The following is a 56,518-nucleotide window of genomic DNA, read 5'->3' as shown; positions in this document are numbered from 1 at the left end:
AGCGGCCGAGCAAGTCCTCCGCCGCGTAGCCGACCAGGTCGGACAGCTTGGGATTGACGTAGACCAGGGTGTCGCCCTGCACGATGTAGATGCCGATCAGCGACTGCTCCACCACCGCGCGGTACTTCTCCATCGCCTCGTGGCGCTGGCGTTCCTCTTCCTCGCGCTGGCTGATGTCGACCGAGATGCTGCCGACGCCGGCCGGCAGGCCGTCGCTGTCGAACAGCGGGAACACGCTGGACAGCATCAGGTAGTGCTTGCCGCCGCTGCTGATGCGCTGCTCGAACTGGCGCGACTCCAGGCTGTGCATCACCTGCTGATCATGACTGTTGATGCGGGCCGCCTCGTCGGCGTCGAACACGTCGCGCGAGGTCTTGCCCTTGAAGTGCTCGGCCGGCAGGCCGAACAGGCGGGCAAAGTTGAGGTTCACCAGCAGGTAGCGGCCGTTGGTGTCCTTCAGCGTCATCAGGCTGGTGCTCTGGTTGAGCAGGGATTCGAACTGCGCGCGCACGTCGCGCAGCAGGCGTTCGCGGCGACGGTAGAGATCGCCCATCACCGCCACGCCGCACAGCAGGCCGGCGCACAGCGCCATGGTCAGCGCCGCCTGGGTGTCGTGCAGCGCGGCCCAGCCCGGCACGCCCAGGCGCAAGGGCAGCGACAGCAGCAGCAATCCCAGCGCCAGCAGCCCGCTCTGGCCGACGCTGCCGTAGCGCGGCGCGGCGAACACCAGCAGCGGCAGCAACAGGATCAGACTGTACAGCAGCTGCGGCTGGCCAAACGGCAACCACAGCAGCGCAAAGCCGCCGGTCATCAGCGCGCCCAGCCACAGCGTGCGCAACTGCATCGCGCTGCTCGGCGCCGGCGTGAACAGCAAACCGCAGAACAGCAGCAGCGACAGCCACGCCAGCGCAAACCAGCCCAGCCACTGCAGCGGCGGCGCCATTGACGCCAATACCAGCGGCAGCACGATCAACAGCGCCGGCAGACACAGGCGCAGCATCAGGCGCTCGATGCCGAAGGCGCTATACAGGCGGAAATGGCGCGGCGGCAGCACCTGGCGCAACACCAGCAGCGGCAGGCACAGCGTGGCGCTCCACAGCAGCGCCGGCAACGGCGGCAACAGCCAAAACGCGGCGGCGGCGCCCAGCGCACACCAGACCAGCCCGGCGCGCAGGCCGGCACTGCCGGCACGCCACGCCAGCGCCCCGTGCGACAGGAACATCGCCGGCAACAAGGGCGCGGCCAACTGCGCGGGCCACGCATAAATGCCGGCCACGAAAACGGCGAACGCCAGCAAGGCGTTCCGAGTCTGTCTCTCCACTGCTCCCCTACCCTTATCAGCTGATGGCGTATAGCCTGCCCGCCCGGCAAAGGGCCGGGAAAACAGTGTTTCCTGAGTGAAAACGTACGCGGGTAATGCCCCGGACTTTATTGATATTGATTGACCGTCTTGCGCGGCCCTCATCCGGTGGCGTTGCTATAATACCCGCCTCTTTGCGAATGTATAGCGATATGACCTCCTCTTTGCGATCGTGGCCCGCCAGCGGGCAAAGAACCCGGCTGGCACGGCCGGCGGGCAGTGCCGACAGCGCGCTCATTGCTGCGCTGCCGCATCCGGGACAACCGGTTTTGATCCTCACCGCCAGCGCACAGGACGCGCAGCGGCTGCAGGCCGAGCTGCCGTTCTTCCGCCCCGAGCTGCGCATCGCCCTGCTGCCGGACTGGGAAACGCTGCCCTATGACCACTTCTCGCCGCACAGCGACCTGGTATCGGAACGGCTGGCCACGCTGTGGCAAATCCGCAATGGCGAGTGCGACGTGGTGATCGCGCCGGTGTCCACCGTCATCACCCGCCTGTCGCCGGTCAGCTTCCTGCTGTCGCGCACCTTCTGGCTGAAGCAGAAGCAGCGGCTGGACGTGGACAAGCTGCGCGCCGACCTGGTCACCGGCGGCTACCAGCACGTATCGCAAGTGGTCGCCCCCGGCGAGTTTTCGCTGCGCGGCGGCCTGATCGACCTGTTCCCGATGGGCAGCACGCTGCCGTACCGCATCGACCTGTTCGATGACGAGATCGACACCCTGAAGACCTTCGACCCGGACACCCAGCGCACGCTGTACCCGGTGCCGGAGATCCGCCTGCTGCCGGCGCGCGAGTACCCCACCGACGAGGCCGGCGTCACCGCCTTCCGCCAGCACTACCGCGAGAAGATGGAGGGCGACCCGAGCAAGAGCCGCATCTACAAGGATGTCTCCGCCAACCTGTGGCCGGCCGGCATCGAGTACTACCTGCCGCTGTTCTTCGAGCACAGCGCCACGCTGTTCGACTACCTAGGCACTGCGGCCAACGTGATCGTGCACGGCGACGTGCTGGCCGAGGCGGAAGGCTTCTGGCGCGACGCGCAGAGCCGCTACAACATGGCCGGCGGCAATCCGGAACGGCCGGTACTGCCGCCGGGCGAGCTGTTCCTGCGCCCGGACGAGCTGATGGGGGCGCTGAAGCCGTACCCGCGCATCGAGCTGGCCAACGACGGCGAGCCGCCGGGCGACTACCTGCCGCTGCCCGATCTCGGTGTCGAGCGCCGCGCCGACAACCCGCTGGCCAAGCTCGACCTGTTCCTGCGCCGCTACGGCGGCCGGGTACTGATCGCCGCCGAGAGCCTCGGCCGCCGCGAGACGCTGTTCCAGTTCCTGCGCGACAACGGCATCCAGCCGCAGCCGGTGGACAACTGGCAGCAATTTGCCGACGGCCGGCAGCCGCTGGCGCTGGCCGCCACGCCGCTGTTCAACGGCTTCGAGCTGCACCACGCCGCCATCGCCATCGTCACCGAGGCCGAGCTGTACCAGCACATCGCGCGCAGCCACGGCAAGCGCCGCAAGAGCGCGGCCAGCTCCGACGCCATGCTGCGTGACCTGGCCGAGGTCAAGGTTGGCGATCCGGTGGTGCACGAGGCGCACGGCATCGGCCGCTACATGGGGCTGGTGTCGATCGACCTCGGCGACGGCCAGACCGAGATGATGCAGCTGGAGTACGCCGAAGGCGCCACGCTGTACGTGCCGGTGGCGCAGCTGCAGCTGATCAGCCGCTACGCCGGCCGCGCCAGCGACGACGTGCAGCTGCACCGGCTGGGCAACCCGGCGTGGGAGAAGGCCAAGAAAAAGGCCGCCGAGAAGGCGCGCGACACCGCCGCCGAGCTGCTCAACCTGTACGCGCAGCGCGCCGCGCGCGAGGGCCACGCCTTCGCCCTCAGCCACCACGACTACGACGCCTTCGCCGCCGGCTTCGGCTTCGAGGAAACCGTCGACCAGGCGGCGGCGATCGAGGCGGTGATCGGCGACATGACCAGCGGCCGGCCGATGGACCGGCTGGTGTGCGGCGACGTCGGCTTCGGCAAGACCGAAGTCGCGCTGCGCGCCGCCTTCGTCGCGGTGATGGGCGGCAAGCAGGTGGCGGTGCTGGTGCCGACCACGCTCTTGGCCGAACAGCACTTCCAGAACTTCTCCGACCGCTTTGCCGACTGGCCAGTGCGCATCGCCGAGCTGTCGCGCTTCAAGAGTGCGAAAGAGGTGAAGCAGGCGATGGAAGGCCTGGCCGCCGGCAGCATCGACATCGTGATCGGCACCCACAAGCTGGTGCAGCCGGATGTCAGCTTCCACAACCTCGGACTGGTGATCATCGACGAGGAGCACCGCTTCGGCGTGCGGCAGAAGGAGCAGCTGAAACGGCTGCGCGCCAACGTCGACGTGCTGACGCTGACCGCGACGCCGATCCCGCGCACGCTGTCGATGGCGCTGGAAGGGCTGCGCGAGTTCTCCGCCATCACCACCGCGCCGTCGCGCCGGCTGGCGGTGAAAACCTTCGTCAGCCCGATCAGCAACGGCATCATCCGCGAGGCGATGCTGCGCGAATTCAAGCGCGGCGGGCAGGTGTTCTTCCTGCACAACGAGGTCGACACCATCGAAAACATGCGCGAGAAGCTGGCCGAGCTGGTGCCGGAGGCGCGCATCGCCGTCGCCCACGGCCAGCTGCGCGAGCGCGAGCTGGAGCAGGTGATGCGCGATTTCCTGCAGCAGCGCTTCAACGTGCTGCTGTGCTCCACCATCATCGAGACCGGCATCGACATCCCCAACGCCAACACCATTCTCATCAACCGCGCCGACAAGTTCGGCCTGGCCCAGCTGCACCAGCTGCGCGGCCGGGTTGGCCGCAGCCACCACCAGGCCTACGCCTACCTGCTGTCCGGCGACGGCATGACCCGCGACGCGCAGAAACGGCTGGAAGCGATCCAGGCCTCGGAAGAACTGGGCGCCGGCTTCTATCTGGCGATGCACGATCTGGAAATCCGCGGTGCCGGCGAGGTGCTGGGCGAGGGTCAGTCCGGCGAGATGCAGGAGGTCGGTTTCAGCCTGTTCACCGAGATGCTGAAACAGGCGGTGCGCGACCTGAAAAAGGGGCGCGAGCCGGATCTGGACGCGCCGCTGGGCGTCACCACCGAAATCAACCTGCACAGCCCGGCGCTGCTGCCGGACGAGTACTGCCCCGGCGTGCACGAGCGGCTGATCATCTACAAGCGCCTCGCCACCTGCGACGCCGACGACGAGATCGACACCATCCACGAAGAGCTGATCGACCGCTTCGGCCTGCCGCCGCAAAGCGTGAAGACGCTGATCGAAAGCCACCGCCTGCGGCTGGCGGCGAAGGTGATCGGCATCCAGAAGCTGGACGCCAGCGAGGTGGCGCTACAGCTCACCTTCATCAAGAACCCGCCCATCGACCCGATGAAGATCATCCAGCTGATCCAGACCAAGCGTAACTACCGGCTGGCCGGCCAGGACAAGCTGCGGGTGGAAAGCAGCATCCCGGACGTGGCGATGCGCATCGTGCGGGTGAAGGAGCTGCTGAAAGAGCTGGGCTGAGCCGGCACCGGCGTGTAGCAGCCCCTTGCGGCCAACCTTGTCACCGGGGTTGGCCGCAAGGCTTTTGGGCGTCACCACCCGCCAGCCAAGACCCGAACAGGCGCTTTTTTAGCGATAAGGCATGAAATGCAAAACAACGCACTCGCAATGAATTGTTTGCCTAATCAAAAGGCTAGCAGCTGCCAGCATCGCCTATAACGACGGAAGGAATGCACCCGTCCGACAGCACCCAGCCGCCAGCCGTGAGCCACTTCTCCCTTATGCCGCGTCATGCCGCTCGTGCTCGGGTGGCCGGGCGGGTGTCATTCCACACCCATCATGGAGAGCCGTTTACCTTTCATCCCCACGCCATCATCACCCTGTTGCCCGGCCTGATCCGCCAGCGGCACCGACCTTGCCCCCGTTCCCGCAGCGCCGGCCGCCCCACGGCAACAATGCGCACCACATTGCGTGCAGCCGTGAGCCGAATGGCAAGTCAACAGGAGAACATCATGCAAGTTCGCAAACTGGGCGTCGCACTCGGCGTCGCCGTGTCGCTACTGGCCGGCTGCACCACCACCGGCGGCGGCCATCTCACCACCACGCAGGCCAACCGCGACGCCACCAGCATCGCCAACGAAAAACGCGAGATCGACAGCGCCTACGACAGCACCCTGACACGGCTGTACGGCAACGCGCGCGGCTCGCAGGAGCTGGTGGCCAAGGCCAAGGGCGTGCTGGTGTTCCCGTCGGTGATCGCCGCCGGGCTGGTGGTGGGCGCCGAATACGGCAAGGGCGCACTGCGCATGGAAGGCAAACCCGCCGGCTACTACCAGACCGTCAGCGGCTCCTTCGGCTGGCAGATCGGCGCGCAATCCAAGGCGGTGATCTTCCTGTTCATGACCCAGGATGCGCTCAACAAATTCCGCACCGGCAGCGGCTGGACCGTGGGGGCCGATGCCTCCGTCGCGCTGCTCAATGTCGGCGCCAACGGCGAGATCGACCTCAATACCGCGATGCAGCCGGTGGTCGGCTTCGTGATGACCAACAGCGGGCTGATGGCCAACCTGACGCTGGAAGGCACCCGCATCACCAAGCTGGACATGTAGCCGCGCCCCATTCGACGCGGCAGCCATGCTTGCGGCCAACCTTGTTGCCAAGGTTGGCCGCAATTGTTTGTCCCATTGCCTGCCCCGCCCCGCCGCACGCCTGCGTGTTGCGCGACAGGCATTGCTGCGGAGCTGCGGCTAGCCGCGTGCCGACGGCAAGGAACAGGCGCAATCACGGTGACGATGCGGCCCGGCTGCGGCAATCCGGAACCGGCGTTTGAAACGGTGCCATAATGTGACGCCTGCGCCGCCACCGCGCGGCCGTTTCCCCGCCAGCCGGCCCCGCCGGGCCAGCCCTTCTCCAGGAGTCCCCTACATGCAGACCGCCCCGCCCGACATCAAGCCCTGCCACGCCTGCCACGACGCACCGCCGCTGGGCTTTGACTTCACCATGGCGTTCCAGCCGATTGTCGATATGCGCGATCGCAGCGTGTTTGCCTATGAGGCACTGGTGCGCGGGCGTGACGGTAGCGGCGCGGCCAGCATCCTGCAGCAGGTCAACGAGCACAACCGCTACGTGTTCGACCAGTCCTGCCGCGTGAAAGCGGTGGAGCTGGCGGCCAAGCTGGCGATTCCCTGTTTTGTCAGCATCAACTTCCTGCCCAATGCGGTGTATCAGGCCGCGACCTGCATCCGCACCACGCTCGCGGCGGCGCAGCGTTTCAATTTTCCCACCAACCGCCTGCTGTTCGAGATCACCGAGAGCGAGCAGCTGGTGGACAAGGCGCACCTGAAAAGCATCATGGCCGAGTACAAGCGCCAGGGTTTCCAGACCGCGATCGACGATTTTGGCGCCGGCTATTCCGGGCTCAATCTGCTGGCGGAATTCCAGCCGGACATCATCAAGCTGGACATGGCGCTGGTGCGCAACATTCACCTTGATCTGGTGCGACAGGCGATCGTGAAGGGGATCATCGGTGTGTGCCAAGCGCTGCACATCGAGATCATCGCCGAGGGCGTGGAAAGCGAGGACGAGCTAGCCTGGCTGCAGACACAGGCGGTGCACCTGTATCAGGGCTACCTGTTCGCCAAGCCGGGCTTTGAACAGTTGCCGGCCATCAACTGGCCGGCCAGCGGCACACCCGCGGCCTGAGCCTCACGAGCCATCACCACCACCTGCGGCCAACCTTTGATACAAGGTTGGCCGCAGGCATTCAGCGCAGTACCGGCCGGATCTCGCTGGCGATGGCGGCATCCAGCCGCCGCATCAGTGCGTCGCCGACGCGGCGGCTGCACAGGATGTGGCGCGTGTCGCCGGCGCCGACGTCGGGAAACGCCAGCAGCTGCAACGCGCCGTGGCCGGATTCACCACTGGTGAGCAGCATTTCCGCCTCTTCGCGGGTGGCGAACATGGCATCGGCACGGCCGGCCGCCACCATGCGCAGCAGCTGCGGCTGTTCCATGGTGCTGTAGTTGATGTCGGCCTTGGCCATGCCCAGCTTGCTCTGCACGTAGCTGCCGTAGGTCAGCCCGTCCTTGTACAGCAGGTGCAGGCGGTCATTGGCCAGCAGCTGTTCCAGCGTGCTGCCGGCCGGCGGCAGCCACTGGCTGCGCGCGATCAGCACCACGCCACGATCCTGGTAGATGGCGCGACTGAACAGCGCGTAAGCCTGCCGCTGCGGGGTGCGGAACCAGCCGACGGCGCAGTCGTGGCCGCCATTGGCGCGCAACAGGGCAAGCTGGCGCTTGGCCGGCGTCAGCGCCCAGTGGATCGGGATGCCGGCGCGGGCAAAAGCCCGCCGCGCGCGATCGGCGGTCAGACCACTGGTCCCTCCGCTATCCTGCCGCACCATGAATGGCGGCCGCTCGTAGTAGTGCAGCGTGATCGGCGGTTGTGCCGCCACCGGCCACGACGCCATGGCCAGCAGCAGCGACCAGCCGTGCCGCAATGTCTGTTTCATCCCGTCCCTCATCCGCCATCCGGTCAAGCATGGTCGCATAAAATGCGGCCGACATGGTTCAGCTTACTACCTGCCGCCAGATTCGCCAGTCATTGCCGCTGCGCAGCAGGGTTGGCCGCAGCGCGTGCTCAGCCGCAGTGTAAGCCGCAGCATCACGCCGCCGTGTGTCCGTGTTGTAAGCGGCGTTGCCGCCAGCAGCCCGCAGCTCGCCGACAAAAGCGCGTGCCGCCGGCTACTATCCAGATAAAGCCGTCCCTGCTGCCGCACCCCAAGGAGCCGCGATGCACCAGCCACACATCATCCCAAGCGCCGCGCTGGAAGAAGATGAAGACGACGACAGCAAGAAGGTGCCGCTGTTCCGCCGCTACGAAACCCAGGGCGTGATCCGCCAGATCTCGTTCTACCTGTCCGGCGAGATCGGCGCGCCGATCCACTACACCGACCTGCTGTACACGATGCGCAGCACCAGCGAATCCGACATCATTTTCCTGCACCTCAACACCCAGGGCGGCAATTTCGATACCGGGCTGCAGATCATCAACAACATCGCCGCCAGCCCGGCGCACGTGATCACCATCCTGGAGGCGCGCGCCTACTCGATGGGCGCGCTGATCTTTCTTGCCGGCGACGAGCTGATCGTGCACGACACCTGCCAGCTGATGTTCCACAACTACTCGTCGGCGCTGATCGGCAAGGGCAACGAGCAGCAGGCACAGGTGATGGCCAGCGGCAAGTGGTTCGAGAAGGTGATGCGCCACGTGTGCATGCCCTTCCTCAGCGCGGAGGAGCTGGAGCGCATCTTCCGCGGCGAGGACATCTGGCTCGATACCGACGACATCCGCCGCCGTCTGCACCGCATCCAGCAAGGACTGCCGACCACCGCGCCACGCAAGCCGCGCACCAGGAAAAGCGAGTGACTGCAGGATAGCGGCGCGCCGGCGGCATGGTGCACGCCGGCTGGGATTGAGCCGGCTGGGATTGAGCCGGGTTGGATTGGGCGTAATTGGGTTGGCCAGCGTTGGGATGAGATGGCGGCAGCCCGCGATGTGTGCAGCCGCGCCAGGCGATACGTCGCCAGTTCGCCATCTGCCGCGGCCGCCGCTGTTGGCGACGCGTGCGCAGCAAGCTTGGCCGCAGACAAATCACCGCCGCAACCGGCAAGGCCGCGCGCTCAGAACGCGCTGGCCGCCTGCAGCAGGCGGCCAAGGTTGGCGCTGGCGCCCTGCTCCAGCCAGCGCCGCGCCGCCACCGGCAGCGGAATGCGATCGCGCGCGATGCTTTGCAGCAGCAACTGCCGGTCGCGTTCGTCACCCAGCTGCTGCTGCCAGTCGCGGGCACGCTGCGCCCGCCGCCGCCAGCGCTGGCCCAGCAGCTTGCCGCCGGCCTCGATCTGGTAACGCAGCCGCTTGGCCAGCAGCCGTAGCCGGTGCGCCAGCAAGGCATCGCCCGGCTGCCGCTGCCAGTCACGCCGGGCGCGGCGGTAGCGGCGGCGCGTCTGCAACAGCGCCCGCCGCAGTGTGCGCCGCAGCCGCCGGTTGCGGTGCGCCAGCAGCGGCGCACAGGCGCGCCGCAAGGCCGGCAGCAGCTGGTCCAGCACCATCGCCTGCTGCTGCAAATCCAGCCGCCCGGCCTGCAGCGCCATCACCTCGCGCCGACGCCAGGCGGCAAAGGCCTGGCTGTCGGCCTCGCCGGCCGCCTGTTGCAGCAGCGCCAGTCTTACTTCACGATCGCGCCAGTCATTGCCGGCAGCGGCCAGCTGACGCAACTGTGCCGACAGCCGCAGCAGCGGCGCCGCACCAGGCAAGGCACCGAGGCCGCGCAGCAGGCTGCGCAACTGGCGCAGGCCGATGCGCAACTGGTGCAGCGCCTCGCCATTGTCGGCTGCGCTCAGCTGCTGCCGTGCCAGCAGGATGTCGCGGCGATAGCGGGCAAGGCGGCGTTTCAGGATGCGGCGGGCAGAGGCGGACATGGCGCGACTTTCGACAGGCTGTTGCTGTGTAGCGTAGTACAGCCGCGCCGTCACGGCAGGCGCGATGCGCGGCGGCGCAACTGGCCGCGCACGCCACAAGGCATTGCGGCCAACCTTGTCCTGCAAGGTTGGCCGCAATCGTAATAGCGCAGAAGAATCAGTGACTGCTGCTGGCCAGTGGCGTGCCGATGCCGGTGGCGGCATTGAACACCGCCCGCTGCCGCAGCAGGCGTGCAATAGTGGCCTTGTCGCGTTCGCCGTTGATGCTGGTCACCACCAGCTGCCCGCGTTTGCCCAGCTGGCCGGCGGCATCGTAATAGGCACCAATCACCGACAGCCGGCCGGCCTCGACCTCGCCGCCGTAGTGCAGCACCGCCGCCTCGACCTGGTTGTCGAGGTTGTCCAGCTGCGCTGAGAGCGGCGTGCCGCCCTTGTCGACATTGATGCTCAGCAGCGTGCGCTGCTCGGCCAGCGGCAGCGCCGAAAAATCGCTGCGCGCGGTGTTGACCGCCTTGCAGTCGGCACTGGCCAGCACCAGCAGCAGCGGCGTGCGCAGCTGGCGCACCGCGTGGCTGACGCCCGCCTCGCCCAGCAGCAGCTGGTTGCCGGGGTTCTGCACCAGGTACAGCGCACCCTGCGCGCCGTGGCGCGGCGCACCGTCGGCGCAGGCCAGCACCGTCAGCCGCGGCGACTTGTCGCCATGTTGGCCGCGCGGCAACAGCCGGCTAGCCAGGGCGGCGGCGGCACGCAAGGGCGCCGCCATCGCCGGCTGCCGGTGCGCTGGCGCGTGCGGCTGGGGATGCCTGACTGCCGGCCTGGCGTAGGGCGCCGCCTGTTGCGGCAGGCGTCGCGGCGGATGATTGACCCGCACCGGCGGCGACAGCGGTCGCATCGACGGGGACAGTTTCTCGTGTGGCGCCTCGTGGGCAGTGGCGGCCGGTGTGGCCGCTTCGGCCGCGCCATGCGCGATGGCCGGCGTCTGGGTCTGAGCCAGGGACAGCGCCGGTAGCAGCAGGCAACAAGCGGCGGCGAGTGCCGCGAGAGAAGACGTCATAAAAAGCCACCGGTGAATAATGCCAAAGCGCAAGGGTAATACACTATCGCCCGGCGGCAAACTCAAGCCGCCGTCGCAGGGCGCTTGCTCTGGCTCAGCATCACCCCGCCCAATACCAGCAGGCAGGCCAGCCATTGCCAGCCGTTGAGGCGCTCGTCCAGCAACAGGCCGGCCAGCAGCAGGGTGAACACCGGGATCAGGTTGATGAACGCCGCCGCCATCGCCACCGGCACCTTGGACACCGACCAGGTGTACAGGCCGTAGGCGCCAAGGGTGATGAAGGCGCCGAGGTACACCACCCAGAACACCGCGTCGGCCGGGAACGCCTGCGGCCAGCTGGCCCACGGCGTCAGCAGGCTGACGCCGAACCAGACACAGCCCATCACCGTCTGGATCGCGGTAATCGCCAGCGCCGAATAGCGGCTGGACAGCTTCTTCGCCATCAACACGTAACCGGTGGCGCAGACCATGGCCAGGAATTCCAGCGTATTGCCCAGCAGCGGATTCGGTGCCGCGGCCGAGGATTCGCTGGTCAGCGTCAGCCACGCCACGCCCAGCAGCGAGATGGCAATGCCGTACCAGGCGCGCCGGCCAAGGCGCTCGCGCAGGAACAGCAGCGCGCCGAGCGCGGCCAGCACCGGCAACGTGGCGGTGATCAACCCGGCCTGCGAGGCGCTGGTGTACAGCAGCGCCTGCGCCTCGAACAGGAAATACAGGCACGGCTCGCACAGGCCGAGCAGCAGGATCCACTTCCAGTCACCGGCGCGGTAGTGCCAGCGTGAGCCCTGCCACGCCATCAGCGGCAGCAGTAGCGCGGTGGCGATCACCATGCGGCAGAACAGCACGAACAGCGGGTCAAACACCTGGAACACGATTTTCAGGGCGATGAAGGAACTGGCCCACAGCAGCATGGCCGTGGTCAAGGCGATATAAGGCAACATGATTTTCCGTCTGGCAGCCGGCGTGGCTGCAAAAAAAATGGCCGACATGGGCGGTCGGCCATAGGTCACACTGGAGTGCATCAACCGTCGCGCAGGTTGCGAAACCATGACAGCGAGGTGAACGACAGCTTAATCCCGCGTTACACTACTGAACACCACATAATGCTAAACAGATTGTTCTGCAATGAAAACAACGCCAACCCTTTCGCCTGACGCGCTACTTGCTTTCGACGCCCTCGCCCGCCACGGCAGCTTTACCGCCGCCGCCGAGGCGCTGCACTGCGCCAAGAGCCGCATCAGCCAGCTGATCAAGGAACTGGAACAGGAGCTGGGCACCGTGCTGGTGCTGCGCAATACCCGCCGCGTGGCGCTCACCGAAAGCGGGCAGCGCCTGGCCGCGCACGCCACCCGCCTGCGCGAACTGCTGGACAGCGTGCGTCACGACATCGAACAGGCGCGCGACAGCGTGGAAGGCGTGCTGCGCATCGGCTGCTCCGCCGGCCTCGCGCAACAGCTGCTGGGGCCGCTGCTGGCGGAAATGGCGATGCTGTACCCGGCGCTGTGCATCGAGCTGAAAGTGGAGAACCGCATCCAGGACCCGGTCGGCGAGGGGCTGGATTTTACCCTGCGCACGCGCAATGTCCACGACGACCGGCTGGTGGCGCGCCCGGTGGGGCTGGTGTGGGAGGCGCTGTACGCCAGCCCGGCCTATCTGGCGCAGCATCCGGCACCGGCCAGTACCGAGCAGCTGCACCAGCACCGCCTGATCAGCAACGCCTACTACAGCAAGCAGGGCAGCGAATGGCGGCTGGCCTGCGACGACACCAGCGCCACCCTCAATATCTGCCCGTCGCTGGTGGTGGATCAGTACGCGGTGGTGTCCAGCATCATCCAGGCGGGACACGGCATCGGCCTGTTGCCCAGCTACATGGCCAAGCCGCTGCTGGAAAAAGGCGACATCGTCGCGGTACTGCCGCAGTGGCGTGCCGCCGGCTGGCCGGTGTTCCTGGTATTTGCCTACCACCAGCCGATGCCGCGCAAGCACCAGGCTTTCATCTCCTTCATCATCCCGCGGCTGCAGGCGGCGCTGGACGGGATTTGACCCAGACCAAGGTTGGCCGCAAGGCGTACTGCTACAGTCGGCCCCGACTTTATTCGGTACAAGAGGCTAAACATGGTCGAACAAGCTGATCTGTTCATCGTCGGGGGCGGCATGGTCGGGGCGGCACTGGCCGCGGCACTGGCCGACAGCGGCCGCCGTATCGTGGTGCTGGAACAACAGGCGCCCGCCGCCTTCGATCCGGCCAGCGCGCCGGATTTGCGCGTGTCCGCCATCAGCCCGGCATCGCGGCAACTGCTGCAGCGCATCGGCGCCTGGCCGTATATCGAGGCGATGCGCAGCGCGCCGTACCAGCGCATGCTGGTGTGGGAAAACGACGAGCAGGAAGGCACGCTGTTCGACGCCGCCGAGCTGGGCGAGACCGAACTGGGCCACATTATCGAGAACCGCATCGTGCAGCTGGCCTGCCAGCAAGCGCTGGCGCAGCATGACAATATCGAGCTGATCTGCCCCGACCTGCTGCAATCGCTGAGCGAACAGGGTGATCACTGCCTGGTGACGCTGGGCAGCGGTCGCCAGTTTGCCGCCAGGCTGGTGGTCGCCGCCGACGGCGCCCAGTCCGCCGCGCGCCGGCTGGCCGGCATCGGCATCAACAGCCACGACTACCCGATGCACGCCTTTGTCGCCACCTTCGCCATCGAGGGCGGCGAGCGCGACATCACCTGGCAGCAATTCACCGCCACCGGCCCGCAATCGCTGCTGCCGCTGCCCGGCGACTACGCCTCGCTGGTGTGGTATCACCAGCCGGCACGGGTACGCGAGCTGGAAACCCTCAGCGAAGCGGCACTGATTGCCGCCTTCCAGCGTGAATTCCCCGCCCGGCTGCCGGTGCTGCGCCAGCTGGTCAGCCGCGGCAGCTTCGCCCTCACCCGCCGCCACGCGCAACGCTACCATCGCGGCCGCGTGGTGCTGGCCGGCGATGCCGCGCACACCATCCATCCGCTGGCTGGCCAGGGCGTCAACCTTGGCTTCCAGGATGTGCAGGCGCTGTCCGCGCTGCTGCACGAGGCCTTCCGCCTGGGGCAGGACCCGGCGGCACCGGCGCTGCTGCAACGCTACCAGCGCCAGCGTATGCTGCCCAACCACGCCATGCAGCGGCTGATGGATGCCTTCTGCTACGGCTTTGGCAACAGCGCCCCGCCGCTGCGCCTGCTGCGCAATCTGGCGCTGAAGCTGGCCAACCGCCCCGGCAGGCTGAAACAGGAGGTGGTGCGCTACGCACTGGGCCTGTCCCCGCTGGCGCGCGGCCTGCGCATCGCCCTGCCCGGCAAATGAACAACCCGCTGCGGCCAACCCTGGTCGCAGCACATCAACACCACCGCACAACGGCAGCAGCCAAACAAAAAGCCCTTTGACGAATCAAAGGGCTTTTTTCAACAAGGCAACCAGACTGAATTACTTCAGTTTGATTTCCTTGTACAGAACATGCTTGCGAGCAACGGGATCAAACTTTTTGATCTCCATTTTCTCAGGCATCGTACGCTTGTTCTTGGTGGTAGTGTAGAAGTGACCGGTACCTGCGGTCGATTCCAGCTTGATCTTGTCGCGCATGGCTATTCCTTATTGTCGATTTCGTCGGTCGAAAAATTACAGCTCGCCGCGAGCACGCAGGTCGGCCAGAACGGCGTCGATGCCTACCTTATCGATGGTACGCAGTGCTGCGTTAGAAATACGCAGACGCACCCAACGATTTTCGCTCTCTACCCAGAACTTGCGATATTGCAGGTTAGGCAGAAAACGACGCTTAGTCTTGTTATTGGCGTGGGACACATTGTTCCCGGTCATCGGACGCTTGCCGGTGACTTTGCAAACACGCGCCATGGTTCATCACTCCCAAAAGCCGGTAAAAGGTAAACTTATACCATATTAAGAAGCCATTCGACAAGACGGTGCCCTGTCGGTTATGGAACCCGACAGTATCACCCGCCATGCTTGAGCGGCCAAAAGAATCCGCAATAATACAACAAGGCTACGGCGCACGCACGCTTTAATTGTCATGAAGCGCGGCAACGGCGGGCAACTGTGGCTTGCACCACGAAAACCCGCGCCGCCCGCCCGGCGCGCCGCCGGCAAGTAATTGCGGGCAAACGGCAAACAGTCGCGCATTGCCCATTCAAAAAAGTGCGACTTTCGGTTAAAATCACAGATTCCAACAGAGTTGCATTCCCATGACCAAGTACATCTTCGTAACCGGCGGTGTGGTGTCCTCCCTCGGCAAGGGCATCGCCGCTGCGTCCATCGCCGCTATCCTTGAGTCTCGCGGGCTTAAAGTCACCATGCTGAAGCTCGACCCTTACATCAACGTCGATCCGGGCACCATGAGCCCGTTCCAGCACGGCGAAGTCTTCGTAACCGAAGACGGTGCGGAAACCGACCTGGATCTGGGTCACTACGAGCGCTTCATCAAAGCCAAGATGAAGAAAAGCAACAACTTCACCACCGGCCAGATCTACGAATCGGTGATCACCAAGGAACGCCGTGGTGACTATCTCGGTGGCACCGTGCAGGTGATTCCGCACATTACCGACGAGATCAAGCTGAAAGTACGCGAAGGCGCCGGTGACGTGGACGTGGCCATCGTGGAAATCGGCGGCACGGTCGGCGACATCGAATCGCTGCCGTTCCTGGAAGCAATCCGCCAGATGCGCTCCAACCACGGCCGCAAGAACACCCTGTTCGTGCACCTCTCCTACGTGCCTTATATCGCCACCGCCGGCGAGATCAAGACCAAGCCGACGCAGCACTCGGTGAAGGAGATGCGCGAAATCGGCATCCAGCCGGACATACTGCTGTGCCGCATGGACCGCGAACTGCCGGAAGACGAAAAGCGCAAGATCGCGCTGTTCTGCAACGTGGAAGAGAACGCGGTAATCGGCTGCTACGACGCCGACTCGATCTACAAGGTACCGGGCATGCTGCACGCGCAGGGTATCGACGACATCATCTGCGAACAGCTGCAGCTGGAGCTGCCGAAAGCGGACCTGTCGGTGTGGAACGGCATCATCGACGCCATCGAGCACCCGCAGCACGCGGTCAACATCGCCATGGTCGGCAAGTATGTCGACCTGACCGAATCGTACAAGTCGCTGACCGAGGCGCTGAAACACGCCGGCGTGCACACCCGCACCAACGTCAACATCATCTACGTCGACTCGGAAGAGATCGAGCGTGACGGCGCCGAATCCCTGAAGGACATGGACGCGATCCTGGTCCCGGGCGGCTTCGGCAAGCGCGGCGTGGAAGGCAAGATCAAGGCGGTGAAATTCGCCCGCGAAAACAACATCCCTTACCTCGGCATCTGCCTGGGGATGCAGATCGCGCTGATCGAGTATGCCCGTGACGTGGCCGGCATGGCCGGTGCCAACTCCACCGAGTTCGACCTCGAAACCGACTACCCGGTGGTGGCACTGATCGACGAGTGGGTCAACCACGACGGCAAGATCGAAACCCGCGACGAGAACTCCAACCTCGGCGGCACCATGCGCCTGGGCAGCCAGCAGTGCGAGCTGGCCGCCGGTTCGCTGGCGGCACGCGTGTACGGCAACACCGAGATCACCGAGCGTCACCGTCACCGCTACGAAGTCAACAACCACTACGTTGGTCGTCTGCAGGAAGCCGGTCTGACCATCAGCGGCCTGTCCGCCGGCCACGAAAAGCTGGTGGAAACCATCGAGCTGGGCAACCACCGCTGGTTCTTCGCCTGCCAGTTCCATCCGGAATTCACTTCCACCCCACGTGACGGCCACCCGCTGTTCATTGCCTACGTCAAAGCGGCGCTCGCCTACCAGGCTGATACAGCCAAGGCTTGATGCCATCCAGGGTTGGCCGCAGCACTGCGGCCAACCCTGTTTCCAGCTGAAGGACACACACCATGAAACTCGCCGGATTCGAAGTCGGTCTTGACCACCCGCTGTTCCTGATCGCCGGTCCCTGCGTGATCGAGAGCGAACAGATGGCGCTGGATACCGCCGGTCAGCTGAAGGAAATCACCAGCGAACTGGGCATCAACTTCATCTACAAGTCCAGTTTCGACAAGGCCAACCGCTCCTCCGGCAAGTCGTTCCGCGGCTTCGGCATGGAACAAGGCCTGCGCATCCTGGCCGAAGTACGCCGCCAGATCGGCGTGCCGGTGCTGACCGACGTGCACACCGAAGAACAGGTACCGCACGTCGCCGCCGTCGTCGACGTGCTGCAGACCCCGGCCTTCCTTGCGCGCCAGACCGACTTCATCCGCGCCGTCGCCGTGTGCGGCAAGCCGGTGAACATCAAGAAGGGCCAGTTCATGGCGCCGGGCGACATGAAACACGTGATCGACAAGGCGCGCGAAGCCGCGCTGGAAGCCGGCCTCGACCCGGACAGCTTCATGGCCTGCGAACGCGGCGCCTCCTTCGGCTACAACAATCTGGTCTCCGACATGCGCTCGCTGGCGATCATGCGCGAAACCGGCTGCCCGGTGGTGTACGACGCCACCCACTCGGTACAACTACCCGGCGGCCAGGGCACCAGCTCCGGCGGCCAGCGCGAATTCGTACCGGTACTGGCGCGTGCCGCAGTGGCCACCGGCATCGCCGGCCTGTTCATGGAGACCCATCCGGACCCGGCCAAAGCCATGTCCGACGGCCCCAACGCCTGGCCACTGCCGCGCATGAAAGAGCTGCTGCACACGCTCAAGCAGATCGATGCGCTGGTCAAGGGCCAGCCGTTTGCCGAACAAACGCTGTAACAGGTTGATTTCACGGCCAACCTGTTGCAAGGTTGGCCGCACCGTATTCCGGTTTGACTAACCTAGACCCCTTGAAGGAAACATTCATGAGTTCGATCATCGACGTGATTGCCCGCGAAATCCTCGATTCCCGTGGCAACCCGACAGTTGAAGCCGACGTCTTGCTGGACTCCGGCGTGATGGGCCGCGCTGCTGTACCGTCCGGCGCCTCCACCGGCGAGAAGGAAGCACTGGAACTGCGCGATGGCGACAAAGGCCGCTACCTCGGCAAGGGCGTACTGAAAGCCGTTGAAAACATCAACACCGAAATCTGCGAAGCCATCATCGGCCTCGACGCTTCCGACCAGGCCTTCATCGACAAGACCCTGATCGAGCTGGACGGCACCGAAACCAAATCCCGCCTTGGCGCCAACGCCATGCTGGCGGTATCGATGGCCGTGGCTCGCGCCGCCGCCGAAGATGCCGGCCTGCCGCTGTACCGCTACCTCGGCGGTGCCGGCCCGATGGCGCTGCCAGTACCGATGATGAACGTGATCAACGGTGGCGCCCACGCCAACAACACCCTCGACATCCAGGAATTCATGATCCTGCCGGTCGGCGCAGCCACCTTCCGTGAAGCACTGCGCTGCGGCGCCGAGATCTTCCACGCGCTGAAGAAACTGTGCGACAACAAGGGCTACGCCACCACCGTCGGCGACGAAGGCGGCTTCGCGCCTAACCTGACCAGCCACGAAGAAGCGATCACGCTGATTCTGGAAGCCATCGATGCCGCCGGTTATGTTGCCGGCCAGGACGTGATGCTGGCACTGGACTGCGCCTCCTCCGAGTTCTACAAGGACGGCAAGTACCACCTGACCGCCGAAGGCCTGTCGCTGTCCTCCGAGCAGTTCACCGACTACCTGGAAACGCTGGCCAACAAGTACCCGATCATCTCGATCGAGGACGGCATGAGCGAGCACGACTGGGACGGCTGGAAGATCCTGACCGAGCGTCTGGGCGACCGCGTGCAGCTGGTCGGCGACGACCTGTTCGTCACCAACCCGGCCATCCTGGCCAAAGGCATCGAAGGCGGCCTCGCCAACTCGCTGCTGGTGAAGGTGAACCAGATCGGCACCCTGTCGGAAACGCTGAAAGCCGTTGACCTCGCCAAGCGCTCGCGCTACACCAGCGTGATGAGTCACCGCTCCGGCGAAACCGAAGACAGCACCATCGCCGACCTGGCCGTGGCTACCAACTGCATGCAGATCAAGACCGGCTCGCTGTCGCGCTCCGACCGCATGGCCAAGTACAACCAGCTGCTGCGTATCGAAGAAGAGCTGGGTGATGCCGCCTGGTACCCGGGCCGTGCTGCCTTCTACCACCTGAAATAAGCAATGCGCTGGCTGACCCTGACGCTGATTGTCCTGATCGCTGCCCTGCAATGGCCACTCTGGCTAGGCAAGGGCAGCTGGCTCAGGGTCTGGCAACTCGACTCCCAGGTCGAGGAACAACGTGCGGCCAACGCAGTCCTGGTTGGCCGCAACGCCGCACTCGACGCCGAAGTGCGTGACCTGAAGCAAGGTTCTGCCGCAATCGAAGAGCGTGCGCGTAATGAACTTGGTATGATCCGGAACAACGAGGTGTTTTTCCAGCTGCTGGACAATAGCACCGCCTCGGAGACTCCATAACCGCACCGGTTCTGACCTTCACTGCAGGCTCAAAAAAACATAATGGCTGCTCATAAAAGCTCCAGGGTCTGGTCCATGACGACGCACAATCCAATCGACACCGCGCGCGAGACGCTGAAACAGCTGACGCTGCGCAAACTCCTCCCGACACCGGACAATTTCGAACGCGTTTACAGCGAAATCATGGGTGTGCCCGCCGAGGCCCGCAGCAACAAGCTGGCCGACCTGCTGCTGCGCGCCTACGAGAGCCTGCCGGCGGAAGAAGCCAGCAGCAAGATTGCCATCGCCAAGCTGCGCCGTGCCATCGACGATGAAAAATGGGAGCTGGTGCCACAGCTGACGCTGGAACTGGCCGAACTCAACGGCCGCAACCGCCAGCTGGCGCAAAACTGGGGCAGCCTGATCCAGGACCTGATGAAGGCCTGGGAAATCCGCAATCCGGCCCTGAGCCAGAACTACAAGCAGTCGGCACTGGAACGGGTGCTGCTGTCCTTCGGCAACACCCCGGACGAACTCAACGAAAAGCTGCACAACCTGGTGAAAAGCTGGCTGCAGCCGGCAGCCGGCCAGCCCGCACAAGCGGACGCCGACACCACGCTCGCCAGCAGCGCGCCGGTGCCAAGCCCGACAGCCGCTGCCGACGAGGCGGACGACGGCGACCGCTGCCAGGTGTGGAAGGATGTCTTCGACTACACCCTCAAGTTCGGCATCGAGCCGCGACTGGTGCACTATCCAGAACTGTCACAACACTTCAGTGACACCCGCAACGCGCTGGGCAGCATCCACAACAGCCACGATGTCGACAATTTCTTCCCGCAGCTGCGCAGCTTCCTGATCCGCCTCGAGCTGCAGTCGCAGGACGACGAACGACTGGTCACCGGCCTGTCCAACCTGATGCAGCTGATGCTGCAGAATGTCGCCGAGCTGAACCAGTCCGACAGCTATCTGGTCGGCCAGATCAGCGGCCTGCAGCAGATCCTGGCGCAGCCGAACATCTCGATCCAGCACATCTACCAGCTGGAAGCCAGCCTCAAGGAAGTGATCCACAAGCAGGGCACGCTGAAACACTCGCTGGACGAGGCCACCAGCTCCCTGCGCGCGCTGCTGGACACCTTCCTCGACAAGCTGTCATTGATGAGCAGCAGCACCGGCGACTTCCAGCAACGCCTGCACAGCCACAGCGAGAGCATCCGCGGCACCCAGGACGTCAACCAGCTGAACGACATCCTGCAACTGCTGCTGAGCGATACCGCCAACATGCAGACCAACCTCAGCGAATCGCACGGCGAACTGCTGGCGGCCCGCAACGAGGTGCACAGCGCGCAGCAGCGCATCAGCGAGCTGGAACACGCGCTGGAAGCGGCCAGCGCCAAGATCAAGGAAGACCAGCTCACCGGCGCCTACAACCGCCGCGGCCTGGAAGAACACTTCGAGCGCGAGATCAGCCGCGCCAAGCGCAGCGGCCAACCGCTGTCGGTGGCGCTGATCGACGTCGACAACTTCAAGCAGCTGAACGACCGTTACGGCCACCTGACCGGTGACGACGTGCTGAAGTATCTGGTGGAGCTGATGCACCGCTCGATGCGCAGCTCCGACATCGTCGCCCGCTTCGGCGGCGAGGAGTTCGTGGTACTGCTGCCGGACACCGGCATCAACGAGGCGGTCGAGCTGGTTCAGCGCCTGCAGCGCGAGCTGACCAAGAACTTCTACCTCGCCAACCAGGACCGGCTGGTGGTGACCTTCAGCGCCGGTGTCGCGCTGTGGCACCTCGGCGAGTGCGATACCGACGTGATCGAACGTGCCGACAGCGCCATGTACCGCGCCAAGCTGGCCGGCAAGAACCGCACCCTGTCGGCGGAAACCCCCTAGCCTGCCCGGCGGGCGGCCACGTCAGTACGTGCCGCCCGCCTGCCCACTCCCCGTCGCACACTCTGGCGCCGCCACTAGATAGTCTCCCAATCGCGGACCAGCTACCCCAAGGTTGGCCGCAAGCCGGCGCCGCTAGTCCCAATAGCCGGGGCTGCTGTAGCAAGCCTTCAGGTGGTCGATGAACAGCCGTACCCGCCCGGGCAGGAAGCGCCGCTGCGGCACCACCGCGTACACCGGATAATCCGGCGACGAAAAACGCTCCAGCACCGTCACCAGCCGGCCATCGGACAGGTCGTCCTTCACCTCCCACAGCGAACGCCACGCCAGCCCCAACCCGGCCAGCGCCCAGTCGTGCAGCACCGCGCCGTCATTGCACTCCAGCACGCCGCGCACGCGCAGGTTGAGCAGCTCGCCGTCGACCTTGAAAGTCCAGCCGCGGCTCTGGCTCTCGCCCAGCGACAGGCAGTTGTGGCCGGTCAGGTCCTCCAGCGTGCGCGGGATGCCGTGCCGCGCCAGATAGGCCGGCGCCGCCACCACCACGCGGCGGTTTTCCGCCAGCCGCACCGCCACCAGCGAGGAATCGGCGAGATCGGAAATGCGGATGGCGCAGTCGATGCGGTCGCGCGCCAGATCCACCAGCCGGTCGGACAGGTCCAGCGTGACGCGCAGATCGGGATGCGCCTGCTGGAAGGAGGCGATGTGCGGCGCGACGTGGCGGCGGCCAAAACCGGCCGGCGCCGACAGCCGCAGGTGGCCACGGGCCCGGCCACTGCCGGAGGCCACCGCCGCCTCGGCCTCGGCCAGTTCGGCCAGGATGCGCTGGCAATCCTCGAAAAAGGCAGTGCCCTCCTGCGTCAGCGTCACACTGCGCGTGGTTCGCACCAGCAGCTTGACCCCCAGCCGCTCTTCCAGCGCATCCAGCCGCCGCCCGATCATCGCCGCCACCACCCCCTCCTGTCGCGCCGCCGCCGACAGGCTGCCCAGATTGACCACCGCGACAAAGGTTTCCATCTGCTTCAGCACCGGGCATTACCTCACAAAAAGTAAAATATGTTTCGCGATATTACCGGATTTTCCCACACTGCCACATGCTAAACTGCACCGCAAAGCAAGCAGTTGCTAAGCAAGATCGCAAATAAAAACAGAAACTTGCCGCCACCACCCGACAAGCACAGGAGAGAACAGCCATGACGCAGGCACTACCGCAAGGCGTGGACATCAACGCCCCGGTCACCAGCGCGTTTGCCAGCATCCTCACCCCCGAGGCGCTGGCCTTTGTCGCCGCATTGCACCGCCGCTTCGAGCCGCAACGCCGCGAGCTGATGCAGCGCCGCCAGCAGCGCCAAGCCAGCCTCGATGCCGGCGCGCTACCCGACTTCCTACCGGAAACCGCCGCCATCCGCCAGGGCGCGTGGCAGATCGCGCCACTGCCCACCGACCTGCACGACCGCCGTGTCGAAATTACCGGCCCCGCCGAGCGCAAGGTGATGATCAATGCGCTGAACTCCGGCGCCAGCGTGTTCATGGTCGATTTCGAGGATGCGCAATGCCCGAGCTGGGACAACCAGCTGCAGGGGCAGATCAACCTGCGCGACGCCTGGCGCAAGACGCTGGCTTACCACGGCCACGACGGCCGCCACTACCGCCTCAATGACGACATCGCCACGCTGATGGTGCGCCCGCGCGGCTGGCACCTGCCGGAAAAACACCTGCTGGTCGACGGCCAGATGGTCAACGGCGGCCTGTTCGATTTTGCGCTGTCGTATTTTCATAATGCCGTCGACCTGCACAAGGTTGGCCGCGCGCCGTACTACTACCTGCCGAAGCTGGAATCGCACCTCGAGGCACGGCTGTGGAACGACATCTTTGTCGCGGCACAGCAGCAGCTGCAGCTGCCGCGCGGCAGCATCAAGGCCACCGCGATGATCGAGAATATCCTCGCCGCCTTCGAGATGGACGAAATCCTGTACGAGCTGCGCGAGCACAGCGCCGGCCTCAATGCCGGGCGCTGGGACTACATCTTCAGCTGCATCAAGCACTTCCGTCACAATCGCGAGTTCTGTCTCGCCGACCGCGAGCGCATCACCATGCGCGTGCCGTTCATGCGTTCCTACACCCTGCAGCTGATCAAGACCTGCCACCAGCGCGGCGCACCGGCCATTGGCGGCATGTCGGCGCTGATCCCGATCAAGCACGACCCCAGCAGCAACGAGCTGGCGCTGGCCGAAATCCGCGCCGAAAAGGAACGCGACGCGCGCGATGGCTACGATGGCGGCTGGGTCGCCCACCCCGCGCTGGTGCCGCTGGCGCACGAGGCCTTCCGCAGCGTGCTGGGCAGTGCCGTCCACCAGTGGCAGCGCCAGCGCGACGACGTGCTGATCACCGCCGCCGACCTGCTCAACTTCCAGCCGGAAACGCCGATCACCGAGCACGGCCTGCGCAACAACATCAACGTCGGCATCCAGTATCTCGGCGCCTGGTTCAGCGGCAACGGCTGCGTGCCGATCCACAACCTGCTGGAAGAGGCCGCCACCGCCGAGATCGCCCGCTCGCAGATCTGGCAGTGGATACGCAGTCCGAAAGGGGTGCTGGACGATGGCCGCAAGGTGACGCAGGGCCTGTTCCGCGACCTGGCCGCCGACGAGATCAACAAGCTGCGCGCCGAGTACGGCAGCCGCTGGCGCCGCCAGTTCGAGGACGCGGCACAGCTGTTCGACCTACTGATCAGCAGCGACGAGTTCATCGACTTCCTGACCCTGCCCGGAAACGAATATCTGGACTGAGCCGCCGCCCTGCCCATTTTGATAGCAAACAGCGCCTAGGCCCCGTTATGGGGCCTTTTCATTTCGCAATGCACCAAGCGGTGGCAGATTGCTTCCCATGGATACAATATTTGAAATATTATTGCTTCGCACAAACTGAAATAAGCGTGGCTTTGCAATATCATTGCGCGAAAGCTGCATTACCAAGTCAACAATACCATCCGGAACAAAGGTATCGCCATGATGAACTTCCCTCGCCGCACCGTCCTGGCCGCGCTGCTGGCCGCCAGCCTCAGCCCGTTCGCCACTGCCGCCGACATGAAATCGGTCGCCGTCACCGCCATTGTGGATCACCCGGCGCTGGATGCCGCGCGCAAGGGCGTGGAAGACGAACTGAAGGCGGCCGGCTTCGAGGCCGGCAAGCAGATCAAGTACCAGTACCAGAGCGCGCAGGGCAACCCGGCCACCGCCGCGCAGATCGCCCGCAAGTTCATCGGTGACGCGCCGGACGTGATCGTGGCCATCGCCACGCCGAGCGCGCAGGCCGCCGTCGCCGGCACCCGCAGCATTCCGGTGGTGTTCACCGCGGTCACCGATCCGGTCGCCGCCAAGCTGGTGAAAAGCTGGAAAGCCGGCAACGGCAACGTCACCGGCGTTTCCGACATGCTGAAGCTGTCGTCGCAGGTTGACCTGATCAGCAAGGTGAAGCCGGGCGCCAAGCGCGTCGGCATGGTGTACAGCCCGGGTGAAGTCAACTCGGTGATCGTGGCCAAGGAGCTGAAGGCCGAGCTGGCCAAGCGCGGCATGACGCTGGTGGAAGCACCGGCGGCACGCACCGTGGACGTGGCCCCGGCCGCCAAGAGCCTGATCGGCAAGGTCGACGTGATCTACACCAGCACCGACAACAACGTGGTGTCGACCTACGAGTCGCTGGTCGGCATGGCGCAGCAGGCCAAGATCCCGCTGGTGGCCGCCGATACCGATTCGGTGAAGCGTGGCGCCACCGCAGCACTGGGCCAGAACTACTACGACATCGGCCGCCAGACCGGCAAGCTGGTGGTGCGCATCCTGAAAGGCGAGAAAGCCGCCGCCATCGCGCCGCAAGTCGGCGAGAAGCTGTCGCTGACGCTGAACCAGGGCGCGGCGCAGAAACAGGGCGTCACCCTGTCGCCGGCGCTGCTGAAGGAAGCCAAGGAAATCATCAAGTAATGCCAACGTTGGCCGCAGCCACCGTTGCGGCCAACCTTGTTCACCCCGCGCTCCGCGATGCCCGATTACCGATTGGCGCACAGGAGCGCTTGTTATTGCAGGTAAGCTATGACCCCTATCGCATTGATGGGTGCCCTGGAAATCGGTCTGATCTTTGCGCTGGTGGCGCTGGGCGTGCTGATTTCCTTCCGCATCCTTGACTTCCCCGACCTCACCGCCGACGGCAGCTTCCCGCTGGGCGGCGCCGTCGCCGCCACCCTGATCGCCGGCGGCCACGACCCGTGGCTGGCCTGCGCCTTCGGCGCGCTGGCCGGCGCCGCATCCGGCCTGGTCACCGCCTGGCTGCACGTGCGTCTCAACATCCTGCAGTTGCTGGCCAGCATCCTGGTGATGATCGCGCTGTACTCGATCAACCTGCGCATCATGGGCGCGCCCAATATGCCGCTGATCGGCTCGCCGACGGTGTTCGCCCCGTTCATCGGCGAGGCGCTGGAAAACAGCTGGCTGGTGCAGCCGGCGGTGCTGGCGGTGATCATCGTCGTCACCAAGATCGCGCTGGACCTGTTCTTTGCCTCGCAGACCGGACTCGCGATGCGCGCCACCGGCGCCAACCCGCGCATGGCCCGCGCCCAGGGCGTGGCCACCGAGCGCATGGTGCTGTCCGGCATGGCGCTGTCCAATGCGCTGATCGCGCTGGCCGGCGCGCTGTACGTGCAGACCCAGGGCGGCGCCGACGTGTCGATGGGCGTCGGCACCATCGTGGTCGGCCTCGCCGCGGTGATCATCGGCGAAACCCTGCTGCCGTCGCGCAAGCTGTGGGTGATCACGCTGGCCACCATCATCGGCGCGCTGCTGTACCGCCTGCTGATCGCGGTGGCGCTGAACGCCGACTTCATCGGCCTGCAGGCACAGGACCTGAACCTGATCACCGCGCTGCTGGTGGGCTTTGCCCTGGTATTGCCGAAACTGAAAGCGAAATTTTCCCGCAAGGCCGGAGGAAAGCACTGATGCTGCGCGCCGACAATCTGTTCAAGACCTTCAACCCCGGCACCCCGATCGAGAATCCGGTGCTGCGCGGCCTGTCGCTGACCATCGAATCCGGCCAGTTCGTGACCGTGATCGGCAGCAACGGCGCCGGCAAATCCACGCTGCTGAATGCCATCTCCGGCGACCTGTTCGTCGACCGCGGCAGCCTGCACATCGACGAGCAGGACGTCACCCGCGTGCCGGCCTGGCAACGCGCCGGCATGGTGGCGCGCGTGTTCCAGGACCCGATGGCTGGCACCTGCGAAGGCCTCAGCATCGAGGAAAACATGGCGCTGGCGTGGCACCGTGGCCGCAGCCGCGGCTTTGGCCGCGCCATCCGCGTCGAGCAGCGCGAGCTGTTCCGTGACAAGCTGGCGATGCTGAAGCTGGGGCTGGAAAACCGCCTCGCCGACCGCATCGACCTGCTCTCCGGCGGCCAGCGCCAGGCGGTCAGCCTGCTGATGGCCTCGCTGCAGCCGTCGCGCATTCTGCTGCTGGACGAGCACACCGCCGCGCTGGACCCGAAAACCGCCGCCTTCGTGCTGGAGCTGACCGACCGCATCGTGCAGGAGAACAAGCTCACCGCGATGATGGTCACCCACTCCATGCGCCAGGCGCTGGATCACGGCCACCGCACCGTGATGCTGCATCAGGGCCGCGTGGTGCTGGATGTCAGCGGCGACGAGCGCAAGCAGATGCAGGTCAGCGACCTGCTGGCGATGTTCGAGAAGACCCGCGGCGAACAGATCGACGACGACGCGCTGCTGCTGGGCTGAAGCCGGCAAGCGCCCCACACACAGCACGGCCCGCGGGTCGTGCTTTTTCATGCCCGCTCGCCCGCCGCGCGACAGCGTTACATTCAACGGCCATAATTAGCCGGTACGATTGCAACCATCACGCATCGCCACAGTCACAGCGCTGTTTTCACCGCGAAAGGTCCCATCATGTCCCTGTTCCTGCGTTCTTCCCGTCCCTTGCTGCTCGGCGTCACCCTGCTGCTGAGCCAGCTGGCACCGGCCCAGGCGGCCGAGCCCGCCACCGTCCTCAACCTCAGCGCCAGCGCCCAACGCGAGTTGCCGAATGACCAGCTGAACGCGACGCTGTACATCCAGGAACGGCAGCCACAGGCGGCGCAGCTGGCCGACAAGCTGAACCGCGCCCTCAACCGCGCCAAGGCCGATGCCGCCGGCTACCCGAAAGTGACCATCAGCAGCGGCAACTACAATAGCTGGCCCAGCTACGACAAGAACGGCAAGATCAATGGCTGGCAGGGCCGCGCCGACATCCGCCTGCACAGCCGCGACTTTACCGCCGCCGCCGAGCTGATCGCCCAGCTGCAGAAATACATGCTGCTGGAAGGGGTGCAGTTCAGCGTCGCCGACAGCACGCGCAAGGCCACCGAGCAGACACTGATCCCGGAAGCGATTGCCCTGCTGCAGCACCAGGCCACCGCCGCCGGCAAGGCGCTGGGCAAGCCGCAACAGCAGGTGCGCGAGCTGACCATCGGCGAAAGCCAGCCGAACATGCCGCCGCTGATGATGCGCGCCAAGGCGATGACGGCCGACGCGGTGGCCGAGGTGACCACGCCGGAATGGCAACCGGGTAAAAGCACCATCCAGCTCAATGTCAGCGGCCGTATCGAGCTGCAATAAGGCCCGGCCCGGCAACGGCGCGATTGACGCTCATCCCGCCGTTGCTGATACTGCGCTTACAATATCGCACTCCCGCGAAACAAGCCGCCAAGCACACACACCATCATGAAACTGATTGCCTCACTGACCAGCCCGTTTGCCCGCAAGGTGCGCGTGGTGCTGGCCGAGAAAAAGATCGACTGCCCGCTGGAACTGGACCTGCCCTGGGAGGCCGGCAGCCGGGTCGCCGAGTTCAACCCGCTGGGCAAGGTGCCGGTATTGCTGCTGGACGACGGCAGCGCGCTGTTTGATTCCCGCGTCATCGTCGAATATCTGGACAGCATTTCCCCGGTGGCACGGCTGTTCCCGCAGGAACGCCGCCAGCTGATCGAAGCCCGCCGCTGGGAGGCGCTGGCCGATGGCATCTGCGATGCCGCCGCCAATATCGTGATCGAACAGCGCCGCCCGCCGGCACTGCAAAGCGCCGACTGGATCAACCGCCAGCACGACAAGGTCATCCGCGGCCTGGCCGCCCTGGCGCACGACCTCGGCGAGCGCAACTGGTGCTGCGCCGACAGCTACGGCATTGCCGACATCAGCGTCGGTTGCTGCCTGGGTTACCTCGACTTCCGCTTTGCCGATCTCGACTGGCGCACGCTGCATCCGAATCTGGCCAGTCTGGCACAACGGCTACAGCAGCGCGCCAGCTTCAGTGACACGCTGCCGCCAGCGTAGAGCCTGTTCACGATTTCGCGAGCTAGAGCGAGACAAGGCGAAAACGGCTGAGGAAGCGGAGTTTATAAGTGGTAAATGAGCATTCCGAAGCCGTTTTCAACGCGGTATCGCCGAAGCGCAGCAGATCGTGAATAGGCTCTAAGCGGCTTGTGCCATGCAGCATGGCAATTCGGGCAATACGGTCTAAGCTTATATCAGGCATGCGCTGTCGCCTGTTATCCAGCAAGGAGAATCATCATGCGGTTGGAACAAATGAAACGCATCGCGGACATGATCGGCCTGAAGAAAAAGTCCCGTGAAGCAGTCTGCCTGATGGAGATCGACGGCATGACCGGTTATGCTGCCTCGCGCCAACTCGATATCAGTCTCTCTACCGTTTCACGCGCGCATGCGCGCTTTCGCAGTGCAATGAAGCAGCTATCCAGCTAAAGCCAGTCCGTCAAAAGCGGCCGGATGCCAGCACGGCATCCGCCTGCTTTTTAGCTGGCCTGCGATCGCTGACTGGGGCTTGTCGTCCTGTGGCACGAAAAAACTGACAAATCATGGATTTAGCGGTATAGTACTGTCTGTTTCCGTCTTGCTGGCACAGTTTTCGTACTGCTGCCGTCTGTTTTTGCCTGCCCTGCCCTACCTCGCAGGCGACACTCCCCAACACGGTTTCACATTTCTTTCCCGTTCATGCTGCTTATGAACGGGCCTTGGTGCATGGTCTGATGACCGGGCACGGAACCAGCTACCCGAAAGAATACAATGTCTAAAGAAGATATGATCGAACTGCAAGGTGTCGTTACCGAAATGCTGCCTGAATCGCGCTTTCGTGTACTGCTGGACAACGGCGTGGAAATCCTCGCCTACGGCTCCGGCAAAATGCGCATGCACCGCATCCGCGTGCTGATGGGCGACCGCGTCACCGTAGAAATGTCACCGTATGATTTGAGCAAGGGACGGATCAACTTCCGCCACCCGACAGCGCGTCCGGAAGGTGCTCCGCAGCACTACCGCCGCTGATATTGAGAATTGAACAAGGAATTTAATGAAAATCCAGGAATTGCAACCAGGTGATCGCATCACCGAACAACGTCTTGACCACACTGTTGCCTACGAAGTCATTGCCATCCGCCAGGTTGGCCGCCGCTTCATGGTGACTTTCAACTCGGCACTGGGATTGTCCAGTGCACACTATCAGGGCGATGCCTACATCGCCGCGGCTCGCTAAGCGCGCCGACTGCCACACGCTGCCAACGCAGCACCCACTACCGGATGGCCCCCCAATAAAAAACCGCCCTGCCACTGGGCAGGACGGTTTGTAACGGGCAAGCCACTGCGGCCAACGTTGGCCGCAATGCTCCGGGTCAGACAGACAACTCCAGCATCAGCTTGTTGATCCGCTTCACGAAGGTGGCCGGGTCTTCCAGTTTGCCACCTTCCGCCAGCAATGCCTGATCGTACAACACGTGTGCCAGGTCTTCGCGGCGGCTGTCGTCACTTTCCGCCGCCAGACGCTTGACCAGCACGTGTTCCGGATTGATCTCCAGTGTCGGCTTGCTGCCTTCCGGCACCGGCTGGCCGGCGGCTTTCAGCATGCGCTCCAGATGCGCGCTCATTTCGTGCTCGCCTACCACCAGGCAGGCCGGGCTGTCGGTCAGCCGCGCGGTGGCACGCACGTCTTTCACGCGCTCGCCCAGCGCCTTCTGCACCAGCTCTACTACCGGCTTGGCGGCTTCTTCCACCTGCTTCTGCGCTTCCTTGTCGGCGTCGTCTTCCAGCGCGCCCAGATCCAGTGCCCCCTTGGCCACCGACTGCAGCTGCTTGCCGTCGAACTCGGTCAGCGAACCGGTCACCCACTCGTCGACACGGTCGGTGAGCAGCAGCACTTCCACGCCCTTCTTCTTGAACACTTCCAGGTGCGGGCTGTTGCGCGCCGCGGACAGGCTGTCGGCGGTGATGAAGTAGATCTTGTCCTGGCCTTCCTTCATGCGGCCAACGTAGTCGGCCAGCGACACGTCAGGCACGTCGCCTTCCGATGCGGTGGACACGAAGCGCAGCAGCTTGGCGATGCGCTCCTTGTTGGCGAAGTCTTCGCCGACGCCTTCCTTCAGCACCTGGCCGAATTCCTTCCAGAACGCGGCGTACTTGTCCTGCTCGTTGGCGGCGAGGTCGTCCAGCAGGCCCAGTACCTTCTTCACGCAGCCGGCGCGAATGGCGTCGATGTCTTTCGATTCCTGCAGGATCTCGCGCGACACGTTCAGCGGCAGGTCGTTGCTGTCGATCACGCCGCGCACGAAGCGCAGGTACTGCGGCATCAGCTTGTTGCTGTCTTCCATGATGAACACGCGGCGCACGTACAGCTTCACACCCTGCTTGCGCTCGCGATCCCACATGTCGAACGGGGCGCGCGACGGGATGTACAGCAGTTCGGTGTACTCCTGGCGGCCTTCGACGCGGGCGTGGCTCCATGCCAGCGGCTCGGTAAAGTCATGCGCCACGTGCTTGTAGAATTCCTGGTACTGCTCTTCGGTGATGTCGTTCTTGCTGCGCGTCCACAGCGCGGAGGCTTCGTTGACCACTTCGAAATCATCGCTGACGATCACTTCGCCGTTCTCGCCGTAGCTGTTGCCCTTCTTCATCTCGATCGGGATCGAAATGTGGTCGGAATAGGTGCGCACGATGCGCTTCAGCGACCAGTCGTTGAGAAAGTCGTCGTTGCCGTCTTTCAGGTGCAGCACGATCTCGGTGCCGCGGCCAACCTTGTCCACTGGCTCCAGGGTGAAGTCGCCCTCGCCGGCCGACTCCCAGCGCACGCCTTCGCTGGCAGCGGCGCCGGCGCGGCGGGTGGTCAGCGTCACCTTGTCGGCGACGATGAAGGCGGAGTAGAAGCCGACACCGAACTGGCCGATCAGGTTGGCGTCCTTCTTGGCATCGCCCGACAGCTGCTCGAAGAAGGCCTTGGTGCCGGACTTGGCGATGGTACCGATGTTGGCGATCACCTCGTCGCGGCTCATGCCGATGCCGTTGTCGGTGATGGTGATGGTCTTGGCATCCTTGTCGACGCTGATGCGGATTTTCAGCTCGGGATCATTCTCGAACAGGGCGGCATTGTTCAGCCCCTCGAAACGCAGCTTGTCGGCCGCATCGCTGGCGTTGGACACCAGCTCACGCAGGAAGATTTCCTTGTTGGAGTACAAGGAATGGATCATCAGTTTCAGCAGCTGTTTGACTTCGGTCTGAAAACCCAGGGTTTCTTTCTGTGCGCTCATGGCTATGTCTGAATGAAGAGTTGATAACAGAGGACAAGATGGCGGCAGGTGCAGATTCTTCAAGAGCCGGCCGGCGCGGGCGGCCGCGGCCATGAAAAAACCCGGCTCCTGTCGGTGGCCGGGTTGCGGGTGGGCGGATGCACGCGTCAGGCGCTGGCGCCGCCCTTTTTCTCGCGCAGGCCGGGCGGCAGCGCGAACACGATGCTCTCCTCCACGCCGTTCAGCTCGCTGACGCTGGTGGCGCCAAACAGGCGGATCTGCTCGATCACCGCCTGCACCAACACCTCCGGCGCGCTGGCGCCGGCGGTGACGCCGACACGCTGCTTGCCGTCGAACCATGCCTGCTGCAGCAGGGTGGCGTTGTCGACCATGTAGGCGGTCACGCCGCGCAAGGCCGCCACTTCGCGCAGGCGGTTGGAGTTGGAGCTGTTCGGCGAGCCGACCACGATCACGATATCGCACTCGTCGGACAACAGCTTCACCGCATCCTGGCGATTCTGCGTGGCGTAGCAGATGTCGTCCTTCTTCGGGCTGGTGATCTGCGGGAAGCGCGCCTTCAGCGCATTGATGATGTCGCGGGTCTCGTCCACCGACAGCGTGGTCTGGCTGACATAGGACAGCCGCGATTCATCCGGCAGCTGCAGCGTGGCGACATCGTCGACCGTTTCCACCAGGTACATGCCGTGCTCGACCTGGCCCATGGTGCCTTCCACCTCGGGGTGGCCCTTGTGACCGATCATGATGATGCTCATGCCGGCCTGGTGCATGCGCTTGACCTCGACGTGCACCTTGGTCACCAGCGGACAGGTGGCGTCATACACCGTCAGGCCGCGGGCTTCCGCCTCCAGGCGCACCGATTGCGGCACGCCGTGCGCCGAGTAGATCAGGGTGGCGCCGGGCGGCACGTCCTGCAGCTCCTCGATGAAGATGGCGCCCTTGTCGCGCAGGTTGTCGACCACGAAGCGGTTGTGCACCACCTCGTGGCGGACATAGATCGGGGCGCCGTAGATTTCCAGCGCGCGCTCGACGATGGCGATGGCACGGTCGACGCCGGCGCAGAAACCGCGCGGGTTGGCCAGCATGATGGTCTTCGTCATCGGGATATCCTTCAGTAGCTAAAAGGTTGGCCGCAAGGCTGCGGCCAACGTTGTCGTCATGGTTGCGGGTGGCGGAAGCTGTCGATCACCATCAGCACGGCACCGACGCAGATGAAGCTGTCGGCGAGGTTGAACGCCGGGTAGTACCAGCTGTTGTAGTAGTGCACCTGGATGAAGTCGATGACGTGGCCGTGCAGCAGCCGGTCGATCACATTGCCCAGCGCCCCACCGATGATGAACGACGCCGCCAGGCTCATCACCGTGCTGAAGCGTCCTTTCACCATCTGCCAGCCCAGCCAGCCGGAGACGGCGAAGGCCAGCGCGGTGAAGAAGAACTTCTGCCAGCCGCCGGCATCGGCGAGGAAGCTGAACGCCGCCCCCGGGTTGTACAGCAGGGTGAAGCCGAAATAACCCGGGATCACCGCGCGGTACTCGCCGAACTGGTAGGTGGTATTGAAATGGATCTTGCTGAGCTGGTCGATCACGATGATCAGCAGCGCCAGCAGGAACCACTTCAGGCTGTCACGCAGGGCCGTGGCCGGCCCTGCCGTTTGCAGTTCGACCTCAGGCGTGGACACGGGCCTCACCTTTACCATCGATGTTGTCGACGCAGCGGCCGCAGACATTGCCGTGGCCGGCATGGCTGCCGACGTCGCTGCGATAGTGCCAGCAACGGTCACACTTGGCATGCGCCGACGGCGTGACGGTGATGCTCAGCGCGGAGCCTTCGCTGACGCTGATGCGCGATACCATCAGCACGAACTTGAGATCGTCGCCCAGGCTGGCCAAGAGCGGGAACAGCACTTCGTCGGCCACGACATCGACCTCGGCCTGCAGTGCGGAACCGAGCTGCTCGGCACTGCGCAGTGCCTCGATATCCTTGTTCAGCTGTGCGCGGAAGGCGCGAATGGCCTGCCACTTGCCGACCAGGTCCGCTTCCTGCTGTTCGCCGGTGAGCGGGAACTCGTGCCACACGTGGAACAGCGGCGATTCCTCGTCGCTGCCGACCAGCACTTCCCACGCCTCGTCGGCGGTGAAGCACAGGATCGGCGACACCAGCAGCAGCAGGCTGCGGGTGATGTGGTACAGCGCGGTCTGCGCACTGCGGCGCGCGTGGCTGCCCGCCTGGGTGGTGTACAGGCGGTCCTTGAGGATGTCGAGGTAGAAGGCGCCAAGATCCTCGGAGCAGTAGTTGACGATTTCCTGCACCGCGTGGTGGAAGGCGTAGCGCGGATACAGCTCGCCGGTCACCTTTTCCTGCATTTCCTTGGCCATCAGCAGCGCGTAGCGGTCGATCTCCAGCAGGTTGCCGAACGGCACCGCGTGCTCCATCGGATCGAAGTCCGACAGGTTGGCCAGCAGGAAGCGGAAGGTATTACGCAGGCGGCGGTAGCTCTCGGTGACGCGCTTGAGGATCTCGTCGGAGATCGCCAGCTCGCCGGAGTAGTCGGTGGAGGCTACCCACAGGCGCAGGATGTCGGCGCCGAGGCTGTCGTTGACCTTCTGCGGCGCCACCACGTTGCCCTTGGACTTGGACATCTTCAGGCCCTTGCCGTCGACCACGAAGCCGTGGGTCAGCAGTTGCTGGTACGGCGCGCGACCGATGGTGGCGCAGCCGGTGAGCAAGGACGACTGGAACCAGCCGCGATGCTGGTCGGAGCCTTCCAGGTAGAGGTCGGCCGGCCACGCCAGCTCCGGACGCTGTTTCAGCACCGCGAAGTGGGTGGAACCGGAGTCGAACCACACGTCGAGGGTGTCGCTCAGCTTGCGGTAGTTGGCCGCATCGTCACCCAGCAGTTCGGCAGCGTCGAGGCTGAACCAGCCTTCGATACCCTGCTGCTCGATGCGCAATGCCACCTGTTCCAGCAGCGCGGCGGAATCCGGATGCAGCTCGCCGCTTTCCTTGTGCACGAAGAAGGTCATCGGCACGCCCCAGTTACGCTGGCGCGATACGCACCAGTCCGGGCGGTTGCTGATCATCGCTTCCAGACGGGCACGGCCCCAGGCCGGAAAGAACTCGGTGCTGTCCACCGCGTGCTTGGCGCGCTCGCGCAGCACTTCGCTGTCCTTGCCGGACTTGTCCATGCCAATGAACCACTGCGCGGTGGCGCGGAAGATGATCGGCGTCTTGTGACGCCAGCAGTGCGGGTAGCTGTGCAGCAGCTTTTCCTGATGGATCAGCGCGCCCTGCTCGACCAGTGTCTCGATCACTTTCGGATTGGCTTCCCACACCGACAGGCCGGCGTACAGCTCGGTGGTGGACTTGTAGCGGCCGTTGTCGGCCACCGGGTTGTCCACCGGGATGCCGTACTGCTGGCCGACCTGGAAGTCTTCCAGACCGTGCGCCGGCGCGGTGTGCACCAGGCCGGTACCGGCGTCGGTGGTCACGTGCTCGCCGCAGATGATCGGCACCTGACGGTCGTAGAACGGGTGCTGCAAACGGATCAGCTCCAGCTTGTCGCCGCTGGTTTCCGCCAGCACGGTGCCGTCCACGCCGTAGCGCTTGAGGGTCACTTCGGCCAGGTCCTTGGCCAGGATCAGCTTGCCCTTGGCGGTGTCCAGCAGCTGGTACACCAGCTTGGCATTGACCGATACCGCCTGGTTGGCCGGCAGCGTCCACGGCGTGGTGGTCCAGATCACGGCACGGGCATCGTCAACGTTGGCCGCAAGACCAAACGCTGCGGCCAGCTTGTCGCCTTCCAGCACCTTGAAGCCGACGTCGATCGCCGGCGAGGTCTTGTCTTCGTACTCAACTTCCGCCTCGGCCAGCGCCGAGCCGCACTCGATGCACCAGTGCACCGGCTTCTCGCCCTTGAACAGGTAGCCGTTCTCGTAAATCTTGCCGAGGGTGCGCACGATGTCGGCCTCGGTCTTGAAATCCATGGTCAGGTACGGGTTGTCCCAGTCACCCAGCACGCCCAGACGGATGAAGTCCTTCTTCTGGCGCGCGATCTGCTCGTGCGCGTATTCGCGGCACAGTTCGCGGAACTTGGCGGCCGGAATGTCCTTGCCGTGCAGTTTTTCCACCATCAGCTCGATCGGCAGGCCGTGGCAGTCCCAGCCCGGTACGTACGGCGCGTCGAAGCCGGACAGCGTCTTGGAGCGGACAATGATGTCCTTCAGCACCTTGTTGACGGCATGACCGATATGGATATCGCCGTTGGCGTACGGTGGGCCGTCGTGCAGGATGAACTTGGGACGGCCGGCAGCGACTTTACGCAGTTTCTGGTAGCGCTGCTGTTCGGTCCAGCGCTTGAGCCAAGCGGGTTCACGTTTGGCCAGATCACCCCGCATCGGGAACGGGGTATCCAGCAGGTTTACGGTCTTGCGATAGTCGATGCTCATGCCTGATCTCGTTGCAAACTGGTCAAATAGGTCTTGGCGCTGGCGGCGTCGCGTTCAATCTGCGCCACCAGCTCGTTCAAATCATCATAACGCGCTTCATCGCGCAATTTTTTCAGAAAGTGCACCGAAACACGCTGGCCATACAGATCACCGTGAAAATCGAACAAATGCACTTCCAGCTTGTAATGCTGGCTATCGGTGACCGTCGGGTTCTTGCCGAGGCTGGCCACGCCGCCGAGACGCCCCTGCGGCGTATCGACTTCCACCACGAACACCCCCTGCAGCGCCGGGCGCAGATGCGGCAGATGCACGTTGGCGGTCGGGAAACCGATGGTGCGCCCCAGTTTCTGGCCGTGCATCACCTTGCCACTGATCTGGTACGGCCGCCCCAGCAAGGTAGCCGCGCGTTGCAGGTCGCCGGCGGCCAAGGTATCGCGCACCAGGGTGCTGGAGGCGCGCTCACCGGCCACCAGCACCGACGGCATCGCTTCGGTGACAAAATCGGGACAGGCACTGAGCAACTCGAAATTGCCCTTGCGGTCGGCACCAAACTGGAAATCATCGCCGATCAGCAGATAACGGGTCTGCAATTGCTGCAGCAACACCTCGCGCATGAACAACTCGGCCGGCATGCGCGAAAAGGCGTGGTTGAAACGGTAGACAAACACATAGTCGACCCGTTCTTCTTCCGCCAGGAATTGCAGCTTGTCGCGCAGCACCGACAGCCGCGCCGGCGGCTGGCTGCGGGCAAAGAACTCGCGCGGGTGCGGCTCGAAAGTCAGCAGCGCGGTAGGCAGGCCACGGGCGGCAGCCTCGTGCCGCAAGCGGGCCAGCATCTTCTGATGGCCGAGGTGGACACCGTCGAAATTACCGATGGTCAGCGCACAGGGCAACAAATCATGGCGACGCGGGTCGCCCAGAAACGCTCGCATGGGCAGTCGTGCTCGAAAAGAAACAAACGGTGATTTTAACCAGCCACCCTGAGCCGCGCCAGCCCAAAGCCAAAAAACAAAAGCCCCGGCAGGAGCCGGGGCTTTCTGGCAAGAAGCGAGACTTACATCTTCACTTCTTTGGCAGTTTCTACAGTCACTTCGAAGCGACGATCCGGCTCCAGGCAGGCGATACGCTGAGTGCGAGCCTTGATCTTCGAGCACTGCTCGGTCAGCTTGGCTTGCGATTCGCCAGCGCCGGAAGCGGAGATCTTCTCGGCAGGGATGCCGCCAGCAACCAGGTAGTCCTTCACGGCGTTGGCACGACGCTCGGACAGTTTCTGGTTGTAGGCTTCGGCGCCCATGTAGTCAGTGTGACCAACGATGGCAACCGACTTCAGGTACTTGTCGCCCTTCAGTTCCGCAACCACGCCGTCCAGCGCTGCGTTGCCGGAAGTGATCACGGTCTTGTCGAAGGCGAACAGGCCGGCAGCCGACAGGGTGAAGGACTTGATCTGGGAAACCACGGCAGGAGCCGGAGCAACTGGCGCTACAGCAACCGGCTTCGGAGCTTCCTTGTCGCCGCACTCAACCAGGCCGTCAGTTGCCTTGTTGAAGTAGCCGTCTTTCCAGCATTCGCCGTAGGCGTTGCGAGCCACGTTGTCCAGCACGCCGTCAGTCGCGTAGCCAGCCTTGGCAGCGAAAGCGCCGCTGGACAGCATCATGGCAACAACCAGTGCGCTCAGTTTGATCGATTTATTCATAGCATTTCCTCTTTGTTGGATAAGTCTACCAGCTTCGCAAAACTGCTCATGACAAGCACAGCACGTCAAGCTTTAAGACAAACGCGAAATTCATCCGTTGCCAGATAGTTGGAGTGACTATAGGTAGTCGATCACCACCATGTCAACTTTAGCTCAATGGAATGCGACAAAAAAAGCAACACAAAAGCGGACCATTCTATCGAAACACCACACTTTCAGTTGCTAACAAGCAACAATTTAGCGCTGAGTGCGTCTTTTAAACAACGGCTCCGGCTGCAGTACAGTGGCCTGATACTGGTCGCTGAAATCGCGCAGCCCATCCAGTGCCGCCTCGGCCGGACGGTCGTCGCGAATCGCGAACACGGTGAAACCGACCCGTGCCAGGTAGGCCAGCTGATCGCGCTGCACGTCGCCAATGGCACGCAACTCTCCCTGATAACCGTAGCGCTCGCGCAGCAATCGGGCAAGGCTATAGCCGCGGCCATCGGTAAAGGCAGGGAAATCAATGGCGATCAGCGGCAACTGCGCCAGCGCCGGCCACAGCACGGTCAGGTCGGCATCCGGTGCCAGCCATACCGCGGTCTGGCCGCTGCGGGCCGCAGGATCCAGCGCCAGCCAGGCGGCCAGCGGCAGGATGACATCCTCCGCCGCGTCATAACTTTCGTCCTCGCTGCGGATCAGGCGCCATGCATCTTCCGTGACCGCGTCGTTCTTAATGAGATTTTGCATAAACGCGCTCCTTGAATGGCTCCAGCCCGATACGGCGTACGGTCTCGATAAAGCGTTCGCCAGCCAAGCGTTGCTCCACATACAGGTTCATGATCTTCTCGAACGCCAGCGGCACGTCGGCCTGCGCAAACGACGGCCCGATCACCTTGCCGATGGCGGTGTGGTTGCCCTGGCTGCCGCCGAGGGTGATCTGGTACCACTCTTCGCCGTTCTTGTCGACGCCAAGAATACCGATGTTGCCGATGTGATGGTGACCACAGGCATTCATGCAGCCGGAGAAGTTGCAGTCAATGTCGCCGAGGTCGAACAGGTAGTCGAGGTTGTCGAACTTCAGCTGGATCGCTTCCGCCACCGGAATGGAACGGGCATTGGCCAGCGAGCAGAAGTCGCCGCCCGGACAGCAGATGATGTCGGTCAGCAGGCCGACGTTCGGGGTAGCGAAACCGTGCTGGCGTGCCAGCTGCCATACCTCATACAGGTCGCTTTCCTTCACGTCCGGCAGGATCAGGTTCTGTTCGTGCGCCACGCGCAGCTCGCCAAAGCCGAAACGGTCGGCCCAGTCGGCGGCGGCGTCCATCTGTTCGGCCGTGATGTCACCCGGCGGCACGCCGGTCTTCTTCAGCGACAGCACCACCGAGCGGTAACCGGTCCGCTTGTGGCTGCGGGTATTGCGCGCCACCCACTTGGCGAACGCCGCGTCGCTGACCAGCGGCACGGTGAACGCTTCCGGGTTGGCGGCCAGCTGCTCGTAGGCTGGGTCGGTAAAGAAGCTGGCGTAGTGCGCCACGTCCTCGTCGCGCAGCGTCGCCGGGCCGTCCTTCAGGTGCGCCCACTCGTCTTCCACCTTGGCGGCGAAAGCTTCCGGCGTCATCGCCTGCACCAGGATCTTGATGCGCGCCTTGTACTTGTTGTCACGACGGCCGAAGCGGTTATAGACACGCAGCACGGCGTCGAGGTAGGTCAGCAGGTGGCGGGTCGGCAGGAACTCGCGGATGGTCTTGCCGACCAGCGGGGTGCGGCCGAGGCCGCCGCCGACGATGACCTTGAAGCCGACTTCACCGGCATCGTTCTTCACCACGTGCAGGCCGATGTCGTGCACCTGGGTGGCGGCACGGTCGTCAGCACTGCCGGAGACGGCGATCTTGAATTTGCGCGGCAGGTAGGCGAATTCCGGGTGCAGCGTGCTCCACTGGCGGATGATTTCGCAGTAAGCGCGGCCATCCAGATACTCGTCGGCGGCAACACCGGCAAAGGCGTCGGTGGTGGTGTTGCGCACACAGTTGCCGGAAGTCTGGATCGCGTGCATCTCGACCTCGGCCAGCTCGGCGAGGATGTCGGGCACCCGCTCCAGCGCCGGCCAGTTGAACTGGATGTTCTGGCGCGTGGTCAGGTGACCATAGCCGCGATCGTAGGTACGGGCGATGTGGGACAGCTTGCGCAGCTGGGTGCTGGACAGGTGGCCATAGGGAATGGCGACGCGCAGCATCGGCGCGTGGCGCTGCACATAGAGGCCATTCATCAGCCGCAGCGGGCGGAATTCGTCTTCCGACAGCTCGCCGGCCAGGTAGCGGCGGGTCTGGTCGCGGAACTGCTCGACGCGCTCGCGCACCAGGCGGTGATCCACTTCATCGTACTTGTACATGCTTCTGTTTCCTCAAACGGTCATGGCCGCAGTGCTTGCGGCCAACCTTGTCAGGCATTCGGGCGTTTCAGCGGACTGGCCTTCACGTGCAGGCCACATTCCTTGGATTCCGGGTTTTCCCACCACCAGCGACCGGCACGGATGTCCTCGCCGACGGAAATCGGCCGGGTACAGGGCGCACAGCCGATGGACGGCACATGCTTGTCGTGCAGGCTGTTGTAGGGCACGTCGTTGGCGCGGATATATTCCCACACTTCTTTTTCGGTCCACTCGATCAGCGGGTTGAACTTCATCAGGCCGTTGTCGGCGTCGAACTCGCGATCGGTGAGATCCTGCCGCGTCGGCGACTGTTCGCGGCGCAGGCCGGTGATCCACGCCGACAGGCCGCCCAGCGCGCGTTTCAGCGGCTCGATCTTGCGGATATGGCAACAGGACTTGCGTAGCTCCACGCTCTGGTAGAAGGCATTGATACCATTGCTGTTGACGTAGGCTTCCAGCGCCGTCGCATCCGGATAGTAAACACGGATCGGATGGCCGGGATAGCGTTCGCCGACCTGCTGCATCAGGGTGTAGGTTTCCACCGGCAGGCGCCCGGTATCGAGGCTGAAAATGCCGATCGGCAGGTTGCGGCTGGCGATCAGGTGCATCAGCACCATGTCTTCCGCACCAAAGCTGTTGGCCAGCGCAACGGGCGCGTGGTCGCGGGCGATGGTATCGAGCAGGGCTTCGGTATGCGCTAGCTTGTCGGCAAGGCTCATCGTGGGGCCTCCATGGGCGTTCGGTCTGAAGTCTGCCATGGTAGCGAAAGCCTTTAAAGCCGAAAAGAATATTGTGTTAGTATTTAATTACTTTAGGTTTTAAGGAGCGCACGATGAAACTCCAGCAGTTACGCTATCTGGTCGAAGTCGCCAAGCAGGGCCTGAACGTGTCCGAGGCGGCCGAAAAGCTGCACACCTCGCAGCCGGGCATCTCCAAGCAGATCCGCCTGCTGGAAGACGAACTCGGCATCCAGGTGTTCATCCGCAACGGCAAGCGCGTGGTCGCGGTGTCGGAGCCGGGCAAGGAAGTGCTGCGCATCTCGGAGCGCATCCTGCGCGAGGCACAGAACCTCAAGCGCGTCGGCGACGAATTCTCCAAGGAAGCGGAAGGTGCGCTCACCATCGCCACCACCCACACCCAGGCCCGCTACGCGCTACCCAAGGTGATCGCCGAATTCGTACAGCGCTACCCGAAGGTACGGCTGTCGATCAAGCAAGGCAGCCCGACGCAGATCTGCGACATGGTGGTGTCCGGCGAGGCCGACCTTGCCATCGCTACCGAAGGCATCTCGCTGTACAAGGAACTGGCGATGCTGCCCTGCTACGAGTGGAACCGCAGCATCGTGGCGCCGGACGGCCACCCGCTGTTGGCGCTGCAGCGGCCGCTAACGCTGGACGACATCGTCGCGCACCCGATCATCACCTACGATTTCGCCTTTGCCGGCCGCTCCAAGATCAACCAGGCCTTCACCAGCATCGGCAAGACGCCGAACGTGGTGCTGACCGCGATCGACACCGACGTGATCAAGACCTACGTCAAGCTTGGCCTCGGCATCGGCATCATCGCCAGCATGGCCTTCGAGACCGAACGCGACATCGGGCTGCAGGCGCGCGACGCCAGCCACCTGTTCGACGCCTCGGTGACCAAGATCGGGCTGCGCAAGGATGCCTACCTGCGCGGCTACGCCTACACCTTCATCGAGCTGTTCGCACCGCATCTGCACCGCAAGGAAGTGGACGCCGCGCTGCACCACGGCGACGACGAGGAATAAGCCGCCACCTCCAAAGGTTGGCCGCAAAGAAAAAGGCACCCGTCCGGGTGCCTTTTTTGCTGGCCGCCGTGGCGGCGCGGCTGGCGCTTATTGCGTGTCGCGAATCAGCTTGGCGAGTCGGGCAACGCCTTCCTCGATGCGATCCGGCGTGGCGTGGCTGAAGTTCAGTCGCAGGCGGCCAATGCCGTCAGCCTGGTTGGCGTAGAACGGCTCGCCGGGCATGAACGCCACGTTGTGCTCGCCCAGCGCCACCTTCAGCAGTTCGCGGGTGTCGCGCGTGGTTTTCAGCTTCAGCCAGAAGAACAGGCCACCCTGCGGTACCTGCCAGTCGGCCAAATCGGCAAAGTGTTTTTCCAGCGCGGTCTGCATCGCGTCGCGGCCAACCTTGTACTTGGCCTGCAGCCCGGCCAGGTGCGCCGGGTAGTTGCCGCTTTTCAGCCATTCGCTGATGAACCACTGGCCGAGACGATTGGAGTGCAGATCCACCGCCTGCTTCAGCTTCAGCAGGTAGGGCATCAGGTCCGGCGAGGCGATCAGGTAGCCGATGCGCAGGCCCGGTGCCAGCGTCTTGGAGAAGGAGCCGCAGTAGATCCACGACGCCGACTTCAGGTGCGTCACCATGGGCGCCGGCGCGTCGCCATCGTAGGACAGCGCGCGGTACGGGTCATCCTCGATCAGCACGGTGCCGGCGGCGTCGATCACCTCGGCCAGCGCCTGACGTGTCTCCACGCTGTAACAGGCGCCGGACGGGTTCTGGAAGGTCGGGATCAGGTAGGCAAGGCGTGCCTTGCTGCTGTCCAGTGCCGCAGCCAGCGTGGCCGCCGGCAGCTGGCCGTCAACCTGCTGCACGGTGGTGATGTCGGCACCGAACAGCTTGAATACCTGCAGCGCCGCGAGATAGGTCGGGCCTTCGGTGATGACCGGTGTACCCGGATCGATGAACAACTTGGCGGCGAGGTCCAGCGCCTGCTGCGAGCCGGACAGCACCAGCACCTGCGACGGGTCGCACTGCAGGCCGATACGGGCCGCTTCACGGGTGATCTGCTCGCGCAGTTCCGGTTCGCCTTCGCTGGTGCCGTACTGCGCCAGTGCTGGCGGTACGCCCTTGAAATCCAGTGCCGGCAGGCAATCCGCGGCCGGCAGGCCGCCGGCAAACGAGATCACTTCCGGGCGTTGTGCCGCAGCCAGGATCTCGCGGATCAGTGAACCGGACAGGCGTTCGACGCGCTCTGAAAACATGTTACTCTCCTCTGGAAGACAGGTTTTTATTAGTCAAATTGTTTGACCAACTTAACGCTTAATGACCTTTACGTCAACCATGATTTCCTTGCCAGATTCCTTTGTTTTGCGCGACGCCATGAAGGCGTTTTTTCATGCCTACCAGGCCTTTACCGACAAGCCGGACGAAATGCTGGCGCGGCGCGGCCTGGCGCGGGTGCATCACCGCATCCTGTTCTTCGTGGCACTGTATCCCGCGCTGTCGATCAAGGACCTGCTGGCCTGTCTCGATGTCACCAAACAGGCGATCAACATCCCGCTACGGCAGCTGATCGAGATGGGGCTGATCGCCACCGACACCGCCAGCCACGACAAGCGGGTGAAGGAGCTGCGCCTGACCGAGGAAGGCCGCAAGCTGGAAGAAGCGCTGCACCGCGAACAGGCGCGCCTGCTGATGCAGGCGTTTGCCGAGGCCGGCCAGGACGCCACCGAAGGCTGGCTCAAGGTCAACCAGGCGATGAGCCTGCTCAGCAAGTCCGACATCCCGCGCAGCTGACGCGCTTGCGGCCAACGTTGGCCGCAACGCCCCACCCCGACGCTCAGGCTATGCGCTCGTAGCGCACCTCCAGAATCTCGATCTCCTCCTCGCCGTCCGGACCGCGGAAGAACACCGTGTCGCCCTCGCGCGCCTTGATCAGCGTGCGCGCAATCGGCGAAATCCAGCTGATGTGGCCGCGCGCCAGATCAATCTCGTCGACGCCGACGATGCGCAGCAACTGCTCTTTGCCGTCACCGCGCTGGATCAGCACCGTGGCCGAGAAGAACACCTGGTCGGTGGCCTCGCGCAGCTCCGGATCGACCACCTCGGCGATTTCCAGCCGCTTGGTAAGGAAACGGATGCGGCGGTCGATCTCGCGCAGGCGGCGCTTGCCGTACAGGTAGTCGCCGTTCTCCGAGCGGTCGCCGTTGCTGGCCGCCCAGTTCACCACCTGCGTCATGTGCGGACGCTCGTGCTTCACCAGCTGGTTCAGCTCCTCGCGCAGGCGGTACCAGCCGGCCGGCGTGATGTAGTTCTTGCTCGCGACCGGCAGCCGCTGTTCCGCCGGCAGCTCGTCGTCGTGCTCGTCGTCCTGCTCGCGGGTAAAGGCTTTGCTCATGATGGAGATCCCGGAATAAAAAACGCCCCCGGCCGGAGCAGGAGGCGTTGATGGTCGACAACAGGCTTACTTGGCCGCGTCGCCGCCGCGTACCTTGATCTGACCGGTGGAGGTCAGCCCGGCCCACTTCATCACCGCCGCCACTTCGGCTTCGTTCAGCTCGTAATACTGACCGCGCTTGAGGCGTGGTGGCAAGCCGATATTGCCGAAACGGACACGGATCAGGCGGCTGACGGTAATGCCGAAGTGCTCGAACATGCGGCGCACTTCGCGGTTACGGCCTTCGCGGATCACCACCTTGTACCAGCGGTTGGCACCCTCGTCGGCACCGCCCTGCTCGCTGATGCGCTGGAAGTGGGCGGTGCCGTCTTCCAGTTCGATGCCGGCGGTCATTTCCTTCATCTGCTCGCGGGTCAGCTCGCCCAGCACGCGCACCGCGTACTCACGGTCGAACTCGAAGCTCGGGTGCATCATGCGGTTGGCCAGCTCGCCACTGGTGGTCACCAGCAGCAGACCGGAAGTGTTGACGTCGAGACGGCCGATCGCCACCCAGCGGCTGGACTTGGCCTGCGGCAGGCGGTCGAACACGGTGACACGGCCACCCGGATCGTCACGCGACACGATCTCACCTTCCTGCTTGTGGTACATGATCACGCGCGGCAGGCGGTCGGCCCACTTCAGCTTGATCGGGTTGCCCTTGGCGGTCACGCGGTCCTGCGGACCGACCTTGTCGCCCAGCGCCGCCTTCTTGCCGTTGACGGTGATGAAACCGGCCTCGATCCACTCTTCCATCTCGCGACGGGAGCCAACGCCGGAGGCGGCCAGCGCCTTCTGTAGCCGTACCGGCTCGATATTGCTGTAGTCGACGCGGGTTTCGCGCAGACGGGCGGAACGCTCGGCGATTTCCTGCTTCGGCGCGCGCAGCGCCAGCTTCTTGGCTCGCGGTACTTTCACCGCCGGCGCCTCGCGGCGCGCCTTGCCGAATTCGTTGCTGCCGCGGCCGTCCGGCGACGGTGCGCCGCCCGGAACCGCGAAATTCTTGTTGCCGAACTGGCGCTCGTGCTTGAACGCGGCTTCGCCACGACCGGCATTGCGACGGTCGTCCTGGTGGAAGGCCTGACCATCGCGGCGGGTGGCCGGACGGGTATCCGGATCCAGCGGCTTGCCGTCACGACGGCTGGTGGCGGGTGCGCGGCGGCCATCGGGATTGGATGCGGTTGTGTCACGGCGGCTCTGCGCGGCCGGTGCCACGTTGCGGGCATCGGCGGGGTAAGTGCTACCGTCACGACGGGTTTTCATCACGGTTTTCGGCAGCGGCTTGCCGCTTGGTGCCGCAGCAGGCGTGCTGCGCGGGTTGAAGCTGGCCGGGGCCTTGGGCTGCAGCGGTTTGCCGCCGAAAGCCGGCCGATCGCTGGACGGGTTGCGGGATTGGCCGGATTCCTGGCCACGGACGCGGGCGACGGGTTGGCGCGCGTGATTGCGTTGTCCTTTAGACATCATGATTCCTGTTCAGTATTTTGGGGCGCCTCATCAGCGAGGGGCACTTCACCGTCCTCATCCACGTTGGCCGCAAGCTGCTCCGGCAACACCAGCGTGCCCAGCTCCGCCAGCGGCGGCAGGTCACGCAGGGTATTGAAACCCAGATCATCGAGAAACTTGTGGGTGCTGGCGTACAGCCCAGGACGGCCGGGCACGTCTTTATGCCCGATCACTTCGATCCAGCCCCGCTCCAGCAGGGTCTGCATCACACTGGTCGACACCGACACGCCGCGGATGGATTCGATATCCCCGCGGGTGACCGGCTGTTTATAGGCAATGATGGCCAGTGTTTCCATCACGGCACGCGAATAACGCGGCGGTTTTTCCGGCGTCAGTCGCGCAAGGTAAGGGGTGAACTCGGCACGCGCCCGAAAGCGCCAGCCGGAGGCGAGCTTGACCAGCTCCACGCCCCTGCCCTTCCAGTTCTGCCGGATCTCGTCGAGGATGTCATTGATCAGCGCCGCCTTGACGTCTTCGGTGAACAGCTTTTTCAGCTGGCCGACGGTGAGCGGCTCCTGCGCCGTCAACAGCGCGGTTTCCAGCACGATCTTGAGGTAATTAAGGTCGGTAATGGTCGACATGACAGCCCCGGAACAACGGGCACAACAGAACGGAAGGTGCGGATTTTACACGATTTTTTGCCAAACCGCGCATTTATTCACGAGCGCGGCGCCAGCATGATCACCGCCATGCCGGCCAGACACAGCCCGACCCCGGCCACATCCCACAAGGTTGGCCGCACGCCATCCACCGCCCACAGCCACGCCAGCGCCACGCTGACGTAGACACCGCCATAGGCGGCATAGATGCGTCCCGACGCGTCCGGATGCAGCGTCAGCAACCAAGCGAACAGCGCGAGACTGGCCGCTGCCGGCAGCAGCAGCCAAGGCGAAGCGCCCTTTTTCAGCCACAGCCACGGCAGATAGCAGCCGACGATCTCGGCTAGGGCGGTAAGCACGAACAGGAAAAAGGTGCGCATGACGGACTTTCGGCTGACGGTGGGTGGGTTGGCGAGGGGAAGAAGCACTGCATGATGCCATTTCTGAGGCATAGCAGTCCAAATGGACGGTTCCTCTCTGGCATAATCCCTTCACCATAAGAACCGGGGGATGCATAGTGATAGAACCTCTTGCAGATATTGAAGCACTCGCTCTGAGATGCCACTCCGACTCGTCAAAAGACTACATCGCAGAAGCAATCCTTTCTTACCGCGCAGGCGCCTACCGTGCAGCCATTGTCGGAGCCTGGATTGCGGTGGTTTTTGACCTTGTTGACAAGATCCGTGAGTTAGCACTTTTCGGTGATCCAAATGCCAAATCATTGGAAACAACACATGAAAACATCCTGCAAGAGTTGAACAACGGCTCACCGGAGGGCTTGAAGCGGGCACTGGAATTTGAACGTACCATTCTAGATAGCTGCCACACCAAGCTGCAGTTTTTCCACAAGTCCCAGCTCAGTGACCTTGAACGGCTCAAGGAAGATCGGAATCGCTGTGCACATCCATCATTCCTGAATGACGGAACACCTTATAGGCCATCTGCAGAACAGGCACGTCTGCATATCAGAAATGCCATTGTGCATGTTCTGTCACAGCCGCCGGTTCAAGGCAAAGCAGCGCTGGACTCACTATTCACACTGATTCAGTCCGAATACTTCCCGACGGATATGGATGAGGCTGTGCTGCAACTGGAAAAAGCAGGGCTACGAAAACCCACCGATGCACTGATTCGGTCTTTGGTCGATCAACTGGTGTACGCCTTCATTGATTCATCCCATTCTCTTTTTCGGAAAAACGCCGTCATTACCGCGATTAATGCCGTTCACAAGCTGCACACCGGAATTGTGGAAGAGCGGCTTCAGAAACAGATCAACAAGATAACTTCCTCCGTAGCAGACGCTGACTTTGACTGGGTGGTGTACCTTGCTGCAAAGCTAAATTCTGCATTCCAGCTACTAGACCAGGCTTCCAGACATAAAGTAGAGCGGCATCTCGCTGTTGCACCCGCAGAGGTGATTTTTCCTTCGCTGAACTTTCTCTGCAGGTTTGCAGACCTTCACCCCATTATTGAACAACGCATCTTGCGTATGTCCGTGGCAGAGCTGGCAAAGATTATTAGTCATCAAAAGCTGAGTATCTGGACCAAAAAGCGTGCAATTCAAATTTTGAGCGAATCACGCTCATGGAATGCAACAAACGAAATCATTGCTTCCGTCATCATGCCTTTGCTTGATTATATGGATGAAAAAGATATCAAAGAGATCATCACCATCCCGAGCAAAACCGGGGCTGATATGATTGGCGCAAATGGATATGGGACATTCATAAGTCATGTCAGATTCAGGAATATTATCCCTGAGCAAGAACTGAATACGACGCTAATAAGTAATAAGGCTAGCTACCTAACACCACCACAACCAGAATCAAATCCAGAGTCAGTAGCGCCTCCACCTCCGCCACCACTTTCGGTGACGACGCCAGCTGAATCCTAAGCAGGGCGCAAGCAGCAGGACCTAGTGCCCTATGCGGTGGCTTACACCACCGCCAACCGCACATAGATAGGCTGGTACGGTTCGTCCTGGCTGACCCTGACCATGCCCTCCTTCACCAGCTCCAACACCGCGATGAAGTTGACCACCAGGTGGGCGACGCCCTTGCCGATGTCGAACAGCTCCTCGAAGGCCACATAGTCGCGGCCGTCGAGGTAGCGCACGATCCAGCTCATCTGCTCGCGCACCGACAGCTCGTCCTGCTTTACCTTGTGGTGACGGTTGTGTTTGGCGCGCGACAGGATGGACAGCCACGCCTGGCGCAGGTCCAGCGCGCTGACTTCCGGCAGCCGCTGCTCGGCGGACTGCTCCACCAGCACCGCCAGCCAGGCGAAGTCGCGGTCGGCCTGCGGCAGCTTGTCCAGCGCCAGCGCCGCCAGCTTCATCTGCTCGTACTCCAGCAGCCGGCGCACCAGCTCGGCGCGCGGGTCGTCCGGATCGTCCTCGCCTTCCACCGGTGGCCGCGGCAGCAGCAGCCGCGACTTGATCTCGATCAGCAGCGCCGCCATCAGCAGGTATTCCGCCGCCAGCTCGAACTGGCCGGCCTTCATCACCTCGACGTAACTCATGTACTGCGCGGTGACCTCGGCCAGCGGGATGTTGAGCACGTCGAGGTTCTGCTTGCGGATCAGGTACAGCAGCAGGTCGAGCGGGCCTTCGAAGCTGTCCAGGATCACCTGCAGCGCGTCGGGCGGGATGAACAGGTCCTGCGGGATTTCCAGTACCGGCTGGCCGAACACGTGCGCGATCGGCAGGGCCGGCGGCAGTTCGGGCGCGGTGAGCTGGAAGTCGGCAAGCGGTGTGGTCATGGTCGGGGACAAGGGTGGGCGGCAAGGGGGGCATTGTACGACCAGCGGTGCGCGAGCGGAACAAGGTTGGCCGCAACGGTTCAGAACCGGTTCAATGTCTGCTGCGACTGATCTCAATGGGGTGATACGGCGTTGAAAACGCCTTCGGCATGCTTGTTTATATCCAGCTCAACGCCGCTTCCTCAGCCATTTTCGCCTTGTCTCGCGTGAGCGCGCGAGACTTTGAACAGGTTCTCAGGCCGGAGCCTGCCACACCAGCTCGAGGAAATCGGCGCCGGCGTGCTCGATGCGGTAGCCGAGCGCGGCATAGAAGGCGTGCACGCGGCGGTCGCGGCGCAGGCAGCTCAGGCGCACCTGCTCGCCGGGACGGCATAGCGCGTGCACCAGTCGCATCGCGCGGCGGCCACTGCCGCGACGCTGCTGCGCCGGCGGCACCACCAGCAGGTCGACGATCAGGCCGGCATCGTCGCGGCGCAGGCTGAGCAGCGCGCGGTTGGCGCCGCCATCCTGGAACCAGAACAGCGACGCCGCCTGGTGGCTGGCGGCGAAGCGCTGCCGTTGCAGCGCCTCGTCCCAGCGCGCGATGCGGCGCAGCCCGGCCATCATCGCGTTGCGGTACAGCGCGTAGGCGGCCTGCTGCTCGCCGGCCAGCAAGGGCTGCAGCGCGCCGCCGTGGCTCACTCGGCGGCGGCCTGCATGTGCTGTTCCGCTTCCATGCGCATTTTTTTGCGGATTTCCGCCTCGCGGAAGCGCTTCTTGTGGGTATCGCTGTCCAGCGACAGCGGCGGCACCGGCATCGCCTTGCCGTTGTCGAACGCCACCATGGTGAAGTAGCAGCTGTTGGTGTGGCGCACGCTGCGCTTCTGGATGTCCTCGGCGATCACCTTGATGCCGACCTCCATCGAGGTGCGGCCAACGTGGTTGACGCTGGCGAGGAAGGTCACCATCTCGCCGACGTGAATCGGCTGCTTGAACAGCACCTGGTCGACCGACAGCGTGACCACGTAGCAGCCGGCGTAGCGGCTGGCGCAGGCGTAGGCGACCTGGTCCAGCAGTTTCAGCAGCACGCCGCCGTGCACGTTGCCGGAAAAATTGGCCATGTCCGGCGTCATCAGCACCGACATGGTGAGTTCGCGCTGGTTTACAGTGTGTTCAAGCATTGCTTCCTATCCTTTATGCATTTTTGTGGCACGGCAGCGTACAATCGTTGCCCACCCTATTGTTTGCTCCGTCGCCATCATGTCATCCCTCTCCCGATTGTTCCAGTACGCGCGGCGCTATCGCCGCGACGTGTACCTGGCCAGCTGTTTTTCCGTGGTCAACAAGTTCTTCGACATCCTGCCCGAGGTGCTGATCGGCGTGGCGGTGGACGTGGTGGTCAACCGCGACGCGTCCTTCCTCGCGGCGCTAGGGGTGACCGATGCCTTTACCCAGCTGCTGTGGCTGGGCCTGCTGACGGTACTGATCTGGGGCGGCGAATCGCTGTTCGAGTACCTGTACCAGCTGCGCTGGCGCAATCTGGCGCAGAACCTGCAGCACGACCTGCGGCTGGATGCCTACCAGCACATGCAGAAGCTGCCGCTGTCCTACTTCGAGGACAAGAGCACCGGCAAGCTGATGTCGGTGCTCAACGACGACATCAACCAGCTGGAACGTTTCCTCAACGGCGGCGCCAACAGCATCATCCAGGTGCTGTGCTCGACGGTGATGGTCAGCGCGGTGTTCTTCTATCTGGCGCCGACGCTGGCGGTGATCGCGCTGGCGCCGATCCCGTTGATCCTGTACGGCACCTTCTGGTTCCAGCGCCGCATCGCGCCGCGCTACGCCGCAGTGCGCGAGGCGGCGGCGGTGATCAGCGGCCGCCTCAACAACAACCTGCTCGGCGTCGCCACCATCAAGGCGTTCACCGCCGAGGCGTTCGAGGCGGCGCACATCCGCGACGCCAGCGAGCACTACCGCGCCACCAACGCCGCTGCCATCCGCCTGTCGTCGGCCATCATCCCGGTGATCCGCATGGCGATCCTGTCCGGCTTCGTGGTGACGCTGGTGTACGGCGGCCACCTGGCGCTCACCGGCGCCATCGGCGTCGGCAGCTATTCGGTGCTGGTGTTCCTGACCCAGCGCCTGCTGTGGCCGCTGACCGGGCTGGCCGACATCGCCGACCTGTACCAGCGCTCGATGACCGCCGTCGACCGCGTACTGGACATCCTGCAGGCGCCGCTCTCCATCGACTACCACGGCCGTGCGCTGCCGCATGACAGCGTCAGCGGCCAGCTGAGCTTCAGCCACCTGACCTTCGGCTACGGCGACCTCACCGTGCTGCACGACATCTCGCTGACCATCCCGCCGGGGCGCACGGTGGCCTTTGTCGGCGCCACCGGCTCCGGCAAGAGCACGCTGGTCAAGCTGCTGCTGCGCTTCTACGACGCGCAGCACGGCGAGATCCGCCTCGACGGCCAGGACATCCGCCAGCTGGCGCTGACCGACCTGCGCCGCGCCATCGGCTACGTCAGCCAGGACGTGTTCCTGACCGACGGCAGCGTGGCGCAGAACATCGCCTACGGCATGCCCGAAGTTGGCCGCGACGCCATCGTTGCCGCCGCGCGCGCCGCCGAGGCGCACGAGTTCATCGATCGCCTGCCGCTGGGCTACGACACCCCGATCGGCGAACGCGGCCAGAAGCTGTCCGGCGGCCAGCGCCAGCGGCTGGCACTGGCGCGCGCGATCCTGAAAGACCCGAAGATACTGATCCTGGACGAGGCCACCAGCGCGGTGGACAACGAGACCGAGGCCGCCATCCAGCGCTCGCTGGACGTGGTGTCGCGCGGCCGCACCACGGTGGTGATCGCGCATCGCCTGTCCACCGTGCGCCACGCACACTGCATCCACGTGATGGAGCACGGCCGCCTGATCGAGTCCGGCACCCACGACACGCTGCTGGCGCAGGATGGCAGCTACGCCGCGCTGTGGCGGCTGCAGACCGGCGAGCGCAGCGCCGACAAGGTTGCGTAAACCGCCAAGCACGGCAAGCCGTTGATCCGGCAGCCATTTCCATGACAACAGCCCGGCATGTCGCCGGGCTGTTTTCTATACTGCAAGCCGGTATCCGTCTGGCGGGCAGCGCTCATGGACATCTCCGGCTCCGGCACCCCTTACGCGACAAGCAGCCTCTCCCGCCACGCGGCGGGTTGCCCGTGCCCGGCCTGCCAGCGCCAGGCGGCGACCGTTGCGGCCAACGTTGGCCGCAACCGCGCCGGCGAGCCCTTAAGCCGCGCCGAACAGCAGCAGCTCAGCCGGCTGCAACAGCGCGACGACGAGGTCCGCCGCCACGAGCAGGCGCATCTGGCCGCCAGCGGCGGGCTGGCGCGCGGCGGTGCCAGCTACCAGTACCAGACCGGGCCGGACGGCCAGCGCTACGCCGTCGCTGGCGAAGTCAGCATCGAGGTCAGCCCCGGCCGCACCCCGCAGCAGACGCTGGACAAGGCGCGTACCATCCGCAACGCGGCACTGGCACCGGCGCAGCCCTCGGCACAGGATCTCGCCGTCGCACAGCAGGCCGCCCGCATGGCGCAGCAGGCCGAACAGCAACTGCGGGCCACCGAATCCGCCAGCAGTGGCAGTGTGCAACAGGCCCGGCTGCAACGCGCCTACCGCGCCGACGAGCCACTGCCCAGCGGGCTGCTGCTCAGCACCAGCGCCTGACGCGACGGCAATAGGCGGCATACTCTTCGCCGAAACGCGCCGCCAGCGCCCGCTCTTCCGGCGCGATCTGGAAACGGTTCAGCCACAGCACGAACAGCAGCGGCCCCAGCAGCGCCGGCCACTGCTGCAGCCACCACGCCCAGGCCAGCAACAGGCACAGCATGCCCAGATACATCGGATTGCGGCTGACACGATAGAAACCGCTGACCACCAGCGTCGAGCTGTTTTGCGGCGTCAGCGGATTGACGGTGGTGTGCTGGCGCACGAAAGCCAGCACCGCGCTGCTGTCGAGCAGCACGGCCAGCACCAGCAACAGCCAGAGCGGCCACGACACCGCCGCCGCCGGCGGCCAGCCACCCCGCCACCACGTCAGCGCCGCCATCAGCGCGGCACACGCAAGCCCCACTAGTGGCGGCGGGATACGACACTCCAGCCAGCGCATCATGTTGTCTCCTTTCCATGTTTGTCGCCCAGCCGCGCCCGCGCCAGGCGCAGGCCGTTGCCGATCACCAGCAGGCTGGCGCCGACATCGGCGAACACTGCCATCCACAGCGTGGCGACCCCGGCCAGCGCCAGCACGAAGAACAGCAGCTTGATCGCCAGCGCGATCACGATATTGGCGCGCAGCACCGCCATGCTGCGCCGCGCGTGGGCGAACAGCAGCGGCAGCTTGTCGAGGCGGTCGTCCATCAGCGCCACCTGCGCCGTCTCCAGCGCGGTGTCGGAACCGGCCGCGCCCATCGCGATGCCGAGATCGGCCTGCGCCAGCGCCGGCGCATCGTTGACGCCATCGCCGACCATCGCCACCCCACCCTCGCGCTGCGCTGCGGCCAAGCTTTGCAGCTTGTCGTCCGGCAACAGGCCGCCGTGCGCCTCGTCCAGCCGCAGCGCGGCGGCGACGCGGCGTACCACCGCCGGCTGGTCACCGGACAGCATCAGCACGCGCAGCCCCTGCGCCTGCAAGGCGGCAATGGTGGGTTCTGCCTGTGGCCGCAGCGTGTCGTTGACGTGCAGCAGCGCCAGCAGCGCACCATCGGCCAGCAGCAGCAGATAGCCCTCGCCCTGTTCATCCAGCGGCGCCAGCAGTGCGTCCAGTTGCGCCGCTGGCACGCCCTGCGCCAGCGCCAGCCGGCGATTGCCCAGCGCCAGTTGCCGGCCGCCGGCACCGCCCAGCATGCCCTGCCCCGGCAGCTCGGTCACCGCGCCGTGCAGCGTGGCGGGCGCAACGTTGGCCGCAGCCGCACGCCGGCACACCGCGCGCGCCAGCGGATGGGTGGAGTGCTGCTCCAGCGCCGCCGCCAGCGCCAGCACCGTCGCCTCGTCGTGGCCGTCGGCCAGCGGCTCGACATGCGTCACCGCCACCGTGCCGCTGGTGAGGGTGCCGGTCTTGTCCAGTGCCACGGTGCGGATGCGCGCGGCGGCTTCCAGCGCGGCGCCGCCCTTGATCAGCATGCCGTGGCGCGCGGCGGCGGCCAGTGCCGACACCAGCGTCACCGGGGTGGCGATCACCAGCGCGCAGGGGCAGGCGATCACCAGCAGCACCAGCGCCTTGTACAGCGCCGCCTGCCAGCCCAGCAGCCCCAGCATCGGCAGCGCCACCGCCAGCAGCACGGCCAGTGCCACCACCAGCGGCGTGTAGCGCGCGGCGAAGCGGTCGATGAAACGCTGCGTCGGCGCCTTGCCGGCCTGCGCCTCGCGCACGCTGCGGATGATGCGCGCCAGCACGCTGCCGTCGGCCGGCGCGGTGACGCGCAGCTGCACCAGCGCACCGCCGTTGATGGCGCCGGCGTACACCGCGTCGCCCGGCCCCTTGTCCAGCGGCAGGCTCTCGCCGGTGATCGGCGCCTCGTTGAACTGGCTGTGGCCGGCGCTGATCTCGCCGTCCAGCGGCACCCGCTCGCCGGGGCGCACGCGCACGATGCGGCCAACCTTGACCGCCGCCACCGCCACCTCCTGCCAGCCGTCGCCGTGCTCAACCCAGGCGGTTTCCGGCCGCAGCGCCATCAGCGCCTTCACCGCGTCGCCGGCGCGCGCCAGCGCCCTTGCCTCCAGCTTTTCCGACAGCGCGAACAGGAACAGCACCATCGCCGCCTCCGGCCACTGCCCGAGCAGCATCGCGCCGAGCACCGCCAGGCTCATCAGGAAATAGATGTTCAGCGTCGCCGTCTTCAGCGCGAACCAGGCCTTGCGCGCGGTGCTGCGTCCGGCCAGCAGCATCGCCGGCACGGCGCAGGCCACCACCGGCACGCTGGCATCGCCGGCGCCACCGAAGGCCAGCGCCTCGGCCAGTGCCGCCAGAGCACCGGCCAGCCACAGCTGCCAGCCGGCTTGCCCGTGCGTGGCGACGGCGGCGGGGGCGGCACTCGCGTGCAGCGTGGCGGGCATGCCGATCGCCGACAGTGCCACCAGCACCTCGGTCTCGACCACGCCGTCGTGGTGCAGCGTCACCGTTCGCTCGATGTAGTTGAAGGACAGGTCGTTGACGCCGGCCAGCGGGCGCAGCACCTTGGCGATCAGCTGGCCCTCGGTGGGGCAATCCATCGCCGGAATCGCCAGCTGCAGACGCTCGCCGGCGGTGTTGGCCGGCGGCGGGGTCTCGGTGTGGGCGGCATGATCGTGGCCGCTGTGGTCATGGCCGTGGTGTTCCGGCGTGGCGCAGGATGCGGCCGCGCCGGCGGCGGGCTGGTGCTTGCAACAAGAGGACATGGCGGACTCCCGCAGATTTCATTCGTGTATTGCACACCCTGTAGCTACTATAGGGTCAAGCACGAATTGATGATGGCGGGAGCAGGCTGATGCAAATCGGGGAATTGGCCAGACAGACTGGCTGCGAGGTGGAAACCATCCGCTACTACGAGCGCGAGGGACTGCTGCCGGCACCGGCGCGCAGTGCCAGCGGTTATCGCCGTTACGAGCCGGGCCATGTTGAGCAGCTCAACTTCATCCGCCACTGCCGCTCGCTGGGCATGTCGCTGGCCGACATCCGCCAGCTGGCCGACTATCACCAGCATCCGGCACCGGAGCCGTGCGACCGCGTCAATGCGCTGATCGACGACCAGATCCGCCGCGTGCACAGCCAGATCGAGACGCTGCAGCAGCTGGAGCAGCAGTTGCTGGCCTTGCGCGGGCGCTGCCACAGCCCGCACACGCTGGCCGATTGCGGCATCCTGAAAACGCTGGAAGACGCCTCCAGCGGCGAGCCGTGCGTCTGCCATCCGCCGGCGACGGGCAAAAAAATAGCCGGCTAAAAAGCCGGCCTAACAACGCTCGTAAGGGGAATCCAAGGAATAAACCTCGTACACAATCCCCGGATGTACGAGGCATCAGTCAATTCTGATTCAGCACTCGGCTGATGCCTTTC

Annotated in this window: 54 protein-coding genes (1 of these 54 cut by a window edge); 26 read left to right on the top strand and 28 right to left on the bottom strand. The window is 64.4% G+C overall.

Features of this window, described 5'->3' with window-relative positions; genetic code table 11:
- On the bottom strand, positions 1–1,321 hold the 5' end (the start) of the coding sequence (locus C8E02_RS09850; protein WP_245961117.1) for a sensor domain-containing protein. Its footprint begins 1,907 nt before the window's first position; 1,321 of the gene's 3,228 nt are visible here — the first part of the coding sequence; it begins with the start codon at positions 1,319–1,321; the stop codon falls past the left edge of the window.
- A 191-nt stretch (positions 1,322–1,512) separates the two neighbouring features.
- On the opposite strand from C8E02_RS09850, the gene mfd reads away from it, so the two are divergent.
- From mfd to C8E02_RS09835, 3 genes are all read left to right on the top strand, one after another.
- Entirely contained in the window at positions 1,513–4,914 is a 3,402-nt protein-coding gene (mfd, locus tag C8E02_RS09845; RefSeq protein WP_120810614.1) for a transcription-repair coupling factor, read from the top strand.
- Positions 4,915–5,405: 491 nt separating this feature from the next.
- Entirely contained in the window at positions 5,406–6,002 is a 597-nt protein-coding gene (locus C8E02_RS09840) for a BPSL1445 family SYLF domain-containing lipoprotein (protein WP_047967382.1), read from the top strand.
- A gap of 316 nt (positions 6,003–6,318) precedes the next feature.
- Positions 6,319–7,095 (top strand): EAL domain-containing protein, encoded by a 777-nt coding sequence (locus tag C8E02_RS09835; RefSeq protein ID WP_211329210.1) that lies wholly within the window; start codon positions 6,319–6,321, stop codon positions 7,093–7,095.
- Positions 7,096–7,156: 61 nt separating this feature from the next.
- Here C8E02_RS09835 and C8E02_RS09830 read toward each other — a convergent pair whose 3' ends face one another.
- Positions 7,157–7,903, bottom strand: a complete 747-nt coding sequence (locus tag C8E02_RS09830) for a substrate-binding periplasmic protein (RefSeq protein WP_170152135.1) — start codon at positions 7,901–7,903, stop codon at positions 7,157–7,159.
- A gap of 281 nt (positions 7,904–8,184) precedes the next feature.
- Here C8E02_RS09830 and C8E02_RS09825 point away from each other — a divergent pair, with 281 nt between their 5' ends.
- Positions 8,185–8,820 (top strand): Clp protease ClpP, encoded by a 636-nt coding sequence (locus C8E02_RS09825; RefSeq protein ID WP_120810612.1) that lies wholly within the window; start codon positions 8,185–8,187, stop codon positions 8,818–8,820.
- Positions 8,821–9,074: 254 nt separating this feature from the next.
- Here the strand turns inward: C8E02_RS09825 and C8E02_RS09820 are convergent, their stop codons facing one another.
- From C8E02_RS09820 to C8E02_RS09810, 3 genes are all read right to left on the bottom strand, one after another.
- A complete protein-coding gene (locus C8E02_RS09820) occupies positions 9,075–9,872 on the bottom strand; it encodes a CHAD domain-containing protein (RefSeq protein WP_170152134.1) in 798 nt (265 codons plus the stop codon).
- Positions 9,873–10,029: 157 nt separating this feature from the next.
- Complete coding sequence (locus C8E02_RS09815) at positions 10,030–10,926, bottom strand: hypothetical protein (protein ID WP_120810610.1); 897 nt, start codon at positions 10,924–10,926, stop codon at positions 10,030–10,032.
- A 62-nt stretch (positions 10,927–10,988) separates the two neighbouring features.
- A complete protein-coding gene (locus C8E02_RS09810) occupies positions 10,989–11,867 on the bottom strand; it encodes a DMT family transporter (RefSeq protein WP_120810609.1) in 879 nt (292 codons plus the stop codon).
- Positions 11,868–12,051: 184 nt separating this feature from the next.
- Between C8E02_RS09810 and C8E02_RS09805 the strand changes: the two genes are divergently transcribed.
- Positions 12,052–12,969 (top strand): LysR family transcriptional regulator, encoded by a 918-nt coding sequence (locus C8E02_RS09805; RefSeq protein WP_120810608.1) that lies wholly within the window; start codon positions 12,052–12,054, stop codon positions 12,967–12,969.
- A gap of 72 nt (positions 12,970–13,041) precedes the next feature.
- Positions 13,042–14,262: an FAD-dependent monooxygenase gene (locus C8E02_RS09800; RefSeq protein WP_120810607.1), complete on the top strand. Its 1,221-nt coding sequence runs from the start codon at positions 13,042–13,044 to the stop codon at positions 14,260–14,262.
- A 120-nt stretch (positions 14,263–14,382) separates the two neighbouring features.
- Here C8E02_RS09800 and rpmG read toward each other — a convergent pair whose 3' ends face one another.
- Positions 14,383–14,538: a 50S ribosomal protein L33 gene (gene rpmG / locus C8E02_RS09795; RefSeq protein WP_047967345.1), complete on the bottom strand. Its 156-nt coding sequence runs from the start codon at positions 14,536–14,538 to the stop codon at positions 14,383–14,385.
- A 36-nt stretch (positions 14,539–14,574) separates the two neighbouring features.
- Positions 14,575–14,808, bottom strand: coding sequence for a 50S ribosomal protein L28 (rpmB, locus tag C8E02_RS09790; RefSeq protein WP_026107616.1), 234 nt, complete (start codon positions 14,806–14,808; stop codon positions 14,575–14,577).
- A 347-nt stretch (positions 14,809–15,155) separates the two neighbouring features.
- Between rpmB and C8E02_RS09785 the strand changes: the two genes are divergently transcribed.
- The 5 genes from C8E02_RS09785 (at position 15,156) to C8E02_RS09765 (ending at position 21,246) form a co-directional block, all read left to right on the top strand.
- Complete coding sequence (locus C8E02_RS09785; protein WP_120810606.1) at positions 15,156–16,796, top strand: CTP synthase; 1,641 nt, start codon at positions 15,156–15,158, stop codon at positions 16,794–16,796.
- Between the two features lie 62 nt (positions 16,797–16,858).
- Positions 16,859–17,710 (top strand): 3-deoxy-8-phosphooctulonate synthase, encoded by an 852-nt coding sequence (kdsA, locus tag C8E02_RS09780; protein ID WP_047967342.1) that lies wholly within the window; start codon positions 16,859–16,861, stop codon positions 17,708–17,710.
- An 86-nt stretch (positions 17,711–17,796) separates the two neighbouring features.
- Positions 17,797–19,080: a phosphopyruvate hydratase gene (gene eno / locus C8E02_RS09775; RefSeq protein ID WP_120810605.1), complete on the top strand. Its 1,284-nt coding sequence runs from the start codon at positions 17,797–17,799 to the stop codon at positions 19,078–19,080.
- Positions 19,081–19,083: 3 nt separating this feature from the next.
- Positions 19,084–19,377 (top strand): cell division protein FtsB, encoded by a 294-nt coding sequence (ftsB, locus tag C8E02_RS09770; RefSeq protein WP_047967340.1) that lies wholly within the window; start codon positions 19,084–19,086, stop codon positions 19,375–19,377.
- Between the two features lie 75 nt (positions 19,378–19,452).
- Positions 19,453–21,246: a GGDEF domain-containing protein gene (locus C8E02_RS09765; RefSeq protein ID WP_120810604.1), complete on the top strand. Its 1,794-nt coding sequence runs from the start codon at positions 19,453–19,455 to the stop codon at positions 21,244–21,246.
- A 132-nt stretch (positions 21,247–21,378) separates the two neighbouring features.
- Here C8E02_RS09765 and C8E02_RS09760 read toward each other — a convergent pair whose 3' ends face one another.
- Positions 21,379–22,257, bottom strand: coding sequence for a LysR family transcriptional regulator (locus C8E02_RS09760; RefSeq protein WP_120810662.1), 879 nt, complete (start codon positions 22,255–22,257; stop codon positions 21,379–21,381).
- Between the two features lie 176 nt (positions 22,258–22,433).
- Here C8E02_RS09760 and aceB point away from each other — a divergent pair, with 176 nt between their 5' ends.
- The 6 genes from aceB to C8E02_RS09730 all read left to right on the top strand — a co-directional run bounded on the left by aceB (position 22,434) and on the right by C8E02_RS09730 (position 28,609).
- A complete protein-coding gene (gene aceB / locus C8E02_RS09755) occupies positions 22,434–24,029 on the top strand; it encodes a malate synthase A (protein ID WP_120810603.1) in 1,596 nt (531 codons plus the stop codon).
- A gap of 222 nt (positions 24,030–24,251) precedes the next feature.
- On the top strand, positions 24,252–25,217 hold the full coding sequence (locus C8E02_RS09750; RefSeq protein WP_120810661.1) for an ABC transporter substrate-binding protein: 966 nt from the start codon (positions 24,252–24,254) through the stop codon (positions 25,215–25,217).
- A gap of 108 nt (positions 25,218–25,325) precedes the next feature.
- Positions 25,326–26,225 (top strand): ABC transporter permease, encoded by a 900-nt coding sequence (locus C8E02_RS09745; protein ID WP_120810602.1) that lies wholly within the window; start codon positions 25,326–25,328, stop codon positions 26,223–26,225.
- Positions 26,225–27,019: an ABC transporter ATP-binding protein gene (locus C8E02_RS09740; RefSeq protein WP_120810601.1), complete on the top strand. Its 795-nt coding sequence runs from the start codon at positions 26,225–26,227 to the stop codon at positions 27,017–27,019. The genes C8E02_RS09745 and C8E02_RS09740 overlap by 1 nt, the downstream gene beginning before the upstream one ends.
- Before the next feature lie 168 nt (positions 27,020–27,187).
- Positions 27,188–27,895 carry an SIMPL domain-containing protein gene (locus C8E02_RS09735; protein ID WP_047967334.1) on the top strand — a complete coding sequence of 236 codons (708 nt, stop codon included), beginning with the start codon at positions 27,188–27,190 and terminating at the stop codon, positions 27,893–27,895.
- Between the two features lie 105 nt (positions 27,896–28,000).
- Positions 28,001–28,609, top strand: a complete 609-nt coding sequence (locus tag C8E02_RS09730) for a glutathione S-transferase (RefSeq protein ID WP_120810600.1) — start codon at positions 28,001–28,003, stop codon at positions 28,607–28,609.
- 22 nt (positions 28,610–28,631) lie between these two features.
- Here C8E02_RS09730 and C8E02_RS17230 read toward each other — a convergent pair whose 3' ends face one another.
- A complete protein-coding gene (locus tag C8E02_RS17230) occupies positions 28,632–28,811 on the bottom strand; it encodes a hypothetical protein (protein ID WP_147424479.1) in 180 nt (59 codons plus the stop codon).
- 35 nt (positions 28,812–28,846) lie between these two features.
- Here C8E02_RS17230 and C8E02_RS09725 point away from each other — a divergent pair, with 35 nt between their 5' ends.
- The 3 genes from C8E02_RS09725 (at position 28,847) to C8E02_RS09715 (ending at position 29,825) form a co-directional block, all read left to right on the top strand.
- Positions 28,847–29,038, top strand: coding sequence for an RNA polymerase sigma factor (locus C8E02_RS09725; RefSeq protein WP_047967332.1), 192 nt, complete (start codon positions 28,847–28,849; stop codon positions 29,036–29,038).
- A gap of 321 nt (positions 29,039–29,359) precedes the next feature.
- On the top strand, positions 29,360–29,617 hold the full coding sequence (gene infA / locus C8E02_RS09720) for a translation initiation factor IF-1 (protein ID WP_047967331.1): 258 nt from the start codon (positions 29,360–29,362) through the stop codon (positions 29,615–29,617).
- Between the two features lie 25 nt (positions 29,618–29,642).
- On the top strand, positions 29,643–29,825 hold the full coding sequence (locus C8E02_RS09715) for a hypothetical protein (RefSeq protein WP_047967330.1): 183 nt from the start codon (positions 29,643–29,645) through the stop codon (positions 29,823–29,825).
- Between the two features lie 136 nt (positions 29,826–29,961).
- Here the strand turns inward: C8E02_RS09715 and htpG are convergent, their stop codons facing one another.
- The 9 genes from htpG to C8E02_RS09670 form a co-directional block, all read right to left on the bottom strand.
- On the bottom strand, positions 29,962–31,866 hold the full coding sequence (gene htpG, locus C8E02_RS09710) for a molecular chaperone HtpG (RefSeq protein WP_120810599.1): 1,905 nt from the start codon (positions 31,864–31,866) through the stop codon (positions 29,962–29,964).
- A 146-nt stretch (positions 31,867–32,012) separates the two neighbouring features.
- Positions 32,013–32,963, bottom strand: a complete 951-nt coding sequence (gene ispH / locus C8E02_RS09705) for a 4-hydroxy-3-methylbut-2-enyl diphosphate reductase (RefSeq protein WP_120810598.1) — start codon at positions 32,961–32,963, stop codon at positions 32,013–32,015.
- Between the two features lie 56 nt (positions 32,964–33,019).
- Positions 33,020–33,559, bottom strand: coding sequence for a signal peptidase II (lspA, locus tag C8E02_RS09700; protein WP_120810660.1), 540 nt, complete (start codon positions 33,557–33,559; stop codon positions 33,020–33,022).
- Entirely contained in the window at positions 33,528–36,308 is a 2,781-nt protein-coding gene (ileS, locus tag C8E02_RS09695; protein WP_120810597.1) for an isoleucine--tRNA ligase, read from the bottom strand. The genes lspA and ileS overlap by 32 nt, the downstream gene beginning before the upstream one ends.
- Positions 36,305–37,240, bottom strand: coding sequence for a bifunctional riboflavin kinase/FAD synthetase (locus C8E02_RS09690; RefSeq protein WP_047967326.1), 936 nt, complete (start codon positions 37,238–37,240; stop codon positions 36,305–36,307). The genes ileS and C8E02_RS09690 overlap by 4 nt, the downstream gene beginning before the upstream one ends.
- 122 nt (positions 37,241–37,362) lie before the next feature.
- Positions 37,363–38,001 carry an OmpA family protein gene (locus C8E02_RS09685; RefSeq protein WP_120810596.1) on the bottom strand — a complete coding sequence of 213 codons (639 nt, stop codon included), beginning with the start codon at positions 37,999–38,001 and terminating at the stop codon, positions 37,363–37,365.
- A 237-nt stretch (positions 38,002–38,238) separates the two neighbouring features.
- The gene (locus C8E02_RS09680; protein WP_120810595.1) at positions 38,239–38,730 is read right to left on the bottom strand and encodes a DUF934 domain-containing protein; all 492 of its coding nucleotides are present in this window, start codon (positions 38,728–38,730) and stop codon (positions 38,239–38,241) included.
- Positions 38,714–40,372, bottom strand: coding sequence for a nitrite/sulfite reductase (locus C8E02_RS09675; RefSeq protein WP_120810594.1), 1,659 nt, complete (start codon positions 40,370–40,372; stop codon positions 38,714–38,716). The genes C8E02_RS09680 and C8E02_RS09675 overlap by 17 nt, the downstream gene beginning before the upstream one ends.
- A 50-nt stretch (positions 40,373–40,422) precedes the next feature.
- On the bottom strand, positions 40,423–41,130 hold the full coding sequence (locus C8E02_RS09670) for a phosphoadenylyl-sulfate reductase (RefSeq protein ID WP_047967322.1): 708 nt from the start codon (positions 41,128–41,130) through the stop codon (positions 40,423–40,425).
- 113 nt (positions 41,131–41,243) lie between these two features.
- Between C8E02_RS09670 and cysB the strand changes: the two genes are divergently transcribed.
- Positions 41,244–42,182, top strand: a complete 939-nt coding sequence (cysB, locus tag C8E02_RS09665; protein ID WP_120810593.1) for an HTH-type transcriptional regulator CysB — start codon at positions 41,244–41,246, stop codon at positions 42,180–42,182.
- Between the two features lie 87 nt (positions 42,183–42,269).
- Here cysB and C8E02_RS09660 read toward each other — a convergent pair whose 3' ends face one another.
- A complete protein-coding gene (locus C8E02_RS09660) occupies positions 42,270–43,421 on the bottom strand; it encodes an aminotransferase-like domain-containing protein (RefSeq protein WP_120810592.1) in 1,152 nt (383 codons plus the stop codon).
- Positions 43,422–43,539: 118 nt separating this feature from the next.
- On the opposite strand from C8E02_RS09660, the gene C8E02_RS09655 reads away from it, so the two are divergent.
- A complete protein-coding gene (locus C8E02_RS09655; protein WP_120810591.1) occupies positions 43,540–43,956 on the top strand; it encodes a MarR family winged helix-turn-helix transcriptional regulator in 417 nt (138 codons plus the stop codon).
- Between the two features lie 43 nt (positions 43,957–43,999).
- Here C8E02_RS09655 and greB read toward each other — a convergent pair whose 3' ends face one another.
- The 4 genes from greB to C8E02_RS09635 all read right to left on the bottom strand — a co-directional run bounded on the left by greB (position 44,000) and on the right by C8E02_RS09635 (position 47,075).
- Entirely contained in the window at positions 44,000–44,557 is a 558-nt protein-coding gene (gene greB / locus C8E02_RS09650; RefSeq protein ID WP_047967319.1) for a transcription elongation factor GreB, read from the bottom strand.
- 66 nt (positions 44,558–44,623) lie between these two features.
- Positions 44,624–46,054 (bottom strand): pseudouridine synthase, encoded by a 1,431-nt coding sequence (locus tag C8E02_RS17440; protein ID WP_047967377.1) that lies wholly within the window; start codon positions 46,052–46,054, stop codon positions 44,624–44,626.
- On the bottom strand, positions 46,054–46,677 hold the full coding sequence (gene scpB / locus C8E02_RS09640) for an SMC-Scp complex subunit ScpB (RefSeq protein ID WP_120810590.1): 624 nt from the start codon (positions 46,675–46,677) through the stop codon (positions 46,054–46,056). Before scpB ends, C8E02_RS17440 begins: the two co-directional genes overlap by 1 nt.
- A gap of 77 nt (positions 46,678–46,754) precedes the next feature.
- Positions 46,755–47,075: a YnfA family protein gene (locus C8E02_RS09635; protein WP_120810589.1), complete on the bottom strand. Its 321-nt coding sequence runs from the start codon at positions 47,073–47,075 to the stop codon at positions 46,755–46,757.
- A gap of 137 nt (positions 47,076–47,212) precedes the next feature.
- On the opposite strand from C8E02_RS09635, the gene C8E02_RS17225 reads away from it, so the two are divergent.
- A complete protein-coding gene (locus C8E02_RS17225) occupies positions 47,213–48,589 on the top strand; it encodes a hypothetical protein (RefSeq protein WP_147424478.1) in 1,377 nt (458 codons plus the stop codon).
- Between the two features lie 41 nt (positions 48,590–48,630).
- Here C8E02_RS17225 and C8E02_RS09630 read toward each other — a convergent pair whose 3' ends face one another.
- The 3 genes from C8E02_RS09630 to C8E02_RS09620 form a co-directional block, all read right to left on the bottom strand.
- Positions 48,631–49,455, bottom strand: coding sequence for a segregation and condensation protein A (locus C8E02_RS09630; protein ID WP_120810588.1), 825 nt, complete (start codon positions 49,453–49,455; stop codon positions 48,631–48,633).
- Positions 49,456–49,689: 234 nt separating this feature from the next.
- Positions 49,690–50,136, bottom strand: coding sequence for an N-acetyltransferase (locus tag C8E02_RS09625; RefSeq protein WP_120810587.1), 447 nt, complete (start codon positions 50,134–50,136; stop codon positions 49,690–49,692).
- Positions 50,133–50,615, bottom strand: a complete 483-nt coding sequence (locus C8E02_RS09620) for an acyl-CoA thioesterase (protein WP_120810586.1) — start codon at positions 50,613–50,615, stop codon at positions 50,133–50,135. Before C8E02_RS09620 ends, C8E02_RS09625 begins: the two co-directional genes overlap by 4 nt.
- A 79-nt stretch (positions 50,616–50,694) precedes the next feature.
- Here C8E02_RS09620 and C8E02_RS09615 point away from each other — a divergent pair, with 79 nt between their 5' ends.
- Both C8E02_RS09615 and C8E02_RS09610 read left to right on the top strand, forming a co-directional pair.
- The gene (locus C8E02_RS09615; protein ID WP_120810585.1) at positions 50,695–52,467 is read left to right on the top strand and encodes an ABC transporter ATP-binding protein; all 1,773 of its coding nucleotides are present in this window, start codon (positions 50,695–50,697) and stop codon (positions 52,465–52,467) included.
- A 114-nt stretch (positions 52,468–52,581) separates the two neighbouring features.
- The gene (locus C8E02_RS09610) at positions 52,582–53,157 is read left to right on the top strand and encodes a putative metalloprotease CJM1_0395 family protein (RefSeq protein ID WP_120810584.1); all 576 of its coding nucleotides are present in this window, start codon (positions 52,582–52,584) and stop codon (positions 53,155–53,157) included.
- On the opposite strand, the gene C8E02_RS09605 is transcribed toward C8E02_RS09610, so the two are convergent.
- Both C8E02_RS09605 and C8E02_RS09600 read right to left on the bottom strand, forming a co-directional pair.
- Entirely contained in the window at positions 53,141–53,602 is a 462-nt protein-coding gene (locus C8E02_RS09605) for a methyltransferase family protein (protein ID WP_245961114.1), read from the bottom strand. The genes C8E02_RS09610 and C8E02_RS09605 overlap by 17 nt on opposite strands.
- Positions 53,599–55,863, bottom strand: coding sequence for a heavy metal translocating P-type ATPase (locus tag C8E02_RS09600; protein WP_120810582.1), 2,265 nt, complete (start codon positions 55,861–55,863; stop codon positions 53,599–53,601). The genes C8E02_RS09605 and C8E02_RS09600 overlap by 4 nt, the downstream gene beginning before the upstream one ends.
- 89 nt (positions 55,864–55,952) lie before the next feature.
- Here C8E02_RS09600 and cadR point away from each other — a divergent pair, with 89 nt between their 5' ends.
- Entirely contained in the window at positions 55,953–56,405 is a 453-nt protein-coding gene (gene cadR / locus C8E02_RS09595) for a Cd(II)/Pb(II)-responsive transcriptional regulator (RefSeq protein ID WP_120810581.1), read from the top strand.
- Positions 56,406–56,518 lie beyond the last annotated feature (113 nt).

It is taken from the genome of Vogesella indigofera (genome assembly GCF_003633895.1).
Taxonomy (GTDB): domain Bacteria; phylum Pseudomonadota; class Gammaproteobacteria; order Burkholderiales; family Chromobacteriaceae; genus Vogesella; species Vogesella indigofera.
The sequence above is the reverse complement of the archived record's forward strand: the minus strand, read 5'-3'. Positions and strand labels throughout refer to the sequence as shown.

Coding starts and splice junctions, on each gene's coding strand:
- ftsB (WP_047967340.1), top strand. CDS start 19,084: ATGCGCTGGCTGACCCTGACGCTGATTGTCCTGATCGCTGCCCTGCAA.
- C8E02_RS09630 (WP_120810588.1), bottom strand. CDS start 49,455: ATGACCACACCGCTTGCCGACTTCCAGCTCACCGCGCCCGAACTGCCG.
- C8E02_RS09740 (WP_120810601.1), top strand. CDS start 26,225: ATGCTGCGCGCCGACAATCTGTTCAAGACCTTCAACCCCGGCACCCCG.
- scpB (WP_120810590.1), bottom strand. CDS start 46,677: ATGTCGACCATTACCGACCTTAATTACCTCAAGATCGTGCTGGAAACC.
- C8E02_RS09735 (WP_047967334.1), top strand. CDS start 27,188: ATGTCCCTGTTCCTGCGTTCTTCCCGTCCCTTGCTGCTCGGCGTCACC.
- lspA (WP_120810660.1), bottom strand. CDS start 33,559: ATGGTAAAGGTGAGGCCCGTGTCCACGCCTGAGGTCGAACTGCAAACG.
- C8E02_RS09690 (WP_047967326.1), bottom strand. CDS start 37,240: ATGCGAGCGTTTCTGGGCGACCCGCGTCGCCATGATTTGTTGCCCTGT.
- C8E02_RS09715 (WP_047967330.1), top strand. CDS start 29,643: ATGAAAATCCAGGAATTGCAACCAGGTGATCGCATCACCGAACAACGT.
- C8E02_RS09830 (WP_170152135.1), bottom strand. CDS start 7,903: ATGAAACAGACATTGCGGCACGGCTGGTCGCTGCTGCTGGCCATGGCG.
- C8E02_RS09825 (WP_120810612.1), top strand. CDS start 8,185: ATGCACCAGCCACACATCATCCCAAGCGCCGCGCTGGAAGAAGATGAA.
- C8E02_RS09785 (WP_120810606.1), top strand. CDS start 15,156: ATGACCAAGTACATCTTCGTAACCGGCGGTGTGGTGTCCTCCCTCGGC.
- C8E02_RS09760 (WP_120810662.1), bottom strand. CDS start 22,257: ATGGAAACCTTTGTCGCGGTGGTCAATCTGGGCAGCCTGTCGGCGGCG.
- C8E02_RS09685 (WP_120810596.1), bottom strand. CDS start 38,001: ATGAATAAATCGATCAAACTGAGCGCACTGGTTGTTGCCATGATGCTG.
- C8E02_RS09805 (WP_120810608.1), top strand. CDS start 12,052: ATGAAAACAACGCCAACCCTTTCGCCTGACGCGCTACTTGCTTTCGAC.
- C8E02_RS09610 (WP_120810584.1), top strand. CDS start 52,582: ATGGACATCTCCGGCTCCGGCACCCCTTACGCGACAAGCAGCCTCTCC.
- C8E02_RS09810 (WP_120810609.1), bottom strand. CDS start 11,867: ATGTTGCCTTATATCGCCTTGACCACGGCCATGCTGCTGTGGGCCAGT.
- C8E02_RS09600 (WP_120810582.1), bottom strand. CDS start 55,863: ATGTCCTCTTGTTGCAAGCACCAGCCCGCCGCCGGCGCGGCCGCATCC.
- C8E02_RS09635 (WP_120810589.1), bottom strand. CDS start 47,075: ATGCGCACCTTTTTCCTGTTCGTGCTTACCGCCCTAGCCGAGATCGTC.
- mfd (WP_120810614.1), top strand. CDS start 1,513: ATGACCTCCTCTTTGCGATCGTGGCCCGCCAGCGGGCAAAGAACCCGG.
- cadR (WP_120810581.1), top strand. CDS start 55,953: ATGCAAATCGGGGAATTGGCCAGACAGACTGGCTGCGAGGTGGAAACC.
- C8E02_RS09835 (WP_211329210.1), top strand. CDS start 6,319: ATGCAGACCGCCCCGCCCGACATCAAGCCCTGCCACGCCTGCCACGAC.
- C8E02_RS09730 (WP_120810600.1), top strand. CDS start 28,001: ATGAAACTGATTGCCTCACTGACCAGCCCGTTTGCCCGCAAGGTGCGC.
- C8E02_RS17230 (WP_147424479.1), bottom strand. CDS start 28,811: ATGCCTGATATAAGCTTAGACCGTATTGCCCGAATTGCCATGCTGCAT.
- C8E02_RS09750 (WP_120810661.1), top strand. CDS start 24,252: ATGAACTTCCCTCGCCGCACCGTCCTGGCCGCGCTGCTGGCCGCCAGC.
- C8E02_RS09655 (WP_120810591.1), top strand. CDS start 43,540: ATGAAGGCGTTTTTTCATGCCTACCAGGCCTTTACCGACAAGCCGGAC.
- kdsA (WP_047967342.1), top strand. CDS start 16,859: ATGAAACTCGCCGGATTCGAAGTCGGTCTTGACCACCCGCTGTTCCTG.
- cysB (WP_120810593.1), top strand. CDS start 41,244: ATGAAACTCCAGCAGTTACGCTATCTGGTCGAAGTCGCCAAGCAGGGC.
- eno (WP_120810605.1), top strand. CDS start 17,797: ATGAGTTCGATCATCGACGTGATTGCCCGCGAAATCCTCGATTCCCGT.
- C8E02_RS09660 (WP_120810592.1), bottom strand. CDS start 43,421: ATGTTTTCAGAGCGCGTCGAACGCCTGTCCGGTTCACTGATCCGCGAG.
- C8E02_RS09745 (WP_120810602.1), top strand. CDS start 25,326: ATGACCCCTATCGCATTGATGGGTGCCCTGGAAATCGGTCTGATCTTT.
- C8E02_RS09815 (WP_120810610.1), bottom strand. CDS start 10,926: ATGACGTCTTCTCTCGCGGCACTCGCCGCCGCTTGTTGCCTGCTGCTA.
- C8E02_RS09615 (WP_120810585.1), top strand. CDS start 50,695: ATGTCATCCCTCTCCCGATTGTTCCAGTACGCGCGGCGCTATCGCCGC.
- C8E02_RS09765 (WP_120810604.1), top strand. CDS start 19,453: ATGACGACGCACAATCCAATCGACACCGCGCGCGAGACGCTGAAACAG.
- htpG (WP_120810599.1), bottom strand. CDS start 31,866: ATGAGCGCACAGAAAGAAACCCTGGGTTTTCAGACCGAAGTCAAACAG.
- infA (WP_047967331.1), top strand. CDS start 29,360: ATGTCTAAAGAAGATATGATCGAACTGCAAGGTGTCGTTACCGAAATG.
- rpmG (WP_047967345.1), bottom strand. CDS start 14,538: ATGCGCGACAAGATCAAGCTGGAATCGACCGCAGGTACCGGTCACTTC.
- C8E02_RS09725 (WP_047967332.1), top strand. CDS start 28,847: ATGCGGTTGGAACAAATGAAACGCATCGCGGACATGATCGGCCTGAAG.
- aceB (WP_120810603.1), top strand. CDS start 22,434: ATGACGCAGGCACTACCGCAAGGCGTGGACATCAACGCCCCGGTCACC.
- ispH (WP_120810598.1), bottom strand. CDS start 32,963: ATGACGAAGACCATCATGCTGGCCAACCCGCGCGGTTTCTGCGCCGGC.
- C8E02_RS09800 (WP_120810607.1), top strand. CDS start 13,042: ATGGTCGAACAAGCTGATCTGTTCATCGTCGGGGGCGGCATGGTCGGG.
- ileS (WP_120810597.1), bottom strand. CDS start 36,308: ATGAGCATCGACTATCGCAAGACCGTAAACCTGCTGGATACCCCGTTC.
- C8E02_RS09680 (WP_120810595.1), bottom strand. CDS start 38,730: ATGCAAAATCTCATTAAGAACGACGCGGTCACGGAAGATGCATGGCGC.
- greB (WP_047967319.1), bottom strand. CDS start 44,557: ATGAGCAAAGCCTTTACCCGCGAGCAGGACGACGAGCACGACGACGAG.
- C8E02_RS09820 (WP_170152134.1), bottom strand. CDS start 9,872: ATGTCCGCCTCTGCCCGCCGCATCCTGAAACGCCGCCTTGCCCGCTAT.
- C8E02_RS09840 (WP_047967382.1), top strand. CDS start 5,406: ATGCAAGTTCGCAAACTGGGCGTCGCACTCGGCGTCGCCGTGTCGCTA.
- C8E02_RS09675 (WP_120810594.1), bottom strand. CDS start 40,372: ATGTACAAGTACGATGAAGTGGATCACCGCCTGGTGCGCGAGCGCGTC.
- C8E02_RS09620 (WP_120810586.1), bottom strand. CDS start 50,615: ATGCTTGAACACACTGTAAACCAGCGCGAACTCACCATGTCGGTGCTG.
- C8E02_RS17440 (WP_047967377.1), bottom strand. CDS start 46,054: ATGTCTAAAGGACAACGCAATCACGCGCGCCAACCCGTCGCCCGCGTC.
- rpmB (WP_026107616.1), bottom strand. CDS start 14,808: ATGGCGCGTGTTTGCAAAGTCACCGGCAAGCGTCCGATGACCGGGAAC.
- C8E02_RS09670 (WP_047967322.1), bottom strand. CDS start 41,130: ATGAGCCTTGCCGACAAGCTAGCGCATACCGAAGCCCTGCTCGATACC.
- C8E02_RS09605 (WP_245961114.1), bottom strand. CDS start 53,602: ATGATGCGCTGGCTGGAGTGTCGTATCCCGCCGCCACTAGTGGGGCTT.